This window comes from Siccirubricoccus phaeus (assembly GCF_008360935.1).
GTDB classification, from domain to species: Bacteria; Pseudomonadota; Alphaproteobacteria; order Acetobacterales; family Acetobacteraceae; genus Siccirubricoccus; species Siccirubricoccus phaeus.
In genome coordinates this window covers 1-45,004 of sequence record NZ_SRXO01000034.1, presented here as the reverse complement: position 1 = coordinate 45,004, position 45,004 = coordinate 1, and the positions used below count along the sequence as shown (strand labels likewise).

44 protein-coding genes are annotated in these 45,004 nt (G+C 71.6%); 26 read left to right on the top strand and 18 right to left on the bottom strand.

Going from position 1 to position 45,004, the window contains the following annotated elements; all coding sequences use genetic code 11:
- Positions 1–149: 149 nt before the first annotated feature.
- From E5N76_RS28050 to E5N76_RS28040, 3 genes are all read right to left on the bottom strand, one after another.
- Complete coding sequence (locus E5N76_RS28050; RefSeq protein WP_149541278.1) at positions 150–1,175, bottom strand: amino acid ABC transporter substrate-binding protein; 1,026 nt, start codon at positions 1,173–1,175, stop codon at positions 150–152.
- Between the two features lie 287 nt (positions 1,176–1,462).
- Positions 1,463–2,824 carry a hypothetical protein gene (locus E5N76_RS28045; RefSeq protein WP_149541277.1) on the bottom strand — a complete coding sequence of 454 codons (1,362 nt, stop codon included), beginning with the start codon at positions 2,822–2,824 and terminating at the stop codon, positions 1,463–1,465.
- Positions 2,821–3,732: a DUF6502 family protein gene (locus E5N76_RS28040; protein WP_235907945.1), complete on the bottom strand. Its 912-nt coding sequence runs from the start codon at positions 3,730–3,732 to the stop codon at positions 2,821–2,823. Before E5N76_RS28040 ends, E5N76_RS28045 begins: the two co-directional genes overlap by 4 nt.
- 92 nt (positions 3,733–3,824) lie before the next feature.
- Between E5N76_RS28040 and E5N76_RS28035 the strand changes: the two genes are divergently transcribed.
- Positions 3,825–4,496: a sensor histidine kinase family protein gene (locus E5N76_RS28035; protein ID WP_149541276.1), complete on the top strand. Its 672-nt coding sequence runs from the start codon at positions 3,825–3,827 to the stop codon at positions 4,494–4,496.
- A gap of 571 nt (positions 4,497–5,067) precedes the next feature.
- Here E5N76_RS28035 and pdxY read toward each other — a convergent pair.
- A complete protein-coding gene (gene pdxY, locus E5N76_RS28030; RefSeq protein WP_149541275.1) occupies positions 5,068–5,916 on the bottom strand; it encodes a pyridoxal kinase PdxY in 849 nt (282 codons plus the stop codon).
- A gap of 126 nt (positions 5,917–6,042) precedes the next feature.
- Between pdxY and E5N76_RS28025 the strand changes: the two genes are divergently transcribed.
- The 7 genes from E5N76_RS28025 to E5N76_RS27995 all read left to right on the top strand — a co-directional run bounded on the left by E5N76_RS28025 (position 6,043) and on the right by E5N76_RS27995 (position 12,268).
- Complete coding sequence (locus E5N76_RS28025; protein WP_235907943.1) at positions 6,043–7,392, top strand: ABC transporter substrate-binding protein; 1,350 nt, start codon at positions 6,043–6,045, stop codon at positions 7,390–7,392.
- Positions 7,393–7,704: 312 nt separating this feature from the next.
- Entirely contained in the window at positions 7,705–8,640 is a 936-nt protein-coding gene (locus E5N76_RS28020; RefSeq protein ID WP_149541274.1) for a branched-chain amino acid ABC transporter permease, read from the top strand.
- A complete protein-coding gene (locus E5N76_RS28015; RefSeq protein ID WP_235907941.1) occupies positions 8,637–9,638 on the top strand; it encodes a branched-chain amino acid ABC transporter permease in 1,002 nt (333 codons plus the stop codon). The genes E5N76_RS28020 and E5N76_RS28015 overlap by 4 nt, the downstream gene beginning before the upstream one ends.
- Complete coding sequence (locus E5N76_RS28010; protein WP_149541273.1) at positions 9,635–10,441, top strand: ABC transporter ATP-binding protein; 807 nt, start codon at positions 9,635–9,637, stop codon at positions 10,439–10,441. Before E5N76_RS28015 ends, E5N76_RS28010 begins: the two co-directional genes overlap by 4 nt.
- Positions 10,434–11,090, top strand: a complete 657-nt coding sequence (locus E5N76_RS28005) for an ABC transporter ATP-binding protein (RefSeq protein ID WP_149541272.1) — start codon at positions 10,434–10,436, stop codon at positions 11,088–11,090. The genes E5N76_RS28010 and E5N76_RS28005 overlap by 8 nt, the downstream gene beginning before the upstream one ends.
- A 273-nt stretch (positions 11,091–11,363) precedes the next feature.
- Positions 11,364–11,591, top strand: coding sequence for a 50S ribosomal protein L31 (gene rpmE, locus E5N76_RS28000; protein ID WP_149541281.1), 228 nt, complete (start codon positions 11,364–11,366; stop codon positions 11,589–11,591).
- A 206-nt stretch (positions 11,592–11,797) separates the two neighbouring features.
- Positions 11,798–12,268, top strand: coding sequence for an Hsp20 family protein (locus E5N76_RS27995; protein ID WP_149541271.1), 471 nt, complete (start codon positions 11,798–11,800; stop codon positions 12,266–12,268).
- Between the two features lie 193 nt (positions 12,269–12,461).
- Here the strand turns inward: E5N76_RS27995 and E5N76_RS27990 are convergent, their stop codons facing one another.
- On the bottom strand, positions 12,462–12,653 hold the full coding sequence (locus E5N76_RS27990) for a DUF1192 domain-containing protein (RefSeq protein ID WP_149541270.1): 192 nt from the start codon (positions 12,651–12,653) through the stop codon (positions 12,462–12,464).
- Between the two features lie 135 nt (positions 12,654–12,788).
- Here E5N76_RS27990 and E5N76_RS27985 point away from each other — a divergent pair, with 135 nt between their 5' ends.
- A complete protein-coding gene (locus E5N76_RS27985; RefSeq protein ID WP_149541269.1) occupies positions 12,789–13,367 on the top strand; it encodes a DUF1013 domain-containing protein in 579 nt (192 codons plus the stop codon).
- 140 nt (positions 13,368–13,507) lie between these two features.
- Here the strand turns inward: E5N76_RS27985 and E5N76_RS27980 are convergent, their stop codons facing one another.
- Positions 13,508–13,675, bottom strand: coding sequence for a DUF465 domain-containing protein (locus tag E5N76_RS27980; RefSeq protein ID WP_149541268.1), 168 nt, complete (start codon positions 13,673–13,675; stop codon positions 13,508–13,510).
- A 138-nt stretch (positions 13,676–13,813) separates the two neighbouring features.
- On the opposite strand from E5N76_RS27980, the gene E5N76_RS27975 reads away from it, so the two are divergent.
- The 6 genes from E5N76_RS27975 (at position 13,814) to E5N76_RS27950 (ending at position 18,991) form a co-directional block, all read left to right on the top strand.
- The gene (locus tag E5N76_RS27975; RefSeq protein WP_149541267.1) at positions 13,814–14,014 is read left to right on the top strand and encodes a YdcH family protein; all 201 of its coding nucleotides are present in this window, start codon (positions 13,814–13,816) and stop codon (positions 14,012–14,014) included.
- Entirely contained in the window at positions 14,011–14,517 is a 507-nt protein-coding gene (gene purE, locus E5N76_RS27970) for a 5-(carboxyamino)imidazole ribonucleotide mutase (RefSeq protein WP_235907939.1), read from the top strand. The genes E5N76_RS27975 and purE overlap by 4 nt, the downstream gene beginning before the upstream one ends.
- The gene (locus tag E5N76_RS27965; RefSeq protein ID WP_149541266.1) at positions 14,514–15,632 is read left to right on the top strand and encodes a 5-(carboxyamino)imidazole ribonucleotide synthase; all 1,119 of its coding nucleotides are present in this window, start codon (positions 14,514–14,516) and stop codon (positions 15,630–15,632) included. Before purE ends, E5N76_RS27965 begins: the two co-directional genes overlap by 4 nt.
- 174 nt (positions 15,633–15,806) lie before the next feature.
- A complete protein-coding gene (locus tag E5N76_RS27960; protein ID WP_149541265.1) occupies positions 15,807–16,838 on the top strand; it encodes an OmpA family protein in 1,032 nt (343 codons plus the stop codon).
- 221 nt (positions 16,839–17,059) lie between these two features.
- Positions 17,060–18,211 carry an OmpA family protein gene (locus tag E5N76_RS27955; RefSeq protein WP_149541264.1) on the top strand — a complete coding sequence of 384 codons (1,152 nt, stop codon included), beginning with the start codon at positions 17,060–17,062 and terminating at the stop codon, positions 18,209–18,211.
- Positions 18,212–18,415: 204 nt separating this feature from the next.
- Positions 18,416–18,991, top strand: a complete 576-nt coding sequence (locus E5N76_RS27950) for a hypothetical protein (RefSeq protein WP_149541263.1) — start codon at positions 18,416–18,418, stop codon at positions 18,989–18,991.
- A gap of 158 nt (positions 18,992–19,149) precedes the next feature.
- Here the strand turns inward: E5N76_RS27950 and E5N76_RS27945 are convergent, their stop codons facing one another.
- Positions 19,150–20,247: a Zn-dependent alcohol dehydrogenase gene (locus E5N76_RS27945; RefSeq protein WP_149541262.1), complete on the bottom strand. Its 1,098-nt coding sequence runs from the start codon at positions 20,245–20,247 to the stop codon at positions 19,150–19,152.
- Positions 20,248–20,307: 60 nt separating this feature from the next.
- On the opposite strand from E5N76_RS27945, the gene E5N76_RS27940 reads away from it, so the two are divergent.
- From E5N76_RS27940 to E5N76_RS27930, 3 genes are all read left to right on the top strand, one after another.
- Positions 20,308–21,117, top strand: a complete 810-nt coding sequence (locus E5N76_RS27940) for an enoyl-CoA hydratase (RefSeq protein ID WP_235907937.1) — start codon at positions 20,308–20,310, stop codon at positions 21,115–21,117.
- A 382-nt stretch (positions 21,118–21,499) separates the two neighbouring features.
- Complete coding sequence (locus E5N76_RS27935) at positions 21,500–21,922, top strand: cupin domain-containing protein (protein WP_149541261.1); 423 nt, start codon at positions 21,500–21,502, stop codon at positions 21,920–21,922.
- A 141-nt stretch (positions 21,923–22,063) separates the two neighbouring features.
- Positions 22,064–23,281: an ABC transporter substrate-binding protein gene (locus tag E5N76_RS27930; RefSeq protein WP_149541260.1), complete on the top strand. Its 1,218-nt coding sequence runs from the start codon at positions 22,064–22,066 to the stop codon at positions 23,279–23,281.
- Positions 23,282–23,312: 31 nt separating this feature from the next.
- Here E5N76_RS27930 and E5N76_RS27925 read toward each other — a convergent pair whose 3' ends face one another.
- The 8 genes from E5N76_RS27925 to E5N76_RS27890 all read right to left on the bottom strand — a co-directional run bounded on the left by E5N76_RS27925 (position 23,313) and on the right by E5N76_RS27890 (position 32,556).
- Positions 23,313–24,407 (bottom strand): mandelate racemase/muconate lactonizing enzyme family protein, encoded by a 1,095-nt coding sequence (locus tag E5N76_RS27925; protein WP_149541259.1) that lies wholly within the window; start codon positions 24,405–24,407, stop codon positions 23,313–23,315.
- A gap of 10 nt (positions 24,408–24,417) precedes the next feature.
- A complete protein-coding gene (locus E5N76_RS27920; RefSeq protein ID WP_149541258.1) occupies positions 24,418–25,383 on the bottom strand; it encodes a tripartite tricarboxylate transporter substrate binding protein in 966 nt (321 codons plus the stop codon).
- 67 nt (positions 25,384–25,450) lie between these two features.
- Positions 25,451–27,037, bottom strand: a complete 1,587-nt coding sequence (gene serA / locus E5N76_RS27915) for a phosphoglycerate dehydrogenase (protein WP_149541257.1) — start codon at positions 27,035–27,037, stop codon at positions 25,451–25,453.
- A complete protein-coding gene (locus E5N76_RS27910) occupies positions 27,037–28,215 on the bottom strand; it encodes a phosphoserine transaminase (protein ID WP_149541256.1) in 1,179 nt (392 codons plus the stop codon). The genes serA and E5N76_RS27910 overlap by 1 nt, the downstream gene beginning before the upstream one ends.
- Before the next feature lie 395 nt (positions 28,216–28,610).
- Positions 28,611–29,393: a DUF1217 domain-containing protein gene (locus E5N76_RS27905; RefSeq protein ID WP_149541255.1), complete on the bottom strand. Its 783-nt coding sequence runs from the start codon at positions 29,391–29,393 to the stop codon at positions 28,611–28,613.
- A gap of 310 nt (positions 29,394–29,703) precedes the next feature.
- Positions 29,704–30,582: an aldose epimerase family protein gene (locus E5N76_RS27900; RefSeq protein WP_149541254.1), complete on the bottom strand. Its 879-nt coding sequence runs from the start codon at positions 30,580–30,582 to the stop codon at positions 29,704–29,706.
- Positions 30,583–30,595: 13 nt separating this feature from the next.
- Positions 30,596–31,441 (bottom strand): NAD-dependent epimerase/dehydratase family protein, encoded by an 846-nt coding sequence (locus tag E5N76_RS27895; RefSeq protein ID WP_149541253.1) that lies wholly within the window; start codon positions 31,439–31,441, stop codon positions 30,596–30,598.
- 173 nt (positions 31,442–31,614) lie between these two features.
- Positions 31,615–32,556: an AEC family transporter gene (locus E5N76_RS27890; RefSeq protein ID WP_149541252.1), complete on the bottom strand. Its 942-nt coding sequence runs from the start codon at positions 32,554–32,556 to the stop codon at positions 31,615–31,617.
- A 336-nt stretch (positions 32,557–32,892) separates the two neighbouring features.
- On the opposite strand from E5N76_RS27890, the gene E5N76_RS27885 reads away from it, so the two are divergent.
- From E5N76_RS27885 to E5N76_RS27860, 6 genes are all read left to right on the top strand, one after another.
- A complete protein-coding gene (locus E5N76_RS27885; protein ID WP_149541251.1) occupies positions 32,893–33,960 on the top strand; it encodes an LLM class flavin-dependent oxidoreductase in 1,068 nt (355 codons plus the stop codon).
- Positions 33,960–34,886, top strand: a complete 927-nt coding sequence (locus E5N76_RS27880) for an alpha/beta hydrolase (protein WP_149541250.1) — start codon at positions 33,960–33,962, stop codon at positions 34,884–34,886. The genes E5N76_RS27885 and E5N76_RS27880 overlap by 1 nt, the downstream gene beginning before the upstream one ends.
- Before the next feature lie 59 nt (positions 34,887–34,945).
- Complete coding sequence (locus E5N76_RS27875; RefSeq protein ID WP_187830454.1) at positions 34,946–35,935, top strand: TAXI family TRAP transporter solute-binding subunit; 990 nt, start codon at positions 34,946–34,948, stop codon at positions 35,933–35,935.
- 247 nt (positions 35,936–36,182) lie between these two features.
- Positions 36,183–38,093 carry a TRAP transporter permease gene (locus E5N76_RS27870; protein ID WP_149541248.1) on the top strand — a complete coding sequence of 637 codons (1,911 nt, stop codon included), beginning with the start codon at positions 36,183–36,185 and terminating at the stop codon, positions 38,091–38,093.
- Positions 38,090–39,130, top strand: a complete 1,041-nt coding sequence (locus E5N76_RS27865) for an amino acid ABC transporter substrate-binding protein (RefSeq protein WP_149541247.1) — start codon at positions 38,090–38,092, stop codon at positions 39,128–39,130. The genes E5N76_RS27870 and E5N76_RS27865 overlap by 4 nt, the downstream gene beginning before the upstream one ends.
- Positions 39,131–39,547: 417 nt before the next feature.
- Positions 39,548–40,519, top strand: a complete 972-nt coding sequence (locus tag E5N76_RS27860; RefSeq protein ID WP_149541246.1) for a Bug family tripartite tricarboxylate transporter substrate binding protein — start codon at positions 39,548–39,550, stop codon at positions 40,517–40,519.
- Positions 40,520–40,787: 268 nt separating this feature from the next.
- On the opposite strand, the gene E5N76_RS27855 is transcribed toward E5N76_RS27860, so the two are convergent.
- Positions 40,788–41,462: a CBS domain-containing protein gene (locus E5N76_RS27855; RefSeq protein WP_187830453.1), complete on the bottom strand. Its 675-nt coding sequence runs from the start codon at positions 41,460–41,462 to the stop codon at positions 40,788–40,790.
- A 266-nt stretch (positions 41,463–41,728) separates the two neighbouring features.
- Here E5N76_RS27855 and E5N76_RS27850 point away from each other — a divergent pair, with 266 nt between their 5' ends.
- A complete protein-coding gene (locus tag E5N76_RS27850; RefSeq protein ID WP_149541244.1) occupies positions 41,729–42,097 on the top strand; it encodes a hypothetical protein in 369 nt (122 codons plus the stop codon).
- Between the two features lie 200 nt (positions 42,098–42,297).
- Here the strand turns inward: E5N76_RS27850 and E5N76_RS27845 are convergent, their stop codons facing one another.
- Positions 42,298–42,684, bottom strand: a complete 387-nt coding sequence (locus E5N76_RS27845) for a DUF3293 domain-containing protein (protein WP_149541243.1) — start codon at positions 42,682–42,684, stop codon at positions 42,298–42,300.
- A complete protein-coding gene (locus tag E5N76_RS27840; protein WP_149541242.1) occupies positions 42,681–43,871 on the bottom strand; it encodes a class I SAM-dependent rRNA methyltransferase in 1,191 nt (396 codons plus the stop codon). The genes E5N76_RS27845 and E5N76_RS27840 overlap by 4 nt, the downstream gene beginning before the upstream one ends.
- A gap of 134 nt (positions 43,872–44,005) precedes the next feature.
- Here E5N76_RS27840 and panC point away from each other — a divergent pair, with 134 nt between their 5' ends.
- Positions 44,006–44,824, top strand: coding sequence for a pantoate--beta-alanine ligase (gene panC, locus E5N76_RS27835; protein WP_149541241.1), 819 nt, complete (start codon positions 44,006–44,008; stop codon positions 44,822–44,824).
- The last annotated feature ends 180 nt before the right edge of the window (positions 44,825–45,004 follow it).

Here is a 45,004-nt window from a genome sequence, read left to right as displayed (position 1 = left end):
ACGACCTCATCCCCAACATGCCACAGCCGCGCCTTGCGCCGCTGATGCAGGGCTTCGCCAAGGCCGTGGCAGATGCCAACCTCTTCGTGCGAGCCAACGCCGGTTCAAAATGAGGGGATGGGTGAGGGGCAGAGCCCCTCTCGGCACCGTCACCGAATGGGCGGAGCGTACATCAGCCCGCCCCGACTCCACAGATCGTTCAGCCCCCGCCGCAGCTTGATGCTGCTGCCCTGGCCGAGGTTGCGCTCGAAGATCTCGCCGTAATTCCCCACGCCCTTGATCGCCCAGTAGGCCCAGCGCCGGTCCAGCCCCATCAGCGGCCCGTGGTCGCCACTCAGCCCCAGCAGCCGCCGGATCTCCGGGTTCTGGCTGTTCAGGTGCTCCTCCACATTGGCCTGGGTGATGCCGTTCTCCTCGGCGATCAGCAGGGCGAAGAAGGTCCAGCGGACGATGTCGAACCACTGGTCGTCGCCATGCCGCACCACCGGGGAATGCGGCTCCTTGCTGATGATCTCCGGCAGGATCACATGCTCCTCCGGGTGCGGGAAGCTGGCGCGCAGCCCGGCGAGCTGGCTGGCATCGGTGGAATAGGCGTCGCAGCGGCCGGCCAGGTAGCTGCGGCGGGCCTCGTCATTCTGCTCGAACACCACCGGGCGGTACTCCACCCGGTTCTGCCGCGCCCAGTCCGCCAGGTTCAGCTCGTTGGTGCTGCCGGCGACGACGCAGATGGAGGCGCCGGCCAGCTCCGTCGCTGCCTTCACGCCAAGGGCGGCGCGGATCAGGAAGCCCTGGCCGTCGTAGAAATTCACCGCGGTGAAGTTCAGCCCGTTCGCCGTGTCGCGGCCCTGGGTCCAGGTGGCGGTGCGGATCAGCAGGTCGATCTGGCCGCTCTGCAGCGCTGGGAAGCGGGCCTGGGTGGTCAGCGGCACCCAGCGGATCTTGGCGGGGTCGCCCAGCACCGCGGCGGCGACGGCGCGGCAGAGGTCGTTGTCGAGGCCGCGATACTCGCCGCGGCTGTCCGGCAGGGAAAAGCCGGCGGCGCCGGTGGAGGTGCCGCAGACCAGGATGTCCCGCGCCTTCACCGCCGCCAAGGTGGGGCCGGCGGCCTGGGGCTGGGCGGCGACGGCGAAAGGCAGCAGCCAGGCAAGGGCGGCGAGGGCGAAGGGCAGGCGCATGCGGAAAATCTCCCGGGGGCGGCATGATGCCGGTGGGGCGGCGGGGCGTCCATGCGCCGCCGGCGCGCCGGCCCGGTGCTGCCATGCCGTGGCCGCCGCCCGCCGCCGCGCCGGGCATGGAGGATTCTCGTCTCCAAGTCGCAAGATCCGGCCGCGGGGCGCGGCGCCGCCGCAGAGCCCGTCTCGAAAGGCTCCCCGGCAGCGGACCGGGCGGCATGCGAATGGGGTGCTGGCGCATCACGCCAGCGCGGCAAGTACCTGCCGGCAGACCCTCCCGCGGCAGGCCCTCAGCGCACCGGGCCGGGGCGCGTCACCGGCGCCCCGCCGGGCGTGATCGGGGTGGTGGCGATGCCGACCCCGCCAACCGGCGGCACCCCCGCCGGCAGCCCCGCCCCGCCCCCTGGCAGCGCCAGGGACCCTTCCGGCCCGAAGGCGGTGATGCCCACGCCCGGCTGGGCCGGCCACAGGCTGCGGGCCAGCTCCCCGGCCTCCCGGCCCGGCACCGGCAGCGGCCTGGCTTGCAGCGTGGCCGCCGGCGGCGTGCCGGGCGGCCGCTCCGGCTGGGCGAGGAGGCGCGGCACCTCGCCCGGCCGGGCCGGCACCGTCTCCATCAGGCTGCCGGGGCCCTCGCTGCCCAGGGCGCGCAGGCCGAAGGCGTAGGGCCGGCCGCTCTCCGACTGCCAGATCTGCACCACCCCATGGGTCGCCGGCAGGCTGGCGAAGCCGGCGGGTGCCGCCACCTGCAGCCCGCCGCCAAGGCCGAGCCCCGGGCTGCCCCCGGCCCCCGCCCCTTGAGCCACGGCCTCCAGCAGCACCAGCCGCACCTCCGGCCCGAACAGGGCGGTGCTGCCGCCCAGCAGCGGGGTGGGACGCAGCCGCACCGTTTCCAGCCCCGCCCGGCCCCAGGCGCCGGTCAGCAGCACCGGCTCCCCGGGCGCGCCGGCGGGGGGGCGGGGCACCACCAGCCGGCCGATGCGGACGCGCTCGCCTTCCCCGTGCAGCGTGCCGCGCACCACCACCTGGCCGGGGGCGCGGGGATCGATCCGGCTGGCCATCACCCCGCCCTCCGGCAGGGGCAGCCCGCTGACCGAGACCCATTCCCCTTCCCGCCACCCCCCGCGGCCGCGCAGCCCGGGGCCCGGCACCACCCATTGCCCGGCGACCAGCAGGGTGCCCTCCGGCGTCACCTGCTGCACCGGCCCGGCCACCGCCACCTGGCGCAGCACGCTGCGGGCGGCGAGGGCCTGCATCGGCCCTTCCGCCGTCACCGCCACCACCTGGCCGGCGCGCAGCGGGGCGGGCGGTTCCACCCCGCCTTCCACCGGCACGGGCCGGCGCGGGTCGAAGGCGATGCGCAGCCCGTTCACGCAGAGGCTGCCGAAGCCGGTGACCACGCCGATGATGCCGGTGCCGCCGATGCCGCGATCGCCCGAGGCCAGCATGCCGGTGCCGCCGATGCCCCGGTCGCCGGAGGCGATGCCCTGTTTGCCGGAGGCGGCGAGGGTGTCCGGCGGCGGCCCGTCATCCGGGCCGATGCGGCATTGGGGCGGCGGCGCCGCGGCGATGATGGCATCGGGCGGCGGCCTCTCGCAGCCGAAGAGCAGCAGGAGGGACAGCAGCGGCCGCAGCCGCCAGGGGCGGCGGGTCATGGCGCGGGCGGGGCCTCCGGCTCGTCCTCGGCCAGGGCATAGACGCCGATATTCACCCGGCGGGTGGGGCTGCCGGGCGGCGCCTCGCCATGCTCGGCCAGCAAGGCGAGGGCGAGGCGGTTCAGCTCCACCAGCAGGCGCTGCGCCGCTTCCCGCCCCGCCGCGTCCAGCCGGGCCGCGACCTCGGGCCGCAACCCGTCGTAATGCAGGCTGCGCTCCAGCGCCGGCGGGGCGCCTTGCGCGGCGACATTGGCGCAGGCGGCGGCGATGTGGTCGCCGAGGTTGCGGCCGAAGTAATGCAGCTGCGCCTCGCTGCCTGGGGCGGGGAGGAAGGCCTCCACCCGGAGCACCAGCCTGCCTTCCGGGTCGGTGGCGACGAGGCCCTGGGCGAGGAAGGCATCCGCCACGGTGCGGGCGCGGAGATCCGTGGTGACGCCGGCGACGAGGGAGTCGAAGGAGGGGCCGCCTTCCTCCGGCGGCAGGCGGGGCAGGGGGAGGGGCTTGCCCTCCGCGTCGGTATAGGCGGGCAGGCCGAGCCAGCGGGCGATGACCTGGCTCGCCAGCGTCACCGGCTCGGGCGGCGGGGCGGCATCGGCCTCGGCGGCCTCGCGCAGCCGGCGGAGCTCCTTGCGGTGGACGCCGGTGAGGAGGCTGACGCGGCTGTCCGTCGCGCGCTGGCCGGTGGCGCGGCCCTCCGCCTGGGCGACCTCCACGTAAAGCTGGCGCAGGGAGTCGGCGAGGAGGGGGAAGGTGATGCCTCGGGCGATGAGGAAGCCGATCAGCGGCCGCAGGGCCCGCCGCAGGGCGCGCAGCAGCGCCGGCGCGGCGGCTGGTGGGGCGGGGGAGGGCGGCGGGGCGGCGGGCATGGGGGTCAGCCTCTCATCGCCTGAAAGGCGGTGCGGTGCCATGGGAATTTTCCCCACATTCCTGACCCATGGCTGGACGTGGGTAAGTTTCCCACTAATCTGGCGCCCGCAACCCCTGGAGCCCGGATGACCGCATGCCCGCCCTGCAGCCCATCCCCGGATCCCTGAGCGAGGCCCGCGGCTTTTCCGCGGCGGAGCCGGCGGAGGCGCTGGATCTGCGGCAATTGCGCCATTTGACCCGCAACGCGCTGCAGCGCCTGCTGATCCAGGCCGATGCGCTGCTGGAGGCGGAGACGAGTCCGGCAGGGCGGCGGCTGCTGGACCTGCTGGAGCAGCGCGTGGCCTGTTCCGTGGCGATTGCCGATGCGCTGTTCGGGATGACGGAAATGCCCGGCCCGATGCCGCGGCGGCTGGACACGCTGACGCGGAAGACGGTGGCGCTGCTGGCGACGCCGCGGCAGCGGGTGGAGGTGGAGACCAGGGTGACCGGGCTGTGCCCCGGCGCGCTCTGCCGCCCGGTGCTGCGCATGGCGCATGAGGCGGTGGCGAATGCGGTGAAGCACGGCTTTGCCCAGCGCAGCGCCGGGCGGCTGATGGTGTGGCTGGCCAGCGATGCCGGCGTGACCACGCTGGAGGTGCTGGATGACGGGCGCGGGCCAGCGGTCGACCGGATCGGCGAGGGGCTGGGGCTGATCGATTCCATCGCCGCGACGGTGGGCGGGGTGGCGCGGCTGCGCCGGAGCGGCGGCTGGACGCGGGCGGAGATGCGGCTGCCGCATGACGGGCCGCGGCCGGTGGAGGGCTAGGCGGGCGGTGGCGACGGGCGGGTGCTCGCTTCTAGACTGACCGCCTCGCCGCGCGGGGACCATGGAGCGCCAGCTTCTCCGCACGCCCTGGCCGTTCCGGCCGGGCGCGCCGCCTGCGCGCTCGACGTCGCGCCGGAGGCGCGCCTCCGGCGCGACCGAGCGCACCTCAAGCCCAAGCCATGGTGCCGATTTCAGATCAGGGACAAAGCCGCGCGAAGCGCGTTGCCGCTACGCGGCCTCCTTGACCTGAAATCGGCACCATGGCCCTCGCGCATGGTCGCCTTCGACGGCGTCGAAAGCGCATGAAAGCGCCTTCGGCCAGCGAGGGGGGCTGGCTTCTGCGCCGCTGGCGGCGTTGCGCAGTGCAGAACTTGCCGCGTTGCCGGTGCTCGGCGCATGAGTGCTCAGCGCATGAGAGCCGCCTCGCCGGCCCCTGGAGCGGCTGCCGGCCAGCGAGAGGCGCAGCGCCTAGAGCGGGATCGGTTGAGCTTCGCTCATCCGTCCCGCTCCAGCTCATTGTCTGGTCGCGTGCTTCACGGCTTCGGTCGATTCGACCTCAACCGATCACGCTCTAGCAGCGCTCCGCTGCGAAGACCTCGCCCGGCGCGACGAATTCCTCCTGCGCCGCTACCAGCAGCAGCTCCCGGCTGCCCGCCTCCACCGTCCGGCGCAGCAGCCCATGGATGGAGGCGGCCGCCCGTTCCAGCGCCACCCGGGCGCTGCCACTGCGCGCCCGGTGGAACAGGAACAGCGCCGCGATCGCATCCCCCGCACCATTGCCGGCAAAGCCCAGCAGCGGCGTGCGTACCCGCCAGACTTCCTCCCCCTCCGCCGCCAGCAGGTCCAGCGCATCCGCCGGCGTCTCCGCCACGCGCAGCGAGGTGACCAGCACGCAGCGCGGCCCCCCCGCCTGCAGCGCCGCGACGGCCGCCTTGGTCTCCGCCAGCGTCGCCACCTGCCGCCCCGTCAGCCATTCCAGCTCGAACTGGTTCGGCGTGGCGATATCGGCCAGCGCCAGCGCCCGGTCACGGAAGAATTCCGGTATCCCCGGCCGGACGAAGACACCCCGCCCGACATCGCCGATCACCGGATCGCAGCACCAGAGCGCCGCCGGATTCGCCGCCTTCACCCGCGCCACGGCGTCCAGGACGGCAGCGCCGGTGCCGGCATCCCCGACATAGCCGGTCAGCACCGCATCGCAGGTGCCGAGCACGCCGCGCTCCTCGATGCCCGTCACGCAATCGCGGATCAGCGACTCCGGAAAGACCTGGCCGCGCCAGGCGCCATAGCCGGTGTGGTTGGAGAATTGCACGGTGTGGATCGCCCAAACCTCGGCCCCCAGCCGCTGCAGCGGAAACACCGCGCTGGCATTGCCGACATGCCCATAGGCGACCCAGGACTGGATCGAGAGGATGTTCACGCCCGCCAGCTAAGGCCGCCCCCGGCGCCGGGTCAATTCTTCCCGGCACCAACCCCTTCCCAGCGGCGCGGCGCCCCGGCATGCTCGGCCCCAACCGGCCCGGCCGGACCAGGGAGAGGGGACGCCATGACACAGGCCATGACACAGGCCGGGACAGCGGCCGGAACGGAGGCCATCACCCGCCGCGGCGCCATGCTCGGCGCGCTCACCTCCGGCAGCCTGCTGATGGCCGGCGGCAATGCCGGGGCGCAGCAGAAGCCGAGCGAATTGCGGGTCGGCATCGCCACCTTCCTCTCCGGCTCGGCCTCCGTCTTCGGCGTGCCGGCGCGGCAGACGGCGGAACTGCTCTTCGACGAGATCAACAAATCGGGCGGCATCGGCGGCGTGCCGGTGCGGCCCTATTTCGTGGACGAGGCGCCGGGCACCGAGCATCTGGTCGGCGAATACCGCCGGCTGGTGCAGAACGAAGGCGTGCAGATCATCTTCGCTGCCATCTCCTCCGGCTCCTGCCTCGCCTGCACGCCGCTCTCCGACGAGATGCGCAAGACGACGCTGCTCTGGGATTGCGGCACCCAGCGCATCTTCGAGGAAGGCAGCCACCCCTATGCCTTCCGCCCGCAGGGCTATGGCGGGCCGGAAGTGCTGGCGCCGCTGCTCTATCTGCTGAAGCACAAGCCGGATTTCCGCTCCATCGCCGTCATCAACCAGGACTACGCCTGGGGCCGCGATTCCTGGGAGATGTGGCGCGCGGCAATGGACGCCATGAAGCCGGGCGTGCGCGTGACGGCGGAGCTCTTCCCCCGCCTCGGCGCCACGGATTACAGCACGGAGGTGACGCGGCTGCTCGCCTCCCGGCCGGATGTCATCCTCTCCACCTCCTGGGGCGGCGACCTCGTCACCCTGGTGCGCCAGGCCGCCGAGCGGCGGCTCTTCGACCGCTCCCTTTTCGTCCTGCCGGTGGCGGAGGCCTCGCTGCAGATCCTCGGCCGCACCTTCCCGGCGGGGCATATCATCGGCGCCCGCGGCGACCACTGGAACAACCATCCGAAGCCGAAGGACCCGGCGCGGCTGGCGAAATTCGTGGAGAGCTACCGGGCGAAGTTCAACGAATACCCGATCTACCCCTGCCACCACATGGCCCAGGCCATCTCCGCCATGCAGGCCGGCTACGCCAGGGCCATCGCCGCCAAGGGCGGCGGCTGGCCGAACGATGCCGAGCTGGCGGCGGCCTTCCGCGGCCTGACCTTCGACACCCCGACCAGCACCATCACCCTGCGCGAGGATGGCCAGGGCCTGGAGGATCAGATCGTCGGCATCAGCCACTTCACCGAGCGTTTCCCCTTCGCCGTGCCGAAGGACATGATCCTCTTCCCCGCCGCCATGGTCGCGACGCCCGTGGGACAGAAGAGCGTGGAGTGGATGAAGGGGCTGAAGGCGGAGTTCCTCGCCCAGGTGCCGGCGCCGATCGCCGGATGACGAGTATTCCGGCCTCGCCCTCCGCACCCGCCATGGCCCCGCCCGGCCCGGCCGCGTTCTGGCGTGCGGCGGAGGCCGGGGGCAGCCCCGGCGCGACATGGGGCGCCGGACGGGGCGGGACTGCCGCCCTTGGCGAGCAATGGCCGGCAAGGCCTGGGGCAGGGCCGGACATGCCCCATCCGTCATGGCCGGGCCTCGCCCGGCCATCCCCCGGCCAGGGGCGGATGTCCGGCGCGGGCCAGGGCATCGGACGGCAACGCATGCCGGCTGCCGCCGCCGCCCGGTCATCCACCGGCAGAAGGGCTATCGCACGTGACCGAATGGGTCTCTGAGAACGGCTTGCTGCTCGGCCTCGCCCTGCTGGACGGCCTCGCCTATGCGGCGCTGGTCTTCCTGGTGGCGGTGGGGCTGAACCTGGTGTTCGGCGTGCTGCGCATCGTGAACGTCGCGCATGGCAGCCTTTTCGCCATCGGCGCCTATGCCGCCGCCTCGCTGGGGCTGTTCTTCGCCGCCAGCGGCCTGCCGCCCTGGGCGGGCTATGTGGCGCTGCTGCTGGCCGCGGCGCTGACCGGCCTCGTGCTCGGCCCGCCGATCGAGAAGCTGGTGCTGCGCCGGGTCTATGGCCATGAGCAGTCGCTGCAGCTCCTCGTCACCTTCGCCCTCTTCATGATCCTGGAAGACGTGCAGAAGCTGGTCTGGGGCGTGCAGCCGGTCTCCAACGACACGCCGATGAAGCTGCTCGGCACGGTGGACGTGCCCTTCGGCGAGGATGTGATCCCCTTCACCGCCTATCAGCTCTTCGTCCTGCCGGGGCTGGCGGTCTTCACCCTGCTGGCCCTCGCCTGGTTCCTGCGGCGGACGCTGACCGGGCGGGTGATCGTCGCCGTCACCACGGACAAGGAAGCGGCGATGGCCATGGGCATCGACGCCACCCGCGTCACCCTGCTGACCTTCACCTTCGGCGCGGCGCTGGCGGCGCTGGGCGGGGCGCTGGCCTCGCCCACCACCTCCCTGGTGCCGGGGGTGGGGGCGCAGACCATCGTGCTCTCCTTCGCCGTGGTGGCGACGGCAGGCCTCGGCCAGATCGAGGGCGCGGCGGTGAGTTCCCTGCTGATCGGCCTTGGCCGCAGCGTCGCGGTCTATTTCGCCCCGGAATTCGAGGTGGTGGTGCCCTACATCATCATGGTCGCGGTGCTGCTGGTGCGGCCCCAGGGGCTGTTCGGCGTGCTGGAGACGCGGCGGGTATGAGCAACACCCCGGCACGGCATCCCTCCGCCTCCTCCCTCCCCCGGCTAGGGGGGGCGGCAAGGGGCGCGGGGCTGGAGATGGCGCTGACCCTGATCGGCGCCCTCGCCCTCATCCTCATCGCCTGGGCGGCGCCCTGGCTGCGCTTCGTGCTGACCATCGCCCTGGCCAAGGGCATTGCCGTGCTCGGCATATTGCTGCTGCTGCGCGCCGGCCAGGTCAGCTTCGGCCACGCCATGTTCCTGGCGACCGGCGCCTACACCGTCGCCTTCCTGGCGCCCAGCGTGCCGGAGGCGCTGATCCTGCTGCCGCTCGGCGGCGCGCTGGCGCTGGGGCTGGGCCTCGTCGTCGGCCTCTTCGTCGTGCGCTACCGCGACATCTTCTTCGGCATGTTGAACCTGGCGCTTTCCATGGTGCTCTATTCCCTGCTGGAGAAGCTCTACAGCCTCACCAAGGGCACGGACGGCATCCGCGTCGCCGGCCTCACCTTCGCGGGGCAGAGCCCGCCCCGCGAGACCCAGGAATGGCTGATGTTCGGCCTGGCGCTGGGCCTCGCCCTGGTCTTCGGCCTGCTGGTGCGGGCCTATCTCGCCTCGCCCATGGGGCAGGCGCTGAAGGGGATCAAGACGCGGGAGACGCGGCTGGAATTCATGGGGGTGCCGGCGCGGCGGGTACTGCTCTTCGCCTATGCCTTCTCCGCCCTGATGGGCGGCGTCGCCGGCACGCTGGTGGCGATGACCAGCCGCCATGTCACCCCGCTGCTGGCCTATTGGACCTCCTCCGGCGAGCTGGTCTTCATCGCCATCCTGGGCGGGGCGGGCTCGGCGCTCGGCCCCTTCCTCGGCGCCGTGGCCTTCGAGCTGGTGCGGGTCTATGCCGCGGCGCAGCTCGCCGATGCCTGGCAGATGATCCTCGGCGCGGTGCTGCTGGGCGTCATCCTCTTCGCCCCGGGCGGCGTCTGGGGCATCCTCTCCGCCCGGCTGAAGGGGCGGGCGGCATGAGGACCCCGGACGCTCCGCCGCTGCTCTCCGCCCGCGGCCTCCGCCTCGCCTTCGGCGGCGTCAAGGCGGCGGACGGCATCGACCTGGATGTGCTGCAGGGCGAGTTCCTGGCGATCATCGGCCCGAACGGCGCGGGCAAGACCACCTTCATCAACATGACAACGGGCTATCTGGCGCCGCAGGGCGGCAGCATCGCCTATCAGGGCCAGTCCATCCTGGGCCTGCGGCCGCGGCAGATCGTCCGCCGCGGCATCGGCCGCAGCTTCCAGCTTCCGCAATTGTTCACCGAGCATACGGTGCTGGAGAATGCCGCCCTGGCCGTCGCCGCCCGGGCCGGCATCTGGTCGCCCTTCCGCCGCCTGCTGCGCCCCGAATGGCAGGAGGAGGCGGAGGCGCTGCTGGAACGCTTCGGCCTGCTCTCCGTCGCCCATGCCAGGGCCGATGCGCTGAATGAGGGCGCCCGCAAGCTGGCCGACATCGCCATGGCGGTGGCGCTGGAGCCCCGGCTGCTGCTGATGGACGAGCCGACCAGCGGCGTCGCCGCCACGGAGAAGATGAAGGTGGTGGAGACGCTGGTCCGCGTGCTGCGGCAAGCCGGCGTCACCGCCGTCTTCGTGGAGCACGACATGGATGTGGTGGCGCGCTTCGCCGACCGCGTCGCCGTCTGGTCCCAGGGCCGCATCGCCGCGCTCGGCCCGCCGGCGGAGGTGCTGGCCGACCCGCGCGTGCGGCGCGAGGTCATCGGGATCGAGGCGGCAGGGGCCCCTTCCGGCCTGCCGGCCGGGGGAGGCGGGCATGCTTGAGCTGCACGGCATTTCGGTGGCGATCGCCGGCGTGCCGGTGCTGCGCCGCGTCCACCTCATGGTGCCGCCCGGCGGCCGCGTGGCGCTGATCGGCCGCAACGGCGCCGGCAAGACCACCACGCTGCGCACCCTGATGGGGCTGCTGAAGCTGCGGGAGGGGCGGATCGTCATCGATGGCCGCGACGCCACCGCCGTGCCGGCGCATCACCGTCCGCGCCTCGGCATCGGCTATGCGCCGGAGGAAAGGCGGCTCTTCGGCAGCTTCTCGGTGCGGGAGAACGTCACCCTGCCGGCCGAGGTGCTGAAGCTGCCGAGGCCCGAGGTGGCGCGGCGGCTGGAGGCCGTCTTCACCCTGCTGCCGGAGCTGAAGGAGCTGGCCGGGCGCCGCGCCGCCGGCCTCTCCGGCGGGCAGGGCAAGATGGTGGCGCTGGGAAGGGCGCTGATGGTCGGCACGCGGGCGGTGCTGCTGGACGAGCCCTTCCAGGGCCTCGCCCCCGCTTTGGCGCTGCGCTATGCGGAGGCGCTGGGCCGGCTGCACCAGGCGCTGCCGGATGTCGCCATCCTCATCACGGAGAGCAATCCGGAATTGCTGCGGCCGCTGGTGGAGCGGAGCTTCACCATCGAGCGCGGCGAGATCCTTCCGGCCTGAGGGCCCCGGTCGGTGGCGGTGCTGAGAGGGGCGCCGTCCCTCTCAAACTCTCCCCGCAAAGGGCCGAACGGCCCTTTGGAACCCTTGAGTTTGGCGGTTGGGCCCTCGGTCTGAAGCGCAAGCTTGCCGAAGCCCCTTCGGCTTTCGGCGGAGGAAGCCTGGCACTGCCGTGGCGAGCCTGCCCGGGCTGTTGCGCCCGTGCCCATGGTCCCCTATACGCCCCCCTTCCTGCGGCCGGTCGGTATCGGCGGCACCCGATTGCATGAGCACGCCATGAAGCCCGACATCCACCCGGACTACCACGAGATCACCATCGTCATGACCGATGGCGCGACCTTCAAGACCCGGTCCTGCTACGGCCAGCCGGGCGACACGATCCGCCTCGACATCGACCCGAAATCCCACCCGGCCTGGACCGGCGTGCAGCGGGTGATCGACACCGGCGGGCAGGTGGCGAAGTTCAACAAGAAATTCGCCGGCATCGGCATGCGGAAGAAGTAGGCGGGCCGCGCTTCCCAGGTGCCTTCTCCCTTTGGCGCCGCCCCCTTGAACCGGGGGGCGGCGCTTTCTAATTCCATGGCTGTCAGGGGCGCCCGAACGGGGTTCCTGGCGCGGTTGCTGCCGCCGCGCGGCGCCCTTCCGGGGCCGCGCGGGGCCGGACCGCAGGATCAACCGAACCTTGCTTCCGATGAGGAGGTTCCTCGGCCATGAATGCTTTCGATCTCTCTCCCCTGTTCCGCACCGCCATCGGCTTCGACCGCCTGGCCCGCGTGCTGGAAGCCGCGCGCAACGCGCCGGACGTCAATGGCTACCCGCCCTACAACATCGAGAAGACCGGTGAGGACAGCTACGTCCTGACCATGGCCGTCGCCGGCTTCGGCGAGAAGGATCTCGAGATCGTGGCGCGGGACAATGTGCTGACCATCACCGGCCGCGCCCCGCAGCCGGAGGAAGGCCGTTCCTTCCTCTACCGCGGCATCGCCGGCCGCGCCTTCGAGCGCCGCTTCGTCCTCGCCGACCACATCGTGGTGGAGGGCGCCAGCCTGGAGAACGGGCTGCTCCGCCTCGGCCTGAAGCGGGTGGTGCCGGAAGCCCTGAAGCCGCGCCGGATCGAGGTGCAGGCCCGCCAGCCGCAGCTCCCGGCCAACACCGAGGCGCCGCAGGCCGAAGCGGCCTGACGCGCTGGCGCATTTTCAAGTCTGGCGGAAGCGCCGGACGACCTGGAAAATGCGACCGAACAAAGGGCTGGAGCGGGTTCGCCGAGCGCAGTCGAGGCGAAACCGCTCTGAGGAGAGGCAAGGGGAGGGGCCCCGGTCACGACGGGGCCCGACCGGCCGGCGGGGGCCACCCCGCCGGCTTTTCTTGCCGCTGCTATCCGCCTTGGGCGCGGAACAAGGCATCCGCCGCGCCGCGATGCGCCTCCCGCGCCTGGATCTCGGCCTCGACCCTGGCGATCTCCGCCTGCAGCCGGGCGATGTAGCGCCGCATCTCCTCCACCCCCCAGCTCTCCAGCACCGCCGGGGTGAAGCCCTGCGGAGGCTTCGGGCGTTCTTCCTCCAGCATGTCCGTCCCTCCCGACCCTTCCCGGGCGTGCCGGCCATCGTGGGCTTTGACCCGCCCCGGCACCGCCTCTATATGCCACGCCAAATTTGTGGCGAAGGTAGCAAGCTGCCTCTCGCTGCCCGTAAGGTTTATCCCATGACCCAGCCCCTGATGCCGAAAGCCACCGCCGTGTGGCTGATCGAGAAGACATCCCTGACCTTCGATCAGGTCGCGGATTTCGTCGGCATGCACCCGCTCGAGGTTCAGGCCATTGCCGATGGCGAGGTGGCGCAGGGCATCATCGGCTACGACCCCGTGCTGAACGGCCAGGTGACGCGGGAGGAGATCGCCCGCTGCGAGGCCGACCCGAATGCCCGGCTGCACCTCGCCCCTTCCGCCATCCCGGTGCCGAAAGCCCGCGGCAAGGGGGCGAAATACACCCCCGTTTCCAAGCGGAACGACCGGCCGGACGCCATCGCCTGGGTGCTGCGCCACCACCCGCAGCTCACCGATGCGGCGATCGGCAAGCTGCTCGGCACCACCAAGGAAACCATCGCCAAGGTCCGCGACCGGACGCATTGGAACAGCGCCAACATCAAGCCGCGGGATCCGGTGATCCTCGGCCTCTGCACCCAGTCCGACCTCAACGCTGCTCTGGCCGCCGCCGGGGACCGCCCGCCCGGCGCGCCGCTGCCGCCGGCCTATCCGGACCCGGCGGAAGAGACCGCGGCCTGAGATCCCCACGAAGCCGCTGCGCGGCTCCGCGGGACCTCGGGAAATCGCTGTGCGTCCACCGCTTCGCACAGCCTGCCGCGGCAGGGCTATGGGCGGCGTCCGGGACGAAGCGGATGCAGGCAGGCCCGGCGTGGGGCCGGTCAGTTTTTCCGCAGCCGTTCCATCTCCTCCTTCAATTTCAGCTTCTCCAGCTTGAGCCGCGTCAGCGCTGCCTCATCCGGGCGCGGCCGCGCATCCTCCTCGCTGATCTGGCGCTCCAGGGCGGCGTGTCGCTCTTCCAGCGCACGGAGCCTCGGGCCATCGGGCATGCAGCGTCTCCCTTCGCTTCGGCCTTGGCGCGGTCCGCCCGGCGGCTGACGCCGCACTGTTGCGTCCGCGCCCGGGCATGGTAATGGCGCCCCCAGCCGGATTGCACCCTTTCCTTCATCGCCCGAGCCCCCCAGACGATGCTCGATGACCGTGAGTCCCTGCTGCGCCGTCTGCACGAAATGCGGAGCGAGCATCGCGACCTGGACACCGTGATCGCCCGGCTGGAGGCTGATCGCGGCGACCAGCTCCAGGTGCAGCGGCTGAAGAAGCGCAAATTGAAATTGAAGGACGAGATCGCCTGGCTGGAAAGCCGCCTGCTGCCGGACATCATCGCATGAGCGAGGCCGGTATGAACGACGTCGCCTCCCCGCTGGTCGGCATCATCATGGGCAGCCGCTCCGACTGGGAGACGATGCGCCACGCCGCGGAAACCCTGGCGCAGCTCGGCGTGCCGCACGAAACCCGCGTGGTCTCCGCCCACCGCACGCCGGACCGGCTGGCGGACTATGCGAAATCCGCCCGGGACCGCGGGCTGCGGGTCCTCATCGCCGGCGCCGGCGGCGCCGCCCACCTGCCCGGCATGGCGGCGGCGATGACGCCGCTGCCGGTGCTCGGCGTGCCGGTGGAAAGCCATGCGCTGAAGGGCATGGACAGCCTGCTCTCCATCGTCCAGATGCCGGGCGGCGTGCCGGTCGGGACGCTCGCCATCGGCCGGGCTGGCGCCATCAATGCCGGGCTGCTGGCCGCCGCCATCCTGGCGCTGTCCGACCCCGCCCTGGCCCGCCGGCTCGACGCCTGGCGCGCCGCCCAGACCGCCAGCGTGCCGGAGGCGCCGGAGTGACGCCGCTGCCGCCGGGGGCGACCATCGGCATATTGGGGGGCGGGCAGCTCGGGCGGATGTCCACGCTGGCGGCGGCGCGGCTCGGCTATCGCTGCCACGTCTTCGCGCCGGAGCCGGATGGGCCCGGCATGCAGGTCGCCGCCGCTCATACCGTCGCGCCCTATGAGGATGCGCAGGCGCTCGCCCGCTTCGCCGCCGCCGTGGATGTGGTGACCTTCGAATTCGAGAACGTCCCGGCCGCCACCCTGGCGGCGCTGCAACCCCTCGCCCCCTGCCGCCCGGGGGTGGAGGTGCTGCGCATCTGCCAGGACCGGCTGGCGGAGAAGGCCTTCCTCGAAGCCGCCGACGTTCCCGTCGCCGCCTGGGGCGGCATCGAGTCGGAGGAGGGGCTGCGCGCCGCGCTGGCCGCCATCGGCCTGCCCGCGGTGCTGAAGACCTCCCGCCTCGGCTATGACGGCCGCGGCCAGGCCATGGTGCGCACGGAGGCGGAGGCGCTGGCCGCCTTCGCCCGCCTGGCGCCGAAGCCGCTGATCCTGGAGGCCTTCATCCCCTTCGTCGCGGAACTCTCCGCCATCGTCGCGCGCGGCGAGGACGGTGCCACCGCGGTCTATGACGCGGTGGAGAACCGCCACCGCAACCACATCCTGGACCTGAGCTTCGCCCCGGCCCGGGTGCCGGCCGAGGTGGCGGCGCGCGCCCGGGCGCATGCGGTGGCGGTCGCCGAAGCGCTGAACCTGGTCGGCGTGCTGGCGCTGGAGCTGTTCCTGCTGCCGGATGGCAGGCTGCTGGGCAATGAGATCGCGCCGCGGCCGCATAATTCCGGCCACTGGACGATGGATGCCTGCATCGCCAGCCAATTCGAGCAACACGTCCGGGCGGTCACCGGGTTGCCGCTGGCAAGCCCGGACCGGGATCACGACGCCGTGATGAAAAACCTGGTCGGACCGGAGGGGATGGCGCTCTGGCCGCGGCTTCTGGCCACGCCCGGTGTGGCGCCGCATCTCTACGGCAAGGCGGAGGCTCGGCCCGGCCGCAAGCTCGGCCACGCCAACTTCTTGTTTCCAAAGGACTCTCTGGCCGGAATTCCGGAGACCGCGCTCCTGTCGGGGCTGTGACGTATTTGCCATGATACCCTGTGGCGGTTTGGCCACATTGGTGCGGAATCACATCCGCCCCCGATGTCACGCGGCGGGTACGATGCTAGGTTGCAGTGACGCAGCCTGCGGTCGCTTTCGATGATGGCGGATGCAGCGGCTGTTCGCGTCATGGAATGCGAGGAGATTGTGAGGATGAACCTCAAGCAGGCCCTTCTGGCCGCGACGGTGCTGGCGCTGCCGGTCGCCGCGCAGGCGCAGCCCGTCTCGGGCCTCTATGTCGGCGCCGGTGCCGGCCTCAACTTCCACCAGGAGAGCACCGGGAATTTCCGCGGCGCCTCCGGGAAGACGAAGTATGAGGATGACGGGCTGGGCGGCGTGGGCCTGGCCTCCATCGGCTGGGGCTTCGGCAACGGCCTCCGGGTGGAGATCGAGGGCAATTACCGCCAGAACTCCATCGAGCGCATCACCGGCGCCGGCGGCGCCACGGTGGCTCGCGGCGGCTACCTCAACCAGTGGGGCGCGATGGTGAACGCCCTCTATGATTTCGACCTCGGCCCGCTCTCGCCCTATCTCGGCGTGGGTGCCGGCTATAGCTGGCTCGAGGCCAAGAGCATCCGCGTCGGCACCACGACGATGAACGACACGGACAGCCGGTTCGCCTATCAGGGCATCGCCGGCGCGGCCTACAGCCTCGGCGCCTATGTGCCGGGCCTGTACCTGACCGGCGAGTACCGCTTCTACGGCACGCTGGATCCGAAGTTCACCGTTCCGGGCGGCGGCGACACCAAGGGCACGAATTACAATCACTCCGTGCTGCTCGGCGTTCGCTACGCCTTCAGCGCGCCGCGCCCTGCCCCGGCGGTGGTGCAGCCGCAGCCGGCCGCCCCGCAGGTCGCCCGCACCTACCTGGTCTTCTTCGACTGGGATCGCGCAGACCTGACCGACCGCGCCCGGCAGATCATCGCCGAGGCGGCCGCTGCCGCCCCGCAGGTGCAGACCACCCGCATCGAAGTGGCCGGCCACGCCGACCGCTCCGGCACCCCGCAGTACAACCAGCGCCTGTCGCAGCGCCGCGCCGATGCGGTGGCGGCCGAGCTGGTGCGCCGCGGCATCGCCCGCGACCTGATCTCCGTCACGGCCTATGGCGAGAGCCGCCCGCTGGTCCCGACGGCCGATGGCGTGCGCGAGCCGCAGAACCGCCGCGTCGAGATCGTCCTGCGCTAGCCCGCAGCGTTTCGAACATTCCGGAAAGGGGCGCCACCAGGCGCCCCTTTCTGCGTTTAGGGCTCTGTCCCCTCCACCGTGCTGTGGCTTTTCGGCCACAGCCAGTGACCTCGTTTTTTCGCGAGCGAACCCCGCCCGCCGCAGGCGTTGGAGCCCGTGGCGCCTTGCGCTGCGGCATCGGTTCCCGCCGCAGCCAGCGCCGGCAGGATGGAGAACCTCGCATGAATCTGAAACGGGCCCTTCTGGCGACGACGCTGCTCGCCGCCCCGACGCTCGCCAGCGCCCAGCCGGTCAGCGGTCTTTATGTCGGCGTCGGCGCCGGCGGGAACTGGATCAACAATCCGGAGAAGTTCGACGTATCCGGCGCCGAAACGCCCGGGAATTTCGGCCTGCCCTCCAATGTCCGGGTCGACAATGTCGGCAAGGCGAATTTCGAGTTCGGCTGGGCCGGCGTGCTCAGCGTCGGCTGGGGCTTCGGCAACGGCTTCCGCGCCGAGATAGAAGGCAATTTCCGCGAGAATGAGGTGGACAGCATCCGCGGCCTCGGCCTCGCCCCCATGGGCCGCGTCGGCGGGTTCCAGCGCACCTATGGCGTGATGGCGAACGCCTTCTATGATTTCGACTTCGCCAATTTCGGCCTGGGCCAGAGCATCTTCCAGCCCTATGTCGGTATCGGCCTCGGCTATGTCTGGACGGATTGGCGGAATCTGCGCGGCCAGAGCGCGGCCAATGGCCTCGTCTTCCATTCCAACGACAGCGACGGGCAGCTCGCCTACCAGGCCATCATCGGCGTCGCCACGCCCTTCACCTGGCTCGGCGTGCGCGGCCTGACCCTGACGGCGGAATACCGCTTCATGGGCACGCTGGAGCCCGAGTTGTTCGCCACGACGAGCAACCCGGCGACCGGCCAGATCGCCCAGGCCGGGCGGCTTGAGGTGGAGAAGTACAACCACTCCATCATGCTCGGCCTGCGCTATGCGCTGTTCCAGCCGCCGGTGGCGCCGCCGCCGGTCGCGGAACCGGTGGCCCCGGCCCCGGCCCCGGCCCGCACCTACCTGGTCTTCTTCGACTGGGATCGCGCCGATCTCACCAGCCGGGCGCGGGAGATCATCGGCGAGGCGGCGCAGAATTCCCGCCGCGTCCAGACCACGCGCATCGAGGTGGCGGGGCATGCCGACCGTTCCGGCACGCCGCAATACAACCAGCGCCTGTCGCAGCGCCGCGCCGACGCGGTGGCGAACGAGCTGGTGGCGCGCGGCATCGGCCGCGACGAGATCAGCGTGACGGCCTTCGGCGAAAGCCGCCCGCTGGTGCCGACGGCGGACGGGGTGCGGGAGCCGCAGAACCGCCGCGTCGAGATCGTCCTGCGCTGAGGCGAAGCCGCCCGGCCTTGCGGGGCCGGGCGGCAAGGCCGCGTCGCGCGGCACCTGTCACGCGGCATCTGTTACAATTTGCAAGGGGGCGCCCGCGGGCGCCCCCTTTTCACGTTTCGTGGCTGCCGTCAGATCACGTTGAACAGGTAGAGCAGAATGATGATGGGGATCGGGAGACCCAGCAGCCACAGCAGGATACCGCGCATGGAGACACTCCGTTGCAATGAGATGCGGGCGGAACGCCGCCATGGTCGCCGTGGTTTCCTCCTGCTGCCGGCCCTGCTGGCAGGCTGCGAGACGGATCCGGTGGGGGATTACCTGCTGGGGCTCGGCGACCCGGTGCGTGGCGCGGCGCTCTACGCGCCGCAGAATCTGGGCGATACCAGCCGCTGGCGCGGCCGGCCGGCGGAGGCCGCGCTGGCGGTGGAGCAGTTGGAGTTCCTGGCCAACGAGCTTTCCACCAATGCGCGCTACGCGCCGGAGATCAACCCGCTGGTGCAGATGCAGATGGATGCGGCACGGACGGAGATGCGGGATTTCCTCGGCATCGCGCCGGGGGCGCCGCCGCAGCTCGTCATCGGCAGCATGCGCCGCGTGCATGAGGCGCTGCGCGCCGGCAGCCGCGCCGCGGCGGAATCGATGCTGAGCGGCCCGGCCTTCACTGCCGGGCCGATGGTGACGCTGGCCAGGCTTTCCGCCCTGCCGCGCCTGCCGCGCGTGGCGGAGGCGGCGGAGGCGGTCGCCGCGGAATTCGGGCGGCTCGATACCCGGCGGCGATAGGATCGCGGCTCCGCCCGCAACCCGGGCAGCGTCGGCAGGTCGAACCCGCAGACTCAGGGCGGGGTCCGGGGGGGAAGCGTTGGCGACAGTGCCGCCAACCCCGCCCGGCGGGGTCCAGGGGCAGAGCCCCTGGCGGGGGGTGGGGGGCGGAGCTCCCTTCAGGCGAACTCGATGAGCTGCCGCACCACATGCCCGCCCTTCAGCCGGGCGAAGGCCTCGTTGATCTCGGCCAGCGTGATCTTGCTGCTGATCAGGTGATCCAGCTTCAGCCGCCCCTGTTTCCACAGCGTCAGCAGCCGCGGCATGTCCGTGCGGAAATGGTTGGAGCCCATGGAGGAACCCTGGATCTTCCGCTCCCGCAGGAAGTCGAAGCCATGCAGCTCGATCTTCTGGCCGAAGGGCACCATGCCGATGATGGTGGCGGTGCCGCCGGGGCGCAGCATGGCGAAGCTCTGCTCCGCGGTCTGCTTCAGCCCCAGCGCCTCGAAGGCGTATTCCACGCCGCCCTGTGTCAGCTCCCGCACCGCCTGCACCGGATCGGTATTGCTCCCCCCTGGGCCGACCAGCACGGTGTCGGTCGCGCCCATCTCCTTTGCCAGCTCCAGCTTCTCCGCCAGGGTGTCGAGGGCGATGATGCGCGAGGAGCCGGCCAGCGCCGCGCCGTTGATGGCGGAAAGCCCGACGCCGCCGCAGCCGATGACCGCGACGGTGGACCCCGCCGGCACCCGCGCCGTGTTGATGACGGCGCCGACCCCGGTGATGACGCCGCAGCCGACCAGCGTGGCGCGGTCCAGCGGGATCTCGGGATCGATCTTCACCAGCGCGTTCTCATGCACCAGCATCTGCTCGGCGAAGGCGGAGAGGTTGAGGAATTGGTGCATCACCTCGCCGCCCTTCCAGGAGAGGCGGCGGGACATGCCGGGCGTCATCTTCACCTCGGTGTTCTCGCACAGCACGGTGCGGCCGGCGGTGCATTGCTGGCAGGCGCCGCAGAACACCGAAAGACAGCCGATCACATGGTCGCCGGGTTGCAGGTAGGTGACGTCGCTGCCCACCGCCTCCACCACGCCCGCCACCTCATGGCCGGGCACCAGGGGCATGGGGTGGGGGTAGAGGCCCTCGATGAAATGCAGGTCGGAATGGCAGAGCCCGGCATAGGCGGTGCGCACCAGCACCTCCCGCGCCTTCGGCTTCTGCAGCGTCACTTCCTCGATCGTCAGAGGCTGGTTGGCTTCGTGCAGCACGGCGGCCTTCATGGCGGGCTCCCCCTCTTGGACCGCCGCAGCTTACCACCTAGCATCCGGTGGACGAGAGGAATGAAGGGGAACGCCATGGCCGAGGAGCTGCTGCAGGAGCGCTTCGACGGGGTGCTGCTGCTGACCATGAACCGGCCGGAGGTGCTGAACGCGCTCGGCACCGAGATGATGTGGCAGATGGTGGAGGCCTTGCAGCGGGCGGCGCTGGATCCCGAGATCGGCTGCGTGGTGCTGACCGGCGCCGGGCGCGGCTTTTCCGCCGGCGGCGACATGAAGGCCCGGGCCAGCGGCGCCAAGCCGCCGCCCGTCACGCCCGAGGCCGGGGCGGATGAGCTGCTGGGCCGCATGGAGTGCAGCCGGCTGCTGCATGAGATGCCGAAGCCGACCCTCGCGATGTGGAACGGCGTGGCGGCCGGGGCGGGGATGTCCCTGGCGCTGGCCTGCGACATGCGCATTGCGGGCGAGAGCGCCCGGATGACCACCGCCTTCGCCAATATGGGCTTCTCCGGCGATTTCGGCGGGCATTATTTCCTCGCCCGGCTGGTCGGCCCGGCCAAGGCGCGGGAGCTGTATTTTACGAGTGCGAAGCTGGGCTCCGCCGAGCTGGAGAAGCTGGGGCTGGTCAACCGGCTGGTGCCCGACGCGCAATTGCGCGAGGAGACGCTGGCGCTGGCGCGGCAGCTCGGCCAGGGGCCGCGCGTCGCCTGGCGCTACATGAAGCGCAACATGAAGGTGGCGGAGGAGGGGACGCTGGCCGAGGCGCTGCAGGCCGAGGCCTTCGGCATGATGCGCTGCCGCGAGACGGAGGATCACAAGGAGGCGCTGCGCGCCTTCACGGAGAAGCGGCCGCCGGTGTTCAGGGGGCGCTGATCTCCTGCCCGCTGGGTTCGCAGGCTTCCCGGCGAAGGGAGGGGACAAGCGGGGCCGCAGGCTATCCAGCGCAGGCTATCCAGCGAAGGACAGGGTGCGGGCGATCAGCCTGGGCGTGCGGCACGCCTGGGCCGTGCAGCGCCGGCCCAGGAAGGTCGGGGTCCAACGCCTCCGGCGCCCTGTCCAAGGGGGCGCATCGCCACCGCCGCGCGATCCCGCCCCGGGGCGATCTCCTCCAGGTTGATCTTGCCGACCCGGCCCCCCTTGGCCGACCCGCCCCCGCTGGGACCCCGCCCGGCCGCCGGCCGGGAAACCATTTGCCGGGCCGGCCCGCGGGTGTAGCCTGCTGCCAGGTGCGCAAGACACCGATGGAGGAGCATCCATGGATGGCAGCGTAGCGGGCGCCTCGCGTCCGGAAATCAAGCTCACTGTGGCGAAGAAGGCGGAGCAGCCCTTCGTGAAGGGGCGGCGGAAATTCTTCCGCTACCGCGACCTCGGCGTGCAGGCGGCGACGCAAGGCAAGCTGCGCGCCCAGGTGATGGAAGCCATCACCGGCATGACCGAGCCCACCGGCTGGCACACCCACCAATGCGAGGCGCAATTCGTCTACGTGCTGAAGGGCTGGGTCGAGCTGGAATTCGAGGACGGCACGCGGACCCGCAGCGAGGCCGGCGACGCCATCCTCATTCCCGGCGGCATGAAGCACAACGAAATCGCTACCTCGGACGATGTCGAGATCCTCGAGCTCTCGATCCCGGGCGACATGGCGACGACGCCCTGCGACCCGCCCGCCGCCAAGGCCTGACCGCGCCGGGAGGCTGACCAGCCGCGGGAGGGTTCGTGCAACCATCCCGCGGCGACGTGACCGGTCACCCGCCCCTTGGCCGATGGCGCCCCGCGGCGGCCGCGGCGCCTCGGCTCGCCGTGCCGCCGGGGAAGACGATCCATGATACTCGAACGACGCGCCCTGCTGCTGGGCGGCGCCGCCTTCGGTGCTCTGCCGCGCGCGAGCCGCGCCCAGGCGCAACAGACTCTCCGGCTCGGCGTGATCTCCGACATGAGCGGCGCCTTCGCCGATCTCTCCGGACCGAATTCGGTGCTGGCGGTGCGCCAGGCGGTGCAGGACGCCGCGCCGCTCGGCCTGAAGGTGGAAATCGTCGCCGCCGACCACCAGAACAAGCCGGACCTCGCCACCAACATCGCCCGGCAATGGCTGGACCGCGACGGCATCGACGCGCTGATCGACGTGCCGGCGAGCAGCGCCGCCCTCGCCGTCAACGGCGTGGTGCGGGAGAAGAACAAGGTCTTCCTCGCCTCGGCGCCCGGCACCTCGGAACTCACCGGCGCGCAATGCAGCCCGAACACGGTGCAATGGACCTACGACACCTGGATGCTCGCCAATTCCACGGCGCGGGCGGTGGTGCGGGAAGGCGGCGATAGCTGGTTCTTCGTCACCGCCGATTACGCCTTCGGCCATTCCATGGAGGTGGAGGGCGGCCGGATCATCGCCGCCGAGGGCGGCCGCGTGCTGGGCAATGCGCGCTTTCCCTTCCCCGGCACCACCGATTTCTCCGCCTTCCTGCTGCGGGCGCAGGCGAGCCGCGCCAAGGTCATCGGCCTGGCCTTCGGCGGCACCGACATGGCGAATGCGGTGAAGCAGGCGGCGGAGTTCGGCCTGCAGCGGCGCGGGCAGCGGCTGGCGGCGCTGATCCTGTTCATCTCGGAGGTCCATTCCATGGGTCTCGAGACCGCCAAGGGGCTGGTCTGCTCGGAGAGCTTCTACTGGGACGTGAATGACCGCACCCGCGCGCTGACCCAGCGCCTGCGCCAGAATTTCAACGCCCCGCCGCCGACCATGGTGCAGGCCGGCTGCTACGGCGTGACGCTGCACTACCTGAAGGCGGTGGCCGATATGGGCATCGCCGCGGCCAAGGCGAGCGGCGCCGCGGCGGTCGCTCGCATGAAGGCGATGCCCTGCGATGACGACGCCTTCGGCCCGGGCACCATCCGCGCCGATGGCCGCAAGCTGCACCCCGCCTACCTGCTGGAGGTGAAGGCGCCGGCCGAGAGCAAGGGCCCCTGGGACTACTACAAGGTGCTGCGGACCGTGCCGGGCGAGCAGGCCTTCCGGCCGATGGCGGAGGGGGGCTGCCCGCTGGTCTGAACGGCCGGTGGCGGGCAGCGCCGCCGGCGCTTCACCCGGCGGCGTAGCGGCGCAACACCTCCGGGTCCGGCTCGCAGCCGAGGCCCGGCCCTTCCGGCAGGGTGAAGCTGCCGCGCTGCGGTTGGATCCAGGCGGCGAAGGGGCTGGCGGCCAGGTCGTAATACATGGCCTCCACCAGGCTCTCCCCCTTGAGGGCCGCCACCATGTGCAGCGTGGCGACGAAGCCCGCGCCGAAATAGGGACAGTGCGGCATCACGCCGATGCCGCGCGCCTCGGCCTCCCGCGCCACCCGCATCCAGGCGCCGATGCCGCCGATCTTGGTGACGCTGGGCTGGATGTAGTCCACCGCGCCCGCCGCCATCATGGCGATGCATTCCTCGGGGCTCGCGGCGTTCTCGCCGGCGGCGATGGCGATGCCGGCCTTGGCCCGCACCGCGGCCAGCCCGTCCCGGTCCTCCGGCGGCCAGACCGGCTCCTCCAGCCAGAGCAGCTTCTGCCCCCGCACCTGCTCCGCCACCGCCAGCGCCTGGTCCACCGTCCAGGGGCAGTTGGTGTCCATCATCAGCGCCACCTCCGGCCCCACCGCGGCGCGGGCAGCGGCGACCTGCGGTTCCCCGATCTCATGCAGCTTCACCGAGCCATAGCCGCGCGCTGCCGCCTCCGCCGCGTAGCGGGCGACGGTCGCCGGGTCGCCATAGCGCGGCAGGCTGGCATAGGCGGGCAGGGTCCGCCGCCGCGCGCCGCCGAGCAGCTCGGTGATCGGCTTGCCGGCGCGCTTGCCGGCGATATCCCACAGCGCGATCTCCAGCCCGGACAGCGCATAGAGCATCGCCCCGCTGCGGCCGAAGAGGTGCAGGATGCGCTGCAATTCCAGCGAGAGCGCGGCGATGTCGCCCTCCTCCCGCCCCACCGCCAGCGGCCCGACCACCTCCCGCAGCGCGGCATGCGCCGGCTGCCAGGCGAGGTGGCTGAAGGTCTCGCCCCAGCCCACCACGCCATCCGCGGTTTCCACCCGCACCAGGATCATCCGCGCCTCGTCCAGCAGGCGGCCGGCGAAGTTGGGGCGGGAACTGCCGGGCAGCAGGGGCAGGGCGAGCGGCAGGGCGGTGACCGACTTGATCGTCATGGGGAACCTCTCACTCGGGCCGGATGCCGGCGCGGCGAACCAGCGAATCCCATTTCGGCAATTGCTGCCCGATCCAGGCGGCGAATTCCTCCGGCGTGCTGGCGGCGATCTCGAAGCCGAGCTCCAGCAGGCGCTGCTCCAGCTCCTGCTCCCGCAGCGCCTGCACCACCGCGGCGTTGATCTGCTGCACCACGGCGGGCGGGGTGCGGGCCGGCGCGATCAGCCCGTTGATGGTGACGACATCCACCTCCGGATAGCCCGCCTCGGCGAAGCTCGGTACCTCCGGCATGCGGCGGCCGCGGCGCGGGCCGGTGATGGCGAGCGGCCGGACGCGGCCGGAGTCCGAGAGCACCTTGGACTGCGCCTCGCCGGAGAAGGTCATGCTGAGATCGCCGGCGAGGATCGCCGCCTGCGCCTCGCCGCCGCCGCGATAGGGGACATGCAGGATGTCGATGCCGGCGGCCATGCGGAATTGCTCGCCGGCGATGCGCAGCGCCGTCCCGGCCCCGGCCGAGCCGAAGGAGAGCTGGCCCGGCTTCGCCTTGGCCAGCGCCACCAGCTCCGCCAGGCTGCGGGCCGGCACCTCCGGATGCAGCAGCAGCACCTGCGCCGCGCTGGCCACCAGCCCCACCGGCGCGACGTCGCGCCGGGTGTCGTAGGGCAGGCTGGCATACATGGCCGGGTTCACCACGAAGGCGAGGTCGATCATCGCCAGGGTCAGCCCGTCCGGTGCCGCGCGCAGCGCCGCCTCGGTGCCGACGATGCTGTTGCCGCCGGCGCGGTTCTCCACCACCACGTTCAGGTCGAGCAGCCGGCTGAGCCGCGGCGCCAGGAAGCGCGAGAGGGAATCGGTCGCGCCGCCCGGCGCATAGGGCACGATGATCCGCATCGTCCGCCCGCCGCCCAGGGCCTGCGCCCTGAGCCCGCGCGGCAGCAGCAGGCCTGCCGCCGCCGCCCCCAGCATGCGTCGCTGCATGCGCTTCCCCCCGGTTCATTGTCCGGGGGGCAGCTTACGCGTCAGGGGAGGCCGGGCAAGGGGCGGCTCAGAACCCCAGCGGCACCGCCTGCATCACCAGGGGCAGCGCCCGCACCTCGGCCAGCACCGGCTCCGGCATCGGCCCGTCCAGCGCCACCAGGCAGATCGCATCGCCCCCCGGCGCGGCGCGGCCGAGATGGAAGGTGGCGATGTTGATGCCGGCATTCGCCAGCACCATGCCGAAGCGGCCGATGAAGCCCGGCTTGTCCTGGTTGGTGACGTAGAGCATGTGCGGCGCGAAATCCGCCTCCACCGCAATGCCCTTGATCTCCACCAGCCGCGGCTTGGCGTCGCCCACCAGCGTGCCGGCCACGCTGCGCTCATAGCGGTCCGTCACCACGGTGACGCGCAGCAGGGAGGCGTAGTCGCCGCGCCTTTCATGCACCGTCTCGGCGACGGCGATGCCGCGTTCCTTCGCCACCACCGGCGCGTTCACCATGTTGACGGCGCCGAGCATCGGCCCCAGCACGCCGGCCAACGCGGCGGCGGTCAGCGGCCGGCGGTTCAGCTCCGCCACCGCGCCCTCATACTCCACGCGGATGGCCTTCAGCGCGCCATCCTGCGCCTGGGTGAGCTGCCCGGCCATGCCGCCCAGCAGCCGCGCCAATTCCATATAGGGCTTGAGGCGCGGCGCCTCCTCGGCGGTCACGCTCGGCATGTTGATGGCGTTGGAGACGGCGCCGGAGAGCAGGTAGTCGGCCATCTGGTCCGCCACCTGCAGCGCCACATTCTCCTGCGCCTCGGCCGTCGCGGCGCCGAGATGCGGCGTGCAGACGACGTTCTCCAGGGTGAAGAGCGGGCTGTCCACCGCCGGCTCCACCTCGAACACGTCGAGCGCCGCACCGGCCAGGTGGCCGGATTTCAGCGCATCGTAGAGCGCCGCTTCATCCACCAGCCCGCCGCGGGCGCAATTGATCAGCCGCGCGCCCTTCTTCAACCTGGCCAGGTTCTCGCGGCTGAGGATGTTGCGCGTCTGCTCGGTCAGCGGCGCGTGCAGCGTGACGAAATCCGCGCGCTCCAGCAGGGCATTCAGCTCCAGCTTCTCCACCCCCAGCTCCAGGGCGCGGGAATCGGAGAGGAAGGGGTCGAAGGCGACGACCTTCATATGCAGGCCGATCGCCCGGTCGGCGACGATGGAGCCGATATTGCCGCAACCGATCAGGCCGAGCGTCTTGCCGAACAGCTCGACACCCATGAAGCGGTTCTTCTCCCAGCGTCCGGCCTTGGTGCTGGCGCTCGCCTCCGGGATCTGCCGGGCGAGCGCGAACATCATCGCAATGGCGTGCTCGGCGGTGGTGATGGCGTTGCCATAGGGGGTGTTCATCACCACCACGCCGCGGGCGGTGGCGCTCGTCACGTCCACATTGTCGACGCCGATGCCGGCGCGACCCACCACCTTCAGCCGCGGCGCCGCGTCCAGCAGCTCCCGCGTCACCTTGGTGGCGCTGCGCACCGCCAGCCCGTCGAATTCGCCGATGATGGCGCGCAGCTCGGCCGGGGCAAGGCCCGGCCTGAACACCGTCTCGATCCCGCGCTGCTGGAAGATCTCGATGGCCGCGGGGGAGAGCTTGTCGGAGATGAGAACGCGCGGCATCAGGCGGCGGCCTTGCCATGGGCGGCGGCGACCTGGGTGAAGGCCCAGTCCAGCCAGGGGAGCAGCGCCTCGATGTCACGCGTTTCCACCGTGGCGCCGCCCCAGATGCGCAGCCCCGGGGGTGCGTCGCGATAGGCGGCGATATCCAGCGCCACGCCCTCCTTCTCCAGCAGCGAGGCAAGCTGCTTCGCCACCGCCGCCTGGCCTTCCGCCGGCAGCGCCTGGAACCAGGGCGCCACGATCTTCAGGCAGATGGAGGTGCAGGAGCGGGTCTCCGGCACCTCGGCCAGGAATTCCACCCAGGGCGTCTTCGCCACCCAGAAGGCGATGGCGGCGAGGTTGCTCTCGGAGCGGGCGATCAGCGCCGCCAGCCCGCCGATGCTCTCGGCCCAGCGGAGGCCGTCCAGCGCATCCTCGACGCAGAGCATGGAGGGGGTGTTGATCGTCTCGCCCTTGAAGATGCCCTCGTTCAGCTTGCCGCCCTTGGTTATGCGGAAAATTTTTGGCAGCGGGCGGTCGGGGGTGAAGCTTTCCAGCCGCATCACGGCGCGCGGGGAGAGGGCGAGCATGCCATGCGCCGCCTCGCCGCCCAGCACCTTCTGCCAGGACCAGGTGACCACATCCAGCCGGTCCCAGGGCAGGTGCATGGCGAAGGCGGCGCTGGTGGCGTCGCAGATGGCAAGGCCGGCATGGTCGGCGGGAATGGCGGCGGCGTTCGGGATGCGCACGCCGCTGGTGGTGCCGTTCCAGACGAAGACCACGTCGCGCGACCAGTCGGCGGCGGCGAGGTCCGGAAGCTGGCCATAGGGCGCGGCGATCACCTTGGCATCGGGCAGCCTGAGCTGCTTGGTCACATCCGTCGCCCATTCCTTGGAGAAGCTCTCCCAGGCGAGGATGTCCACGCCGCGCTCGCCGAGCAGCGACCACAGCGCCATCTCGACGGCGCCGGTGTCGGAGGCGGGGACGATGCCGAGGCGCCAATCGGCGGGCAGGCCGAGGACGGCCCGGGAGCGGTCGATCACCTCGGCGAGGCGCGCCTTCGGCTCCTTGGCCCGGTGGCTGCGGCCGAGCAACGCGCCCGAAAGGGCTTCCAGCGTCCAGCCCGGACGCTTGGCGCAGGGACCCGAGGAAAAGCAGGGATTGGCCGGACGCAGTTCCGGCTTCGTGGCGATCGCCATGTGGTGCTCCCTTCCAGAAGCGATTGCGCCCCGGTGGGGGGGCGTGGCCCGGGGAGGGTGCTAGGCCGGCGCGGCGGTGGAATCAAGCGGGTTCGGGCGGCGTTGGGGCCAGCGCGGCGGATCGGGCGGGGCGAAGGCGTCGAGAACCGGACACGACGCGGAGGTTCCGGTACGGCGGGCGGCATCGGGGCTGCGCGGCGGATCGGGCATGGTGCGGGCTTCGAGGACCGGACGCCGTGCGGAGGCTCCGGCATGGCGGGCAGCATTGGCGCGGCGTGGCGGATCGGGCGTGAGGGCGTCGACGACCGGACACTGCACAAATGTTCCCGCACTCCGGGTCGCGCACGCCGCAGCGGATCGGCGGCGGCGCGGCAGACCGGGCCTGTCCCGCAGCCTCAGGCGAGGAGCGAGAGCAGCGGGTTGGTGGCGGCGGTGCTCTGGTCGGCCCGGGCCATGACATAGCGCTGGGCGAGGAGCTGCACCTTCCGGCTGTCCTGCAGATCGTCCAGCTTCATCCGGCTGGTGATGGCGCGGGCCTGGGCTTCCACCGACTGCACCGCGATGGCGTCCGGCAGGCCCAGCGCCCCGGTGACCACCCGCCGCAGCACGGAATTGCCCAGGATGTTGTACACATCGGTCTGCGCGCCGGCGTTCTCGATGAAGTAGAGCGCGTCGGAGAAGCCGGGATTCGTGTCGTCCAGCCCGGCCTTGTACTGGTATTCCAGGTAGCCGTCCTTCAGCTTCTGGACGGTGGCGGGGTCCTTCAGCCCGTCCAGCCCCTTGTTCCTCAGGTCCAGGGTCTGGGCCGCGGCCTTGAACCGGCCGTCCAGGCTGGCGAGCAGCCCCTTGCTGTCATTGGGGTCGGCGGTGAGGGCTTTCTGCACCAGGCCGGGAAAGCTGGCCTGGTCGGCCAGGCCGAGGGCCGGCAGCAGCACGTTGAGGATGCGGGGATCCTTCAGCGCGGTGTTGACATCCTTGGCCTTGGCCAAGGCGCTGTCGAATTGCTTCAGCGCGGTGATGCTGATGGGGTCTTTCTTCTCCGCCTCGATGCCCTTGGTTTCGGCCGTACCGGTCTGGGCCTGCTTCAGGGCGAGCAAAGCGGAGGTGGCATCGCCCGTGCTGGTGGTGCCGGTGGAGATGCCGAACAGGGCGGTGGCCAGGGAGAGGTTCAATGGCATGGCGGCACCTGCCCCGGGCGGCCGGGCAGGGCAAGCCGCCGCAGATGGCCGGCCGCCCCCGGCACCCGGTTCGGCCCGGGCGGAACGGCACAGGGTGCAGCAGGCGGCAGGGCAGGCGGAAAGGGGGGGCGTCTTGCCGGAAGCATCGGGGCTGGCCTCGTCTCCTCGACCACCTGGGAAGGCTAGAGCAGATCGCCGGAGGGCGGCATCGCCCGGAGGCGTGAATCTGCTCTACGATCCATAAGCTAGAGCGGTTTCGCGCTGCACAGTCAGCGTGAAACCGCTCTAGCGGGGAGGGGTGAAAAGGGGGTTAAGCGACGGCCGCCCGCATTTCGAGATGCAGCTCGCCCGCCAGGCTCTCGCCCGGGGCCAGCAGCGCCATCGGGCCATGCGCTGCCAGGGCGGGCCGGTTCGGCGCATCCGGCACATGGCTCACCGGCTCCAGGCAGAGAAAATGCCCGCCGGGGGGGGCGAAGACCTGCAGGTGGCGGGCCCAGGCGCCGCTGGCGGCCAGGTGCAGGCAGCCCTCCGGCCGATGCAACTCGGCCACCCCATCCCAGCCGGCGAAGGCGGTGTCCAGCCCCTCATAGGCCGGCTCGGCGCCGTCCAGGCCAGGGCAGGGCTCGGCCGCCACCGGCAGGGTGCGGGCATCCCGGGCGAACAGGGTGGTGGCGGCGAAGCGCAGCCGCGTGCCGCGCGGCCGGGCGAACCAGGGGTGCCAGCCGAGGCCGAAGGGGAAGGCCGCCTCCCCCGCATTGGTCAGGCCGAGGGTGAGGCGGAGGGATCGGGCGCCCAACCGCCAGCCCAGCCGCGCCCGGTAGCGCCAGGGCACGCCGAGCGGCGTGGCATCGACAAGCTGTTCCAGCACGGCATGGGCGGAGCCGGCGGACACCACCTGCCAGGCCGCGTCGCGGGAGAGGCCGTGGATGGCGGTATTGTCCGCCACCCGGTTCACCGGCAGGTGCCAGAGGGTGCCCGCCACGGGCAGCGCCCCGCCATCCAGCCGGTTGGCCCAGGGCGCCATCAGGAAGGCGCCGGCGAAGCTGGCATTCGGGTCCGCGCCCTCCGGCAGCGGCACCAGCAGATCCAGCCCGCGCCAGCGCAGCGCCGCGCAGGCGCCGCCCTGGCCCGGCAGCAGCTCCGCCTGCCAGGTGCTGGATTCGAGCAGGAGCCGGTCCGTCCGCGCCATCAGCCGGCTGCCATCAGTCGAGGGCGAAGGGGTCGCGCGGCGAGGGCGCCTGCCGGGAATACTCGATGCTGGCGTAGCTGCCGCCCTGGTAGCGCTCCTCCACCGGATCGCCGGAGAGGATATGGCCGACGTCCGCGCGGTAGGCCTCGGCGCTGTCCTCCGGCTGCCAGCCGATCCGGTCGCGATGGTCCTGGCCCCAGAAGCTGGCCGGGTTGTCCGAGCAGGCCCAGATGACGCAATGGCCGGTGCGCGGCGCCAGCACCGCGGCCGTCACCAGCCGCGTCAGGTCGTCATAGGAGAGCCAGGTGGAGAGCATCCGCGCATTCACCGGCTTCGGGAAGCAGGAGCCGATGCGGCAATTGACGTTCTCGATGCCGTGCTTGTCCCAGTAGAGGCGCCCCATCAGCTCCCCATAGGCCTTGGAGAGGCCGTAATAGCCGTCCGGGCGGAAGGCGCAGTCCATGTCGATCTTCGCCGCGTTCCCGTGCGGGCGTTCGTGGAAGCCGATGGCATGGTTGGAGGAGGCGAAGAGCACACGGGCGCCTTCGCGGCGCGCGGCTTCATAGACGTGGTAAAGGCCGCGGAGGTTGGGGCCGAGGACGGTCTCGAAGGGCTGCTCCCCGCTGATGCCGCCGAAATGCAGGATGGCGCCGCAGCCCTCCGCCAGGCGCAGCAGCTCGACGCCGTCATTGAGGTCGGCACGGCGGAAGCTGGCGCGGGGCGGCAGGGGATCCGGGAAGGGGGCGATATCCGTCAGCCGCAGGGTCCAGCCCCGGGCGGCGAGGCCGGCGGCCAGCACCCGGCCGAGATTGCCGGCGGCACCGGTCAGCAGCACGGGTTTCGCAGGAGCGTCGGGCATGGGCTGGGTCCTTCGGACGGGTCTTCTGGGCGTCTCCGGGCGCGATATGGCGGGTTTGGCAGGCCAAAAAAGAGGCCGAATGAGAGGAGAGTGCCGCCTGCCTGCATGAGCGGGGCTTCGCCCGTTGGCGGCAGCGCTCCCGACTTACTCTTGTCCCTTGTTCTCGGCCGGCCTCACGGCACCGCTACCGCCGGCGTCACCAGCCAGGCGGTGATCGGGAAGAGCAGCGCCGCCAGCAGGGTGGAGAGCAATACGGTGGCCGAGACCTCCTCCGTCCCCGCATGGTTGCGCTGGGCAAGCACGAAGGCGTTGGTTGCCGTCGGCATGGCCGCCAGCATCACCCCCGCCTGCACCCAGAACCAGTCCCGCTGCAGCAGCAGCCCGATCACCAGCCAGACCAGCAGCGGATAGGCCAGCAGCTTGCCGGCGGTCAGCCCGCCGGCCACCAGCAGCAGCCGTCGCCCGACCGTCAGCCGCCCCAGCGTCCCGCCCAGCGCGAACAGCGCCGTCGGCCCCGCCGCCCCGCCGAGGAAGGCGAGGAACCGGTCCACCGGGCCGGGAAAGGGAATGGCCGCGGCCCCCACCAGCGCCCCGCCGGCGATGGAGAGCAGCACCGGGTTCACCAGCAGGGACCGCAGCGCCCGCCCCATCGCGCGCAGCCCCGCCCCCGGCATGGCCGGCGCCATCAGCAGGGAACCCAGCGCCAGCACCACTGCCACCTCGGACATGATGGCCATGGCGACCGGCCCCGCCCCCCTCTCCCCCAGCAGCGGCAGCAGCAAGGGCGGGCCGAGGAAGCCGACATTGCCCATCGCCGCCCCCGCCCCCATGGCCGCCGCCGCGCCCCGCCGGTGCCAGGGCCGGGCGATGGCCAGCACGCCGAAGAAGATCGCCAGGCACACCGCCAGGTAGCCGGCGAAGAAGACCGGCTCGAAGCTCTGCCCCAGGGGCTGGGAGCCCATCAGCCGCAGCAGCAGCGCCGGCAGGGCGAAATGGAAGGAGAAATGCCCCACCGCATCCACCACCGGCGGCGCCACCAGCCGGAACCGCGCCGCAGCCCAGCCCAGGAGGATGACCGCGAAGATCGGCGCGCAGAGCGAGAGAAAGGCAAGCACCCCTGCACCATACCGGCTCCGGCCCGCCGCGCCAGCTTGCAGCGCGGGCGGAGAAGGGTTCTGCTAGCGTCCTGCCCGCGAAGTTGGCCGGATTTCCAGCGAACGTCGCGGACAAGCAGGCCGCTGAAAGCCAAGCCGGTGGCCCGAGAACGAAGTCCGCAGGACTTCGGAAGCGGGACACCAGAGCAGCTTATCTCCGGTCTGACGGATCACCCGTGATCCGTCAGACCGGAGATAAGCTGCTCCAGACTTTATATTTTCTGGAGCGAGAAATCCGATCAGGTGGTTCCACATGATCGGATATTGCTCCAGGGGCAGAAGACCGGAGGAAACGCCATGGAATTCGGAATCGCCCTGCCGACCGATGCGGCAAGCTGGAAGACCGCCGCCCGGGCCGAGGAGCTCGGCTTCCGCACCGCCTGGTTCTACGACACCCAGATGCTCTCGGCGGATTGCTTCGTCGCCATGGGGGCGGCGGCGGTGAAGACCAGCCGCATCCGGCTCGGCACCGGGGTGCTGATCCCCTCCAACCGCATCGCCGCGGTCACCGCCAACGCCTTCGCCACGCTCAACAAGCTGGCGCCGGGGCGGGTCGATATCGGCATCGGCACCGGCTTCACCGGGCGGCGGGCGATGGGGCTCGGCGCGATGAAGCTGAAGGAGTTTGAGGAATACACCCGGGTGATGCTCGGCCTGCTGGCCGGAGAGACGGTCGAGACCGAGATCGAGGGCGCTCGGAGAAAAATCCGGCTGCTGAACCCGGAGCTCGGGCTGATCGACATCCGCACGCCGATGCGGTTGCACCTGGCCGCGGCCGGCCTGCGGGCACGGGCGCTGACCGCCCGGCTTGGCGCCGGCTGGATCAACTTCTTCTCCGATGTCCCCGCCGCCGTCGCGATGATCGGCGAGATGCGGGAGGCCTGGGCGGCCGCCGGCCAGGCAAGCCCGCTGGAGGCGACCGCCTTCGTGCTCGGCTGCGTGCTGGCGGAGGGCGAACCCCATGACAGCCCCCGCGCCATCGCCCAGGCCGGCCCGCGCGCCGCGGTGCTGCTGCACCGCGCGGCGGATGAGGCGCTGTCCGGCCTGCCCAATATCTCGCCCCTGCCGGAGAGCGTGCGGCGGGAGGTGGAGGGGTACGTCGCCCTGGCCCGGACCTTCGAGCCGAAGGACGCGCCTTACCTGGAGAATCACCGCGGCCACCTGATGTTCCTGAAGGAGGCCGAAAAGCCCTTCGTCTCCGCCGAGATGATCCGCATCACCAGCTTCACCGCCACCGAGGCGGAGCTGAAGCGCCGCATCGGCGACCTGCGCGATGCCGGCTACACCGAGTTCACCGTGCAGCTCGTCCCCGGGCAGGAACAGGCCATCGAGGATTGGGGCCGCATCATGAAGGCCTTCCGCTGATGCCGCTCGATCCGCAGATCCAGGCGCTCCTGGAGAAGGGCGCCGGCGTCCCGGCGACCGAGACCCTGCCGGTGCCCGAGGCCCGGGCGCAATACGACGCCCGCGTGGCGCTGATGGCCCCGGCGCCGCAGGTGGCGACGCGGGAGTTCAGCATCCCCGGGCCGGGCGGGCCGCTCCGCATCCGGCTCTACACGCCGGACGGGCAGGGGCCATTCCCATTGCTGGTATTCTTCCACGGCAGCGGCTTCGTGCTCTGCAGCCTGGAGACCCATGACGGCATCTGCCGCAACCTCTGCGCCGGCGGCGGCTGCGTCGTCGCCTCGGTGGATTACCGGCTGGCGCCGGAGACGCAATTCCCCGGGCCCACCGAGGATTGCCTGGTGGCCACAAGCTGGTGCGCCGAGCACGCGGCGGAGCTGGGCGCCGATCCGGCGCGGGTGGTGGTGGGCGGCGACAGCGCCGGCGGCAATCTGGCGACGGTGACCGCGCTGCGCCTCCGCGACGAGGGCGGGCCGAAGCTGATCGGCCAATTGCTGCTCTACCCGGTGACGGATTTCCACACCCCCGGCACCCGGAGCTATGTCGAGAACGCCACCGGCTACGGCCTGACCCGGGCGACGATGGAGTGGTTCTGGGGCCACTACCTGGCCCGACCGGAGGATGCCACCCACCCCCACGCCGCGCCGCTGCGCGCCCCGGACCTCGCCGGTCTGCCGCCGGCCCTGATCCAGACCGCGGAATATGACCCGCTGCGCGACGAGGCGGAGCTGTATGCCGCGCGGCTGCGGGAGGCCGGCGTGCCCGTGCAGGTCACCCGCTGGGCCGGGATGAACCACGGCTTCCTGTTCTGGGTCGGCCGGGTGGACGCCGCCCGCCCGGCAATGGACGAGGCCTGCGAATGGCTGCGGCGGACAACCGGCGGATAGTTGCGGCGCCGCCGCGCCCCGGGCCATCATCCGGCGACCGATCCGGGAGACCCTCGACCATGCCGACCCGTCGCCTGCTGGCAGGCTCCGCGCTTGCCATCCCCCTGGCCCTGCCCTTCCTCCGCACCGCCGCCGCGCAGCAGAGCATCGAATGGGTCGCCGGCTCGCTCGGCGGCGGGTGGTACACCATGGCGGCCGGCGTCGCCGCCCTGGTGAAGGACGAGAACCCGGACATCCAGATCCGGGTCGTTCCCGGCGGCGGCCTGGCCAATTCCACCCGCGTCAACCGCAACCAGTCGCCCATGGGCTGGGGCATCGACGCCTTCGCCGCCTCCGCCCGCCAGGGCGAGGAGCCTTATTCGGAGAAGCACACCGCGCTGCGCTCCCTCGGCACCGGCTATTCGCCGACCGAGCACCATTTCCTCCGCGCCACCAATGTGCAGGGGCCGGAGGATATGCGCGGCATCCTGACCCAGAAGGGGCTGAAGCTCGGCACCCCGCAGCGCTCCTCCACCGATGAGATGTCGGTGCAGCGCATCCTGAAATTCCTCGGCACCAGCCCGGAGAAGATCCGCGCCGAGGGCGGCCGCTACCTGAACGGCAGCTATGCCGATATCGGCTCCGCCTTCACCGACGGCCAGGTGGACTACCTCTATGCCTGCCTGGCCCGGCCGGCGGCGATCTTCACCGAGATCGCGCAGGGGCGGCGCGGCGGGCGCATGGTGGAATTCCCGGACGACATCCGGAAGCACCTGATCGACCGCTACGCCTATGCCGAAGGCATCCTGCCCGCCAGCACCTATCCCAGCCTGACGGCCGGCGACGTGAAGGTGACGCTGATGGACAGCGTCATCATGGTGCATGAGTCGATGCCGGAGGAGGTCGCCTACAAGATCACCCGCACCCTGATCCGCAACAAGGGCCAGCGGCTGGTCACCATCCATGCCAGCATGGGCGCCTGGGACCCGGCCATCTCCTGGAAATACCAGGGCCTGCCGCTGCATCCGGGCGCCGAGAAGGCCTTCAAGGAAGCGGGGGCGATGGGGTAATCCCCACGACGTCGCTGCGCGCCGTCGTGGGGGCCCCCTGTTCCCCATGAAGCTGCTGGCGCAGCTTCATGGGGGCCCCGGAGTCCCTCGGCGGCCGGCATCTCGCACAGGCTGAAGCGGCAAAGCCGCTTCAGCGCAACGGGCGGTCCGGTTCCGGCGGGGCGCCGAACCTCCGGCGCCCGAGCCGGCACCGGCCCGGCTGGCACGGGGGGTGCTAGCCCCGGGCCGATCTGGAACGGAATCCTGCATGCGTGACCTGGCCGGCCCGTTGAAGGGGCTGCTCATCCTCTGGATGGCGGCCGCCGCGGCGATCCACCTCTATTTCGGCGGCTTCGGCTTCCCCGAGCCCATCACCATGCGGGGCTTCCACCTGCTGGTCTTCGTCCCGCCGCTCTTCCTGCTCTACCCGGCCTTCGACCGCTCCCCAAAGCGCCGCCCCAGCCTCTGCGACTGGCTCTGGGCCGCGGCCGCCGCCGCGCCGCATGCCTGGGTGATGTGGAATTGGGACGTGGTCTCCGACCGCATGGAATATGTGGACCCCTTCACCCCCACCATGGCGGTGCTGGCGGTGCTGGCCATCGTCACCCTGCTGGAGGCGACGCGCCGCGCCGTCGAGGTCGGCCTCGCCTGGATGATCCTCATCAGCCTGGCCTACATGCAGTGGGGCCATTACCTGCCCGGCGTGCTGAACAGCCGCCCCTTCACGCTTGCGGAAATCCTCGAGGCCTCCTGGCTGGTGCCGACGGCGGGCGGCGTCTATGGCCCGCTCACCGGCATCGTCGCCACCACCATCGCCGTCTTCATCGTCTTCGGCGGCTTCATGCAGGGCAGCGGCACCGGGCGGCTGTTCAGCAATCTCGGCGCCGCCGCGGCCGGGCGCTACACCGGCGGCCCGGCCAAGGTCGCCGTCGTCACCTCCGGCCTGTTCGGGACGATGAGCGGCTCCTCCGTCTCCAACGTCATCACCACCGGCGCCATGACCATCCCGCTGATGATCCGCATCGGCTACCGCCCGACCGTTGCCGGCGGGATCGAGAGCGCCGCGTCCGTGGGCGGGGCGCTGATGCCGCCGGTGATGGGCGCCGCCGCCTTCGTCATGGCGGAGATCACCGGCATCCCCTATGGCGAGATCGTGGTCGCCGCCGCCATCGGCGCCGCCCTCTACTACTTCGCCATCCTCGCCGCGGTGCATTTCGAGGCGAAGCAGGCCGGCATCGCCCCGATGCCGGACAGCGAGATCCCGCCCTGGCGGGAGGTGCTGCAGGATGCCCATCTGGTCATCCCCATCGCCGTCCTGGTCTGGCTGATGATGGAGCGCTGGAGCGGCAATTTCGCCGCCTTCTGCGCCACCATCGCCATGGTCGCCGTTGCGGCGCTCCGCGCCCGCACCCGCTTGTCCTGGCGCCAGGTGCTGGACAGCCTGGCCTCCGCCGGCCTCACCATGGCGCCGCTCGCCGTCTCCATCGCCGGCGCCGGCATCGTCGTCTCGGCGCTGACCGCGACCGGCATGGTCGTGGCGCTGGGCGGCATCATCAAGGACCTGGCGGCGGGCAGCTTCCCGCTGCTGCTGGTGCTGCTGGCGGTGACCGTGCTGGTGCTCGGCATGGGGCTGCCCACCACCCCCAGCTACATCATCGCCGCCGCTATCGGCGTGCCGCAGATCCTGGACCTCGGCAGCAAGGCGCTCGGGCTCAGCCCGGCGGAGCTGCTGCTGCCGGCGCATCTCTTCATCTTCTACTTCGCCGTGCTGGCCGATGCCTCGCCCCCGGTGGCCGCCGCCGCCTTCGCCGCGGCGGCCATCGCCAAGGCCAGCCCGCTGATCACCAGCAACCACGCCACGCGCTTCGGCATCGCCGGCTTCACCGTGGGCTTCGCCTTCCTCTTCGACCCGGGCATCATGCTGCGCGGCGGCCTCCTCGGCATCGTCACCGCCACGCTGATCCAGGTGGCGGCGCTGACGGCCATCTGCGCCGGCTATGCCGGCTACCTGCTGGCGCCGATGGGCGTGGCGGCGCGGCTCCTGCTCGGCCTCGCCGGGCTGTTCGCCGCCTTCTATCACGGCGTGCCGGATCTGCTCCGCCTCGGCCTGGTCGTCGCCGTGCTGGGGCTGGTCGGCGTGCCGCAATGGCTCCGCTCGCGCCGAAGGGATTCCCGATGAGACTGCCCGCCGCCCTCCTCCTCCTGCTCGCCGCCCCCCTGCTTGCTCCCCCGGCCGCGGCGCAGCAGGGTCCGGCCGCCGCCGGCCCCACCCTCGCCGCCATCCGCGCCCGCGGCGCCCTCTCCTGCGGCATCTCCACCGGGGACCCGGCCTGGAGCCAGCCGGACAGCCGCGGCGAGTGGCAAGGCATGGACGCCGATATCTGCCGCGCCGTCGCCGCCGCCGTGCTGGGCGATGCGAAGAAGCTGGTCTGGCAGCACCTCACCGGGCAGAACCGCTTCCCGGCGCTCGCCACCGGCCAGGTGGAGGTGCTGACCCGCACCACCACCTGGACCTTCATGCGGGATTCCAGCCTCGGCATCAATTTCACCGCGCCCTATTTCTTCGATGGCCAGGGCTTCCTGGTGCGGAGCAGCGCTGGCATCAGCAGCGCGAAGCAGCTCGACGGCGCGACCATCTGCTTCACCTCCGCCAGCACGCATGAGCTGAACCTGCAGGACTGGTCCCGCAGCCAGCGCATCCGCTTCACCCCGGTGATCTTCGCCGACAAGGACGAGGCGCGCCGCGCCTATGAGAGCAATCGCTGCGACAGCTACACCGGCGATGCCAGCCAGCTTGCCGCGGTGCGCGCCGCCTTCCCCAACCCGGCGGAGCATATCCTGCTGCCGGACCGCATCAGCAAGGAGCCCTATGCGCCGAGCGTGCGCCAGGGCGACGACCAGTGGTTCGATATCGTCCGCTATCTGGTCTATGGGCTGGTGGAGGCGGAGGAACTCGGCATCACCCAGGCCAATGCGGAGCAGATGCTGGCGGAAAGCCCGAGCCCGGCGGTGCAGCGCCTGCTGGGCAAGACCGGCGGCCTCGGCCCGACGCTCGGCCTCGAGCGCGCCTGGATCCTGAACGCCATCAAGGCGGTGGGGAATTACGGCGAGATCTATGACCGGCATCTCGGCGCCAACAGCCCGGTGAAGCTGGCCCGCGGCCTCAACTCCCTGTGGAGCCAGGGCGGGCTGATGGTATCGCCGCCGATGCGGTAGAGCGTGATCGCTTGCGGTGGAAGCACCGAAAGGCGTGAATCACGCGAGCAGACAAATGGCTGGAGCGGCACCCGACCGCCTTCGGCGGAATTGCCGCAAGCGTGAGTCGCGCGATCAACCAGGGACCTGGAGCATGGGCCGTGCTGGAGCATGGGCCGTGAGCGCAAGTGGACGGATCATGCTCCAGGCCCGCTCCGCTGGAGGCCCGGCGAAGAGCGGACAAGCAGGCGCTGAAAGCAATGATGGCGCGCCGCTGATGCAGGCGAAAGGCGCGCATCACCGGCCCTGGCAGCGGGGAGCGAGTCACCCGGCGCGTACGAACCCGGCGCCGGCACCGGATGAGCAAGGACAGGACCTCGGCTTGGCCGGTGCCGGAGGCGAAGCTATCTTCGGCGGCGGAAACGCCGGAGCCTTGCCTTGTTCACTCGCCGCCTTCTTCTTGCCGCCAGCACCGCCTCGCTTCTCACCCGTCCCGCCATCCTCCGCGCCGCGGAGTATCCCGACAGACCCATCACCCTCGTCATCGGCTACGCGCCCGGCGCCCTGACCGACGTCATGGTGCGCCTCGTCGCCGAGAAGATGGCGCAGGAGCTGGGCCAGCCCGTGGTGGTGGAGAACCGCACCGGCGCCGCCACCGCCATCGCCTCCACCGCCGTCGCCAATGCCCGGCCGGATGGCTATACGCTGCTGATCGGCACCAACAGCCTGGCGATCAACCCGGCCCTGCTGCCGGGCGCGACGCCCAAGGACCCGCTCACCGAGCTGGAGCCGATCGGCGAGGTCTATTACAGCCCCTTCGCCCTGCTGGCGCGGCGGGGCCTGCCGGCCAACAATCTCGCGGAGCTGATCGCCCTCGCCAGGCAGAAGCCGGGCGAGCTGAATTACGGCAGCTCCGGCTCCGGCTCGGTGAACCATCTGCTGACGGAGCTGCTGCTGCAGCGCTCCGGCATGGAGATCGTGCACATTCCCTATCGCGGCGGCGCACCGGCGCTGGTGGAGCTGCGCTCCGGCCGCATCGACCTGTTCTACGCCACGCCGCTCGACTCCCAGCCGCTGCTGCGCGACGGCGTCGCGCACCCGATCCTGATGTCCTCGCCGCAGCGCATTCCGATGATGCCGGACGTGCCGTCCGTGGCGGAGAGCTTCGAGGGCTGCACCGGCGTGCTCTGGCAGGGGCTGTTCTCGCCGCCCGGCACGCCGGCGCCGATCCGCGAGCGGCTGTTCACGGTGCTGCGCAAGGTCATTGAGGCGCCCGAGCTGCGGCAGAATGTGGCAAGCCGCGGCGTGGTGCTGATGGATGGCGACGCCGCCGCGCTGCGGCGGCGCCTGGCGGAGGAGATGCGCATCTGGCCGGAGGTGATCCGGCAGGGCGGGATCACGCCAGGGTAGCGCGGCCTGGGCGGGACGGCCCCGTTCCGGCCCGCCAACACGCCGCAGCAGCAGGGCCTTCGCGCCGACCGAGCCCGGTCAGTGCGCCCCCGCCCCCGTCCCGCGGCGATCAGCAAGGCAGCGCTCCCGCCCCAGGCGCCATGGGGGCAACACGGAGGACCTGTCGCCCGTTGCCCTGCCGCGGCTTCGCCGCGGCAGGCTGTGCGAGGCAGCTGTCGCCCAGCCTCCCAGGGCCCCCATGAAGCCGCGCCAGCGGCTTCATGGGGAGCTAGAGCATGGCGCGGAGCAGGAGGGGCATCGGGGCCAGCTTGTCCTCCACGCCGCGCACGCCGGGCACCCTGGCGGCCAGGCGCTTCAGCCCCTCCCGCATCACCTCGGACCGGGCGAAGCCATAGAGCGTCACCTTGCCGCCGGCGACATCCGGGAAGACCCAGAAAGTGTCGGTCCAGGGCTGCTCGCGGAAGGCGGCGACGACGCCGCGCAGCACTTCCCGGTCCTCCAGCCGCGCGCTGTCCGGCTGTGCCTCCCGCAGCACCGCCCGCAGCAGGTCCGCCCGGCTCACCACGCCGAGCAGCACCCCGTCGCGCTGCACCAGCACCCGGCGGATATGGTGCTTCTCCATCAGCCGGGAGATGTCCTCGGCCGGGGCATCCTCCGCCACCGAGATGGCGGGGGTCGTCATCACCTCCCGCGCCACCGCGCCATGCGCCTTCAGGTAGCGTGCCACCAGGGGCTGCGGGTCGCGGAACAGGTTCAGGAACCAGCTCAGCGGCCCGGGCGGCGCATCGGCCAGGCGGCGGATCAGGTCGCCCTCCGTGACGATGCCGAGGAGCTGGCCGGCGGCATCCACCACGGGCACGGCGGAAATCCCGCGCCGGGCGAGCAGCTCCGTCACCGCCGTCACCGGCAGCTCGGGCGGGACCACCACAGGGTTGGGGGTCATCAATTCACGGGCGAGCATGACGCGGAATGTCCTTGTGCCAACCGGACGGTTGCCGTCCTGTCATTCCATTCTGCCTCTCCACCCCGCCATCCGTCATGACGCAGGTCAAGCCGCGGCAGAAATTCCGTTCCCGTTCCGCTGTGGCCGGCATGCCGCGCCCGGCTGTGGCCGATTCGCCTGCTCGCCAGCCGCTGCGCCTTGGGCTAGATTGGCGGCCTGGGTCCCCCCGCGGTCCCCAACAGACTGCCAGAAGCGAGTGAACTGGGATGGAACGCCGAACGATGCCGCTCGCCGGGGTGCGTCCCCTGGCGTTGCTGGGTCTGCCTGCCGATTTCTTCGCCCCGCCGGCGGCGCCGGCCCCCTTGCGGCTGGAATGGCCGCGCCGCGGGCCGGGCCCGCGCCTCTCCGGCGATGCCGGGCTGCAGGCGGCCTTCCGCCAGGCGCTGGCGGAATATGAGGCGGCCGAGGCGGCCGCGGCGCGGGCCCGGGTCAGCGGCGACCTGCGCGGCTTCTTCCAGCACATGACGGAGACCCATCGCTGCTACGCGGCGCTGGAGGCCTTCGACCTGCCGGCCTCCGACCTGGCGCGGCTGCGGGCGCAGTGCCGAAGGCGGGTGGCCAGGGCGCTGCGGTAGGACGCTGCGGTAGGACGCTGCGGTAGGACGCTGCGGTAGGACGCTGCGGTAGGACAGGGGGGGCTCCGCCCCCGGCCCCCGGCGGAGGGCTCTGCCCTCGCATGCCCGCCGGGGGAGGACATCCCTCCCCGGACCCCGGTGTGAGTTTCAGAGCCGTGGGTCGGACCGGCCGACTCCTCCTCCGGGGCAGGGTTCGGATCTTATCTGCGCAGCACCACCAGCCGCGCCGGCCCGCCGCGGCGCAGCGTGACGATCGCCGCCTGCCGGAAGCGCCGCGCCAGCACCGCCAGACGACGCGGATCCGCCGCCAGGAACAGGTGCCGTTCCTTCCAGCGCCCCAGCCCGCCTTCGCCTGCCGCCATGGGCAGCCGCCGCGCCGCCTGGCGCAGCCGCGCCAGCGCCTTGTCATTCCAGCCCCTCGGCATCTTGCGGCTGTACGGGTTCCAGGCGGTGATGAACCCGCCCTGCCGCCCGCCGAGCCGCCCCAGCAGCGCGTCCACCTCCGGGCTACGCCGGCCGACCCAGGCCCTGGCCCCTGCCGCCTCATAGGTCGTCCGGGCATAGGCGCGCCGCAGCCGCGCGCTCATCCGAGCTGGAAGAGCAGCGCCTTCAGATAGGCGCTTTCCGGCAGCAGCGGATGCACCGGGTGGTCCGGTCCGGCGCCGCTCTGCACCAGCAGCTTCATTGCCCGGCGCGGCCGCAGCAGCCCGGCGATCACCGCATCCGCGAATTCCCCCGGCGCCACGTGGTGGGAGCAGGAGGCGATGAACAGGAACCCGTCCGGCGCCACCAGCGACGCCGCCAGCCGCGCCAGCTTCTGGTAGCCGCGCAGCGCCGCCGGCTGGTCGCGGCGGGATTTGGCGAAGGCCGGCGGATCCGCCACCACGATGTCGAAGCGCCGGCCTTCCCGGCCCCAGCGCTCCAGCACCTCCAGCGCCTCGCCGCGCTCCGCCGTCACCCGTTCCGTCAGCCCGTTCTCCCCGGCGGCGGCCAGGGCGATCTCCAGCGCCGGGGCGCTGCGGTCCAGCAGCGTCACCTGTTCCGCCCCGGCCTTCGCCGCCGCCAGGCCGAAGCCGCCGGTGTGGCAGAAGGCGTCCAGCACCGTCGCCCCCGGCGCCAGCGCCGCCACCCGCGCCCGGTTCTCCCGCTGGTCGAAGAACCAGCCGGTCTTCTGGCCGGACAGCAGGTCCACCGCGAAGCGCAGCCCGGCCTCCTCCACCGTGACCGGGCCCGGCGTGCCGGCGAGCGGCTTCACCTCCTCCGCCAGCCCCTCCAGGGTGCGCACCGCGGCGTCGTTGCGGGCGATGATCAGCCGCGGCGAGAGCAGCCCCTCCAGCGCCGCCACCAGCGCGGGCGTCAGCCATTCCATGCCGGCGGTATTGGCCTGCAGCGCCAGGGCATCGCCATAGCGGTCGATGACGAGGCCCGGCAGCCCATCCGCCTCCGCATGCACCAGGCGGTAATAGGGATGCCCGGGATAGAGTCTTTCCCGCAGCGCCAGGGCCGCCCCCAGCCGGGCGCGACACCAGGCCGCATCCAGCGCCGCCGCCGGATCCGCATCCACCCTTCGCGCCGCGATCAGGCTGTGCGGATTGAACAGCCAGGTGCCATGGCGGACGCCATCATCCCCTTCCAGCCGCACCGGGGCGCCGGGGGGCAGGGCGCGGGCGGCCGGGGTCATGGCGATCTCGTTGGAGAAGGCCCAGGGATGGCCTTCCTTCACCCGCCGGTCATGGCGGGGCAGCAGGCGGAGCAGGGGATGCGTCTCGGGCATGGGGGGCGGACCATGGCGCCGCCCGGCTTGCGGCGCAACGCGCGCCGGGGCACAGGGGGGCGGCCCGGCCGCGTCCGGGACGGCAGGAAGCGGGACGGCGCAACGCCGCCCGGCAGGGGAGAGCGCCAGACACCATGCAGATCGTCCGAGACCTCGAAGCCCTGCGCGCCGCCCGCGCCGCCCTCGGCCCGCTGGCCCTGGTGCCGACCATGGGGGCGCTGCATGCCGGGCATCTCTCCCTGGTCGCCGCGGCCCGGGCGACGGGGCTGAAGGTCGCCGCCTCCATCTTCGTCAACCCGCTGCAATTCGGGCCCAATGAGGATCTCTCCCGCTATCCGCGGGACGAGGCGGGGGACCTCGCCAAGCTGGAGGCCGCCGGCTGCGACCTGGCCTGGCTGCCGAGCGTCGCGGCGATGTACCCGGAAGGCCGGGCCACGACGATCGAGGTGGGCGGCCCGTCCGAGGGCTGGGAGGGCGCCGCGCGCCCCGGGCATTTCCGCGGCGTCGCCACGGTCTGCGCCAAGCTCTTCCTGCAGACCGGCGCCGCCGTCGCGGTGTTCGGCGAGAAGGACTGGCAGCAATACCAGGTGATCCGCCGCATGGTCGCCGATCTCGACCTTCCCTTGCGCATCATCGGCGGCGCGACGGTGCGGGAGGCGGATGGGCTCGCCATGTCCTCCCGCAACCGCTTCCTGGCGCCGGCGGAGCGCGCGCTGGCGCCGCGCCTGCACCAGGCGATGCAGGAGGCCGCCGCAGCGATCGCTTCCGGCACCCCGCCGGCGGCGGCGCTCGGGGCGGCGCGGGCCGGCCTCGCTTCCCGCGGCTTCGGCGTGGATTACTTGGCGCTGGTGGAGCCGGAGACGCTGCGCGAGACCACGACCCGGCCGGCGCGGCTGATCGCCGCCGCCCGGCTCGGCAGCGTGCGGCTGCTGGACAACATCGCCGCGGGCTAGAGCGGATCGCCGGAGGGCGGCATCGCCCGGAGGCGTGAATCTGCTCTACCATCCTAGGGTCTGTTGAGATTTGGGATTTGCGACCTGTGCGAGATGTGATTCAAGCTCTGGATGGAGCGATTCGTTCTGACTGACGCGCAATGGGCGAAGATGGAACCGCACTGCCTGGGCAAGCTGGGT

What these genes read in the sequence shown, in the direction of transcription:
- E5N76_RS28050 (WP_149541278.1), bottom strand. Translation starts at nt 1,175, where the DNA reads ATGCGCCTGCCCTTCGCCCTCGCCGCCCTTGCCTGGCTGCTGCCTTTC.
- E5N76_RS28045 (WP_149541277.1), bottom strand. Translation starts at nt 2,824, where the DNA reads ATGACCCGCCGCCCCTGGCGGCTGCGGCCGCTGCTGTCCCTCCTGCTG.
- E5N76_RS28040 (WP_235907945.1), bottom strand. Translation starts at nt 3,732, where the DNA reads ATGGCACCGCACCGCCTTTCAGGCGATGAGAGGCTGACCCCCATGCCC.
- E5N76_RS28035 (WP_149541276.1), top strand. Translation starts at nt 3,825, where the DNA reads ATGCCCGCCCTGCAGCCCATCCCCGGATCCCTGAGCGAGGCCCGCGGC.
- E5N76_RS28025 (WP_235907943.1), top strand. Translation starts at nt 6,043, where the DNA reads ATGACACAGGCCATGACACAGGCCGGGACAGCGGCCGGAACGGAGGCC.
- E5N76_RS28015 (WP_235907941.1), top strand. Translation starts at nt 8,637, where the DNA reads ATGAGCAACACCCCGGCACGGCATCCCTCCGCCTCCTCCCTCCCCCGG.
- E5N76_RS28010 (WP_149541273.1), top strand. Translation starts at nt 9,635, where the DNA reads ATGAGGACCCCGGACGCTCCGCCGCTGCTCTCCGCCCGCGGCCTCCGC.
- E5N76_RS28005 (WP_149541272.1), top strand. Translation starts at nt 10,434, where the DNA reads ATGCTTGAGCTGCACGGCATTTCGGTGGCGATCGCCGGCGTGCCGGTG.
- rpmE (WP_149541281.1), top strand. Translation starts at nt 11,364, where the DNA reads ATGAAGCCCGACATCCACCCGGACTACCACGAGATCACCATCGTCATG.
- E5N76_RS27995 (WP_149541271.1), top strand. Translation starts at nt 11,798, where the DNA reads ATGAATGCTTTCGATCTCTCTCCCCTGTTCCGCACCGCCATCGGCTTC.
- E5N76_RS27990 (WP_149541270.1), bottom strand. Translation starts at nt 12,653, where the DNA reads ATGCTGGAGGAAGAACGCCCGAAGCCTCCGCAGGGCTTCACCCCGGCG.
- E5N76_RS27985 (WP_149541269.1), top strand. Translation starts at nt 12,789, where the DNA reads ATGACCCAGCCCCTGATGCCGAAAGCCACCGCCGTGTGGCTGATCGAG.
- E5N76_RS27980 (WP_149541268.1), bottom strand. Translation starts at nt 13,675, where the DNA reads ATGCCCGATGGCCCGAGGCTCCGTGCGCTGGAAGAGCGACACGCCGCC.
- E5N76_RS27975 (WP_149541267.1), top strand. Translation starts at nt 13,814, where the DNA reads ATGCTCGATGACCGTGAGTCCCTGCTGCGCCGTCTGCACGAAATGCGG.
- purE (WP_235907939.1), top strand. Translation starts at nt 14,011, where the DNA reads ATGAGCGAGGCCGGTATGAACGACGTCGCCTCCCCGCTGGTCGGCATC.
- E5N76_RS27960 (WP_149541265.1), top strand. Translation starts at nt 15,807, where the DNA reads ATGAACCTCAAGCAGGCCCTTCTGGCCGCGACGGTGCTGGCGCTGCCG.
- E5N76_RS27955 (WP_149541264.1), top strand. Translation starts at nt 17,060, where the DNA reads ATGAATCTGAAACGGGCCCTTCTGGCGACGACGCTGCTCGCCGCCCCG.
- E5N76_RS27950 (WP_149541263.1), top strand. Translation starts at nt 18,416, where the DNA reads ATGGAGACACTCCGTTGCAATGAGATGCGGGCGGAACGCCGCCATGGT.
- E5N76_RS27945 (WP_149541262.1), bottom strand. Translation starts at nt 20,247, where the DNA reads ATGAAGGCCGCCGTGCTGCACGAAGCCAACCAGCCTCTGACGATCGAG.
- E5N76_RS27940 (WP_235907937.1), top strand. Translation starts at nt 20,308, where the DNA reads ATGAAGGGGAACGCCATGGCCGAGGAGCTGCTGCAGGAGCGCTTCGAC.
- E5N76_RS27935 (WP_149541261.1), top strand. Translation starts at nt 21,500, where the DNA reads ATGGATGGCAGCGTAGCGGGCGCCTCGCGTCCGGAAATCAAGCTCACT.
- E5N76_RS27930 (WP_149541260.1), top strand. Translation starts at nt 22,064, where the DNA reads ATGATACTCGAACGACGCGCCCTGCTGCTGGGCGGCGCCGCCTTCGGT.
- E5N76_RS27925 (WP_149541259.1), bottom strand. Translation starts at nt 24,407, where the DNA reads ATGACGATCAAGTCGGTCACCGCCCTGCCGCTCGCCCTGCCCCTGCTG.
- E5N76_RS27920 (WP_149541258.1), bottom strand. Translation starts at nt 25,383, where the DNA reads ATGCAGCGACGCATGCTGGGGGCGGCGGCGGCAGGCCTGCTGCTGCCG.
- serA (WP_149541257.1), bottom strand. Translation starts at nt 27,037, where the DNA reads ATGCCGCGCGTTCTCATCTCCGACAAGCTCTCCCCCGCGGCCATCGAG.
- E5N76_RS27910 (WP_149541256.1), bottom strand. Translation starts at nt 28,215, where the DNA reads ATGGCGATCGCCACGAAGCCGGAACTGCGTCCGGCCAATCCCTGCTTT.
- E5N76_RS27905 (WP_149541255.1), bottom strand. Translation starts at nt 29,393, where the DNA reads ATGCCATTGAACCTCTCCCTGGCCACCGCCCTGTTCGGCATCTCCACC.
- E5N76_RS27900 (WP_149541254.1), bottom strand. Translation starts at nt 30,582, where the DNA reads ATGGCGCGGACGGACCGGCTCCTGCTCGAATCCAGCACCTGGCAGGCG.
- E5N76_RS27895 (WP_149541253.1), bottom strand. Translation starts at nt 31,441, where the DNA reads ATGCCCGACGCTCCTGCGAAACCCGTGCTGCTGACCGGTGCCGCCGGC.
- E5N76_RS27885 (WP_149541251.1), top strand. Translation starts at nt 32,893, where the DNA reads ATGGAATTCGGAATCGCCCTGCCGACCGATGCGGCAAGCTGGAAGACC.
- E5N76_RS27880 (WP_149541250.1), top strand. Translation starts at nt 33,960, where the DNA reads ATGCCGCTCGATCCGCAGATCCAGGCGCTCCTGGAGAAGGGCGCCGGC.
- E5N76_RS27875 (WP_187830454.1), top strand. Translation starts at nt 34,946, where the DNA reads ATGCCGACCCGTCGCCTGCTGGCAGGCTCCGCGCTTGCCATCCCCCTG.
- E5N76_RS27870 (WP_149541248.1), top strand. Translation starts at nt 36,183, where the DNA reads ATGCGTGACCTGGCCGGCCCGTTGAAGGGGCTGCTCATCCTCTGGATG.
- E5N76_RS27865 (WP_149541247.1), top strand. Translation starts at nt 38,090, where the DNA reads ATGAGACTGCCCGCCGCCCTCCTCCTCCTGCTCGCCGCCCCCCTGCTT.
- E5N76_RS27855 (WP_187830453.1), bottom strand. Translation starts at nt 41,462, where the DNA reads ATGACCCCCAACCCTGTGGTGGTCCCGCCCGAGCTGCCGGTGACGGCG.
- E5N76_RS27850 (WP_149541244.1), top strand. Translation starts at nt 41,729, where the DNA reads ATGGAACGCCGAACGATGCCGCTCGCCGGGGTGCGTCCCCTGGCGTTG.
- E5N76_RS27845 (WP_149541243.1), bottom strand. Translation starts at nt 42,684, where the DNA reads ATGAGCGCGCGGCTGCGGCGCGCCTATGCCCGGACGACCTATGAGGCG.
- E5N76_RS27840 (WP_149541242.1), bottom strand. Translation starts at nt 43,871, where the DNA reads ATGCCCGAGACGCATCCCCTGCTCCGCCTGCTGCCCCGCCATGACCGG.
- panC (WP_149541241.1), top strand. Translation starts at nt 44,006, where the DNA reads ATGCAGATCGTCCGAGACCTCGAAGCCCTGCGCGCCGCCCGCGCCGCC.